The sequence below is a fragment of the Pseudomonas sp. F-14 TE3623 genome, from assembly GCF_053629015.1.
The window spans coordinates 5,264,322-5,321,837 of sequence record NZ_JBRJHM010000001.1 but is presented as its reverse complement, the minus strand read 5'-3'; the positions used below and the strand labels follow the sequence as shown (position 1 = coordinate 5,321,837).

The window sequence follows — 57,516 nt, the reverse complement described above, 5'->3', positions numbered from 1 at the left end:
CGAGGCCATTTTCCAGGCGACGACCAACAGCCAGGATGCGGCCAAGGTCAACGGTGAAGAAATCAGTCAAAACGAGCTGAACCAGGCGGTTGATATGCAACGCCGTCAGCTCATGCAACAGCTTGGCAAGGATTTCGATGCTTCCTTGCTCGACGAAAAAATGCTGCGCGAATCGGCCCTCAAAGGCCTGATCGATCGCAAACTGCTGCTGCAAGGCGCAGAAAAGTCGAAATTCGCTTTCTCCGAAGCGGCTTTGGATCAGGTGATCCTGCAAACGCCTGAATTCCAGGTGGATGGCAAGTTCAGCGCCGAGCGCTTCGATCAGGTGATCCGTCAACTCGGTTATAGCCGTCTGCAATTCCGCCAGATGCTGGCTCAGGAAATGTTGATCGGTCAGCTGCGCGCGGGCTTGGCCGGTAGCGGCTTTGTCACTGATGCGCAGGTTCTGGCCTTCGCCCGTCTGGAAAAACAGACCCGCGATTTCGCCACCTTGAACGTCAAGGCAGATCCTGCGGCGGTGAAATTGACTGACGACGAAGTCAAAGCCTACTACGACGAACACGCCAAGGAATTCATGACGCCGGATCAGGTGGTCATCGATTACCTCGAATTGAAGAAAGCGTCCTTCTTTGATCAGGTCAGCGTCAAGGACGAAGACCTGCAAGCGGCGTATCAGAAAGAAACCGCGAACCTGTCCGAGCAACGCCGGGCTGCGCATATTCTGATCGAAGTGAACGATAAGGTGACCGAGGCGCAAGCCAAGGCCAAAATCGAAGAAGTGCAGGCGCGTCTGGCCAAAGGCGAAACATTCGAGGCCCTGGCCAAGGAATTCTCCCAGGATCCAGGCTCGGCGAACAATGGCGGTGACCTCGGTTATGCAGGTCCAGGCGTCTACGATCCAGCGTTTGAAAAAGCCCTGTATTCGTTGGCCAAGGATCAGGTTTCGGAGCCGGTTCGCACTGACTTCGGTTTCCACCTGATCAAGCTGCTGGGCGTTGAAGCCCCTGAAGTGCCGACATTCGCCAGCCTGAAAGACAAGCTGACCCGCGAGCTGAAAACCCAGCAGGTCGAGCAGCGTTTCGTCGAGGCGACCAAGCAGTTGGAAGACTCGTCGTTCGAGGCCTCCGACCTGGCCCAGCCAGCACAAGACTTGAAGCTGACTGTCCACACGTCCGCGCCATTCGGCCGGGAAGGTGGCGAAGGTATTGCGGCCAACCGTGCCGTGGTGACCGCTGCGTTCAGTCCTGAAGTGCTGGATGAGGGTGCCAACAGCACCGCCATCGAGCTGGACCCGGAAACCGTGATCGTGCTGCGCGCCAAGGAACACCGCAAGCCTGAGCAACTGCCGCTGGAAAGCGTGGCTGCCAGCATCCGTGCGCAACTGACCAAGGAGCATGCCAGTGCTGCCGCCAAGACCAAGGCTGATCAACTGATCGTCAGCCTGCGCGATGGCAAGACTGCACTGGACAAGGCGATCGATGGCCAGAACTGGAAAGTGACTCAAGCTGCGACTCGCGCTCAGGAAGGGGTCGACCCAACCGTGCTGCAAGCGCTGTTCCGTATGCCGAAACCCGCTGCCCAAGACAAGCCGACCTTCAGTAGCGTGACCCTGGCCGATGGTAGCCTGGTGATTGTGCGTCTGAATGGCGTGAACGAAGCTGCGGCACCGACCGAAGAAGAGAAGGTTCAATACCGTCGCTTCCTCGCCTCGCGCATTGGCCAGCAAGACTTTGCGGCCTACCGCAAACTGTTGGAAAGCGAGGCGGAAATCAAGCGTTTCTGATGCTTGACTGAGCTTTGCGCGACACAAAGACCCCGGCCGAAAGGCTGGGGTTTTTTATGGGTGAAACAAAAGCGGCATGAGCTACCCGTCGCCTGCTTATTTACCGCGCGACTTTTTCCTGTCAGTAACAGTCAGTAGACTTGTAACTGTTTCAAGACACTAAACGGTGCGACGCTAAGCATCGATCTGTTGCACAATACGCCCCGAACCGTTTTCCTCAGGATGTTCAATGTTTAAATCAATTCCCATGCGTATTGTCGGGCTGGCCTTGGTGCTGGCCGCCGCTGCCGGTTGTTCGTCGAAGAAAGCCGCCATCTACGAGCATGAGAACTTCGACGATTCCGGAACGTTCTCGCGCAATTACCCGGTGAGCGATAAGCAGACCTGCGAGGCCGCCCGTCGGGCTTTGCTCAGCCAGGGTTACATCATCACCAGCGCCGATCCGAAGCTGGTCAGTGGACACAAGAGCTTCCAGCAGACTGGCGAGACCCACATGGAGATCAGCTTCAGCGTGGTTTGTGCCGATGACGGCAGCGAAGGGCATCACGCGACGATGTTCGCCAACGCCTTGCAGGACCGCTATGCGCTGAAAAAGACCAACAACTCCGCCAGCCTTGGTGTCGGTGTATTGGGCTCGGTGTCGATGCCGATCGGCTCGTCCGATGATTCGATGGTCAAGGTCGCCAGTGAAACCGTATCCTCGGCCAAGTTCTACGAGCGTTTCTTTGCCTTGGTCGAGTTGTTCCTGCCGCCGGAAGCGAAGAAGGCCGCGCACATTACCGAGAAGCCGAAGACTGATCTGGGTGTGCCTGAAACCAAGGCTGCGCCGGCTCAGTTGGCGCCGACCCCGGCGGCAGAACCTGCACCTGCTCCAGCGCCGGCAGCTGAACCTGCACCAGCTGAAACCGCTCCATCCAGTTCGGAGCCTGTTGCACCACCTGCTGAAACGGCGCCGATCACTCCGGAGCAGGGCAGCGAGCCGGCTTCGTCCACAGAAACGGTGACGCCACCGGCAGACTCAAGCACCATGCCCCCTCCGAGCGAGCCAATTTCGGCCATGCCTGTCTCCGGCCAGTAAAAGGCTGATGTTACGGATCGGGTCAGACGACTCCGATCCCGTAACACCTTTCAAGATTGATCCACATCAAATCGAGCCGTATTCCTGCAGCTCGTATCGAAAAAATCCTGTGATAAATTCCTGACCACCTGCTACGTTTTATTCAGTAGCGACGTAGTGTCATACCCGCGTCATTTTTCTTTCATGCGGGCACTTTATGCTCAGGGCACTAGTCATTTATTCAGACGATTTTTTCAACAAGCGATGGGGGTTTAATAATGGACGATTATCAAGAAGAACTGCTCGAGTATCAGGCGTTTGAACTGGACCCGCTGGAACCGGCCGAAGACGCTACCGAGCTTTAGGGGGCGTTCTCAATTAGTTTCCCCGCCGCGCCCCCTAACCTTACGCGGATTGGCGATGACTGCGGCGAAACTCGCCGGGGGTCTGGCCGTTCCAGCGTTTGAAGGCCCGTTGGAAGGCTTCGGCTGAGGCAAAACCCAGCAGGTAGGCGATTTCCCCGAACGCCAGTTCGGTGTCGCGGATGTAGGTCATGGCGAGGTCGCGGCGTGTATCGTTGAGAATTGCACGAAATTGCGTGCCTTCCTCGGCGAGTTTGCGACGCAACGTCCAAGTTGGCAGCTTCAGGCGTGCCGCCACTTCTTCCAGGTCGGGCTCCCGACCACCATTGAGCAACGGCCCCAGTAACTGAGTGATGCGTTCACGCAGGCTGCGGGTGCGTGTCAGTTGCTCCAGTTCCCGTTCACACAGTTGCAGCAGGTGCCGCCAGGTGCTCGGGCAGTGCTCCGGGTTGCGCTGGGCGAGGCTGTCCAGGCTCAGGCGCAGTTGGTTCTGTTCGGCGCCAAACTGAATCGGACAATCCCCCAGCACGGCGTATGCCTCGCGGTAATCCGGCGCCTGGAATTCGATCTCGATCCGTTCAGCGCGTACCGGGGCAGGGCTTACGCTGGATAATTGCTGCAACCAGCCGGCGATGATCGAATCCACCACGAAGCGGTTGTAGGCGTTGTAGGGGCTGATGGAATAGAACCGCAGCCAGGCACCTTGGGCGTCTTCGTGAAAGCTTGACTGGCCGCGATAGTTGGAGCCGTACAGTGCTTCGAAGCGAATCAGGCAGCGCGCCGCTTCCCGCACGGTGGGGGCTTGGGCGGCGGTGACTCCGGCCAGGCCGGCCTGGCTCAGGCGACTGAGCTGGCCCATGCGCAAACCCAATGCCGGGTCGTCGGTCAGTTGAATGGCGCCGTGACCCAGGCGCATGTAGCGCGGGATCGAGAGACGGGCGCCGGCTTCGGCCAGCCGTGCGGCATCGAGGCCGTATTGTTCAAGCAGTGGTTGTGGGTCCAGGCCATGGCTGCGCACGGCGTCGGCCAGGCTATGGACAAAGCCCACCGACAAATCCCCGAGACGCATCGGCTGCGGTTTCATCGGCTTACAGCCAGAGGTTCAGCAAACGCGCGCCCCGGGCATCGCCGTCGGCGAATTGTTGCCCGTTGCTGCTGAGGAAGCTCTGACCGGCGCTGCCCTTGTCCCAGAACTGACCGCGCAGGAACACGCTCATACCGGCGATGGCCTGGCTGCCGGACGGTTGGGCGATCAGCGTCAGCCGATGCCAGGCCTGACCTTCACTGAGTTCGCCAGCTTTGAGGCTCACAGAGTTCGGCGTGGACTGGCCTTTGTAGCCAGGCCACGGTTGATCCCAAGACCCGTGTCCGACGACGAACGCCGGGACCGCCACCAGTTGCGCGCCTTGATCGTCGAGTTTGCGATAGTTGTCCGGATACCAACTGTCGCTGCCGATCAGCACGCCCAGGCGTCCGGCCGGTGTATCGACGACGTTGATCGTGTGCTCGGAATTGGCTTCGACAGTGTCGCGTCCAGCGAAAGTCGGGTGCATTTGCCGCTGAGGCTGGCCGATCGGCAAACCATCGCGACCGAACACTACGCTGCTGTTGTACAGGGCACCGCGGCCAATCTTGAGGGTGCCATCGCTGATACTCGGCTCGGGCAACACGATGGAACCCGCCACCAGCGTCACGTGGAAGTCTTTCGCCAGGCCGCCGAACAGTGCCTGATAATCCCTGGCCATTTTCTTGGCTTTCATCCGCAAGTGCGCATCGTCGAGACGGCTACCGCCCTCGGCGCTGATCAGGGCGCGGATGAACTGCAACGGGTTGCTCACCGCCAACCAGTTCATGGCTTCCTTGAGCGTAGCGGCCTGGTACAACTCGTCTTTTTCGCCGCTGATCATCAGCCAGGTGCCGACATGTTCGGGCAGTACGACGATGGTTTTTTCATTCAGCAGGCCTTGATCCTGAGCCTTCTGCAAGTAGGCCGCGAGCTTGCGGTGCAAGCGTTCGGGGCTTTGATAATCGGTGGGGAACAACTCGGGCTGGATACCCAGAAGATTGCCGCGATCGGCGGGAGTGCCCTGATCGACCGCGAGACTGATGCGCAGGTCCGACAGGTAATGACCCACCGGACGGTCCGCGGCCCACATGGCGTAGGTCGTGAGGGCGGCGATCAACGCCATGGAGAGGGTCAGGTACAAAAGTTTGCGCATGGGGAAACAGTCAACGGCCGTGTGCAGGGTTCGCGACTAGGGTAGGGCTCATGCCCGCGCTTGCCAAGGGGCGCTGCACATTTGGATCAATAAGTTGTCAGTTACGGTCATTGAGTGACAGCAGTGCGACTCTTAGTCTGTCGAACATGACTGACGGGGGCCGAAGAGCTCCTGCACTTTTTCCGTGATCGCTCGTTGTGGAGTTACCGATGGCCGCCGCTCATTACCCGCACCTGTTGGCCCCGCTGGACCTGGGTTTTACCACGTTGCGCAACCGCACCCTGATGGGCTCGATGCACACGGGCCTTGAGGAAAAGCCCGGCGGTTTCGAGCGCATGGCGGCGTATTTCGCCGAGCGTGCCCGTGGCGGTGTAGGCCTGATGGTTACCGGCGGTATCGGCCCGAACGATGAGGGCGGGGTTTACTCCGGCGCGGCCAAACTCACCACCGAGGAAGAAGCCCTCAAGCACCTGATCGTCACCCGAGCGGTGCACGAGGCGGGCGGCAAGATCTGCATGCAGATTCTTCATGCCGGGCGTTATGCCTACAGCCCGAAACAGGTGGCGCCGAGCGCGATCCAGGCGCCGATCAACCCGTTCAAGCCTAAAGAGCTGGACGAGGAAGGCATCGAGAAACAAATCAGCGATTTCGTCACTTGTTCGACCCTGGCGCAAAAAGCCGAGTACGACGGCGTCGAGATCATGGGCTCCGAAGGTTATTTCATTAACCAGTTCCTTGCGGCCCACACCAACCATCGAACTGACCGCTGGGGCGGCGCTTACGAAAACCGCATGCGCCTGCCGGTAGAAATCGTCCGCCGGGTGCGCGAAGCGGTCGGCCCGAACTTCATCATTATCTTCCGCCTGTCGATGCTCGATCTGGTGGAAGGCGGCAGCAGCTGGGAAGAGATCGTGCAATTGGCCAAGGCCATCGAGCAGGCCGGTGCGACGATTATCAACACCGGCATCGGCTGGCACGAAGCGCGGATTCCGACCATCGCCACCAAAGTACCGCGTGCGGCGTTCAGCAAGGTCACGGCCAAACTGCGTGGCTCGGTGAATATTCCGCTGATCACCACCAACCGCATCAACACCCCGGAAGTCGCCGAGCAGATTCTGGCCGAAGGCGATGCCGACATGGTGTCCATGGCACGGCCGTTCCTCGCCGACCCGGATTTCGTCAACAAGGCTGCGGCCGGGCGTGGCGATGAAATCAACACCTGTATCGGTTGCAACCAGGCGTGCCTGGATCACACCTTTGGCGGCAAGTTGACCAGTTGCCTGGTGAACCCGCGGGCCTGCCATGAAACCGAGCTCAATTACCTGCCGGTGCAGCAGATCAAGAAAATCGCCGTGGTCGGTGCCGGCCCCGCAGGGCTGTCCGCCGCGACCGTGGCTGCTGAACGTGGTCATCAGGTGACGTTGTTCGATTCGGCCAGCGAAATCGGCGGCCAGTTCAACATCGCCAAGCGTGTACCTGGCAAGGAAGAGTTCTTCGAAACCCTGCGTTACTTCAACCGCAAATTGCAGACCACCAATGTCGAGCTGTGCCTGAACACCCGTGTGGATGTGGCGCAGCTGGTCGAGGGCGGTTACGACGAGATCATCCTGGCGACCGGCATTGCCCCACGGGTGCCGGCGATTCCGGGCGTCGAACACGCCAAGGTGCTGAGTTACCTGGACGTGATCCTCGAACGCAAACCGGTGGGCAAGCGCGTCGCGGTGATCGGCGCCGGTGGTATCGGTTTCGACGTGTCGGAATTCCTCGTTCATGAGGGCGTGGCCACCAGTCAGGACCGCGAAGCGTTCTGGAAGGAGTGGGGCATCGATACACACCTCGAAGCGCGCGGCGGTGTTGCGGGAGTCAAGGCTGAGCCGCATGCGCCGGCCCGCGAAGTGTTCCTGCTGCAACGCAAGAAATCCAAGGTCGGCGACGGTCTGGGCAAAACCACTGGCTGGATTCACCGCACGGGACTTAAGAACAAGCAGGTGCAGATGCTCAACAGCGTCGAGTACCTGAAGATCGACGACGAAGGCCTGCACATCCGCATCGGCGAAAGCGGCGAACCGCAGGTGCTACCGGTGGATAACATCGTGATCTGCGCCGGACAGGATCCGTTGCGTGAGTTGCAGGACGGTCTGATTGCGGCCGGGCAGAACGTGCATTTGATCGGCGGCGCGGACGTGGCGGCGGAGCTTGATGCCAAACGCGCGATCAATCAGGGTTCGCGGTTGGCGGCTGAGTTGTAATACGCAGGTTTAAGGTGCCAATGGCCATCGCGAGCAGGCTCGCTCCCACAGGTTTTGTGGTGTTCACGTATTTTGTGACCGACGCAAATCCAATGTGGGAGCGAGCCTGCTCGCGATGGGTTCCTTTGAGCGACTAGAATGCGGGCTCTATCTGAGAACGATCAGGCGCCAATGCTTTCCCCACCAACAAACTGGCTCCCCCAGGCCCCTCTCGAACCCCTTCACCTCGACTGGCTCACCACTGCCGGCATCGAAGTAGCCATCCTGCGTCTGGACCAGATCGACCCGCTGATCAGCGGCAACAAGTGGTTCAAACTCATCGTACACCTGAAAGCCGCCGACCAGACCGGCGCCCAAGGCATCATCAGCCTGGGCGGTGCTCATTCCAACCATCTCCATGCATTGGCCGCTGCAGGCAAACGCTTCGGTTTCACCACGGTCGGCCTGCTGCGCGGGCATCCGCAAGACACCCCGACGGTGAAGGATTTGCAGGCATTCGGCATGCACTTGCATTGGTTGGGTTATGGCGGTTATCGAGCGCGGCACGAACCGGGCTTCTGGCAGCCATGGCGGGAGCAATACCCTGAGCTACATCCAGTGCCGGAAGGTGGTGGCGGCTTGCTTGGGGCGAAGGGTTGCGGGCAGTTGGTGACTCTGGCCTGCGAGCAATTGAGCGGTCTGGGCTGGAGCCACTACGACGGCTGGTGGCTGGCCTGCGGAACGGGCACCACCCTGGCCGGGCTGGTTCTGGCCGAGGCGGGCGAACATCCGGTGTATGGCGCGTTGGCGGTGCCTGACGATCACGGCGTAGTGCAGCAGGTCGAGAGGATTGTGCAGGAGGCCGGTCTGATCGATCCCGCCTATGAACTGCTGGACGCCAGCCGTGGCGGTTTTGCCAAAGTCGATCCGCCGTTGCTTGCATTCATCGAGCACACTGAACAGGCCAGCGGCATTCCCCTCGAACCGCTGTACACCGGCAAAGCGCTGCTGGCGCTCAAGCAGCAAGTCGAGGCGGGTAAATTTGCCCGGGGCACGCGCTTGATCTTCATCCACACCGGCGGCTTGCAGGGCCGCCGGGGTTTCAGTTCACACACCTTTGTGGCGAGGGGGCTTGCCCCCGTTGGACTGCGCAGCAGTCCCAAAACCTAAAAATGCGGTGTGTCAGGCTCGACACGGTCACAGATTATGGGGCCGCTTCGCAGCCCAACGGGGGCAAGCCCCCTCGCCACAGGGATCGGTGGTTTCGGTAACCTGGCTCAACCGCGCTTGGGCACCATCCGCAACAAGGTGTTATCGCGCACCACATAGTGGTGATAAAGCCCGGCCACGGCGTGCAGCCCGATCAGCCAATAGCCGATCGTCCCGCCGAGCACATGCCAGCCCTCAAGCTGCTTGGCCAGCGGTTTGTTTTCTTCCATTAGCAACGGCAGATCGATGCCATAGAACATCACCTGATGCCCCTCGGCGCTGGTAATCAGCCAGCCCAGAATCGGCATGGTGATCATGAAAATATACAGGGCCCAATGCATCAGTTTGGCGAGCAGGGTTTGCCAGCGAGGGGAGGCGGGGAAGATCTGCGGTGCCGGTCCCAGGCTGCGGGCGAACAGCCGTAGCCAGACCAGCACGAACACCGTCAGGCCGAGCATGAAGTGGGCTTCTTTGATCAGCGTCCGGCCGCCGCTGCCCTTGGGGAATATCCCGCGTAATTCGATACAGGCGTAAACCACTATTAGCAGCACCAGCATCAACCAGTGCAGCGCGATCGATACGGTGCTGTAGCGTGATTCTGAATTCTTCCAGGGCATACGGCGTTCCTCACAGGTCTGGTCTGAAGTCACCGTTCTTGTTCGACGGCGTGGGGTTAACTGTAATCCTGTTTGGTGGGTTTGCCTGAGGTAAAGGGGCTGTTCAATGCTCTGGATCAAGTGATCGGCCACAAAAAAACGCCAGTTCCGTTAAAGGAGCTGGCGCTTTTTTATGAAGCGAGAGGTGTAATCAGTCGGTTTGCGGCATCTCGCCCTTGGCCAAGCGCTTGTTGATGTCGGCGATCACCTCGGGCAAGTCGGTGATGGTGTCGATCATGTAGTGCGGCCGCGAGCCTTCGAACATCGCGTGAATGCGCTTGCGTTCGCTGGCCAGTTTATCGCTGCCCAGGGCGCGATAGCCTTCGTAGTCCAGGCCCAGCGCGTTGCCGGAGCAAATCAATGCCACGGTCCACATGCCGGCGCGGCGACCTTCGAGAATGCCCGGCACTGTGTCGTCGATCTTCACGCAGGCCGCGACGTCGTCGATGCCCAGGGCAATCACGTTGGCCAGTGCCTGAGCCGGCCATGGGCGGCCGTTGGGCACTTCGTCGGTAGCGACCACGTGATCGGCGACGTAGCCGTTGGTGGCGGCCAGTTCGACGACTTTGTCCATGACCTGTTTCGGGTAGCCGGAGCACGAGCCGATCTTGATCCCTTGCTGGCGCAGGTTGTCGATGGTGTCCAGGGCGCCCGGAATCAGGGCCGAGTGTTCGGCGATTTTTTCGATCTGCAGCGGCATGAAGCGTTTGTAAATGGCGGTGACGTCATCGTCGGTCGGAGTGCGACCGAACACTTGGCGATAACGCTCGGCGACTTGCGGCTGATCGCACAGGGTACGAATGTGGTCCCACTTGCCCATGCCCATCGGCCCGCGGGCTTCTTCGATGGAAACCTGGACGTCGAACTCGGCGAAGGCTTCGACAAAAATCTGCGTCGGGGCGAAAGAGCCGAAGTCGACCACGGTGCCGGCCCAGTCGAGGATGGCGGCTTGGAGTTTGGTTGGGTTTGTATAGTTCATGGTGATCAAATCCTGTGGCAACTGGCTAATAGGGGAGCTGCTTTTGGTGGGAGCGGGCTTACTCGCGAAGGCGGTGTGTCAGTCGACATCAATGTTGAATGTCAGTCCGCTTTCGCGAGCAAGCCCGCTCCCACAGGGATAGGGGGTGAATCAGATGTCGAGTACTTCCATCTCGCGCAGCACTTCGGCGACCGCCGCCACCGCTGCGTGCATTTCGGCCTGGTTGACGTGGCCGATGCAGCCGACGCGGAAGGTTTCGACTTGGGTCAGTTTGCCGGGGTAGAGGATGAAACCCTTGGCCTTGACCCGCTCGTAGAATTCCTTGAACTGATAGCGCGGGTCTTTCGGCGCGTGGAAGGTGACGATGATCGGCGCCTGGATCGTGGCGGGCAGGAAGCTGCGCAGCCCCAGTTTGGCCATGTCATCGAGCAGCACCTGGCAGTTATTGGCGTAGCGCTGATACCGTGCGGGCAAGCCGCCTTCTTCGTTGTATTGCAGCAGCGCTTCGTGCAGCGCCGCGACCACGTGGGTCGGCGGGGTGAAGCGCCATTGGCCGGTCTTGGCCATGTAGGTGTGCTGGTCAAACAAGTCCATCGCCAGTGAGTGCGAGTTACCGGCGGCATTGGCCAGCGCTTCTTTGCGCGCAAAGACGAAGCCCATCCCCGGCACACCTTCCAGGCATTTGCCCGAGGCGGCGATCAGTGCGTCGAATGGCACGTCTTGGGCGTCGATCGGCAGGGCGCCAAACGAACTCATGGCGTCGATGATCAGGCGTTTGCCGTGTTGCTCGATGACGTGGGCGATTTCCGCCAGCGGGTTGAGGATGCCGGTGCTGGTTTCGCAGTGAATCAGCGCGACGTGGGTAATGCTGGCATCGGCCTTCAGCAGGCGGTCGACGTCGGCGGCGGTGGTCGGTTCGTCTTCGGCGGTTTCGAAGGTGCTGAACGAACGGCCGAGTACTTCGCAGATTTTCGCCAGGCGTTTGCCGTAGGCGCCGTTGATCAATACCAGCACTTTACCGTCGCGAGGCACCAGCGTGCCTATCGCCGCTTCGACCGCGAACGTGCCGCTGCCTTGCAACGGCACGCAGTAATGGCTGTCGCCGCCGTTGATGATGGTCAGCAGTTGTTCGCAGAGGCTGGCGGTCAGTTGGTTGAAGCGGTCATCCCATGAGCCCCAGTCGACCATCATTGCCTGACGGGTGCGGCTCGATGTGGTCAATGGGCCGGGGGTGAGCAGGATGGGCTCGGCAGTACTCATTCTTGTGTCCTCGCAAAAGCTCAGTGGGATGAAGCTACGGGACATAAATTGCAATTTGGTGAGCCATCAATCAAATTGTTTGTTGTTATGCCAGTCATCAGTGAGGGTTATTCATGAATCTGTTTCAGCTGCGGGCCTTCGACGCTGTGGCTCGGGAAGGCAGCTTCACCCGCGCCGCCGAGCGCCTGTTTATCAGCCAACCGGCGGTCACCGGGCACATCAAGGCGTTGGAGGAGCACTACCAGATCACCTTGTTGCGACGCACCGCGCGGCGCGTCGAGCTCACGGAAGAGGGCACCAAACTGGCGGCAATCACCCGGGCGATGTTTGGCCTGGCCGAAGAGGCGCAGGTGATGCTGGAGGCCAACCGGCAGTTGCTGACCGGGCGCCTGGAAGTGGCGGCGGACGGGCCGCACATGGTCATGCCGATGCTCGCCAGCCTGCGCGCGCGTTATCCGGGGATCACCGTGAACCTGCGGTTGGGCAATGCTCAGGAGACGTTGGCCGCGTTGTTGTCAGAGCATGCCGACGTGGCGGTGCTGACCGAAGTCGAGCCGCGCAAGGGGTTGCATCTGCAAGCGTTGAGCGAGTCGAGGATTTGCGCGTTGGTGCCTGCTGGCCATCCGTGGGCGCAGAAGTCAAAAGGGATGCCGCTCAAGGATCTGGACCAGGTGATCATGGTGTTGCGTGAACCAAGTTCGATTACCCGACGCACATTCGACGAGGCGTGCGCTCAGGCCAACGTCAATCCACGGGTGTTGCTGGAACTGGACAGTCGCGAGGCAGTGACCGAGGCCGTGGCCGCAGAATTGGGCGTGGGCGTGGTGTCGTCGGTGGAAGTCAGTCACGACCCGCGGGTGGCGGCGGTGCCGATTATTGGCGGGGGGTTGGTCAATCGGCACATGATCGGGTGCATGGAGCGGCGGCGGGATTTGCGCTTGATACAGGCGTTTTTTGGGTTGGCGCCTGGTAGATAGACCGAGGCGCGGCCTTCGCGAGCAAGCCCGCTCCCACATTTGATCTTCAGCGGACACAAATTGTGTGTACGACAGAGATCCACTGTGGGAGCGGGCTTGCTCGCGAAGGGGTCGGACCTGCCCTACACAAGACTCTCGCGAACCATCTCCAGAAACGTCGCCACCACTCGCCGCGAACTCTGTTCGCGCAAGCACACCAGCGTCTCCGTCAGCCGCCGTGTGCAATCGGTAATCGGCAACGCACAAACCCGCGAATCCGCGCCGAACTCAGCGGCCGACACCACCCCCACGCCAATCCCGACCACCACTGCCTCGCGCGCCGCTTCCCGGCCTTCGACTTCAATCGCCGGGCGGATGCGAAACCCGGCCCGGGCCATTTCCTCTTCCAGGGTTTGCCGCGTCACCGAGCCGATTTCCCGCAGCACCAACGGTGTGTCGTCCAGGTCCGCGAGGCAGATGGATTCGCGATCGGCCCACGGATGATGACGCGAAACGAACGCCACCATCGGGTCATTGCCGATCAGCCATCGCCCTATGCCGGCCTGTTGCAGCACCGCCTGAGCGAGTTCTTCCCGGCGTTCGCCAAGGTCAAGGTCGAGGCCACCTGGAACGGGCCTTCGGATCGCTCGGTGACGGGGCTGCCGTTCTTCGGCCAGATGAGCACCAGCGGCAATGTGTTCTACGGTTTCGGTTACTCCGGCAGCGGCGTCGGGCCTTGTCATATGGGCGGGCAGATTCTCGCCTCGATGGTGCTGGGGCTGGACAATGCCTGGACCCGTTCACCCTTGGTGAATGGCCCGTTGGGTTTTTTTCCGCCGGAGCCGATCCGTTACCTCGGCTCATTGATGGTGCGCAACGCCATCCGCCGCAAAGAGCGCGCCGAGGATCACGGGCATCGGCCACGGCACCTCGACGTGCGGCTAGCGAAGTTTGCCGCGGCGGCGGGCAAGGCCGACAAGGGATGAAACTCAAGGTGCGAGATCCGAGCGATTGACCAGCCAATCGAGCAGTAGACGACCATCGCGACGTGGCTCCGGAGCGGGGCGGGAAGGCTGGGGATGGCCCATGCCGGCACACAAAACCGGTCGGTCCGGGTCGCTGTCGAGGAAACTGACCAGCACGTCGGTGCCGGCCATGGGCAATCTGGACGGATCGATCCGACCGTCCGGCGTTGCGAGGGCGACCGGTAGCCAGAGACCGTCGGATTCATCCGCCTCGAACGCCGGCGTCGGCCATAACCTGACCTGTATCCGGCCCTGGTCATCGAGCGCCGCCGGTTGCCCGACGGAGCCCAGCACTTGGGCGGTCTGATAGCCCGGGATGCTCGGCCTGGCGTGTTTGAGCGCCGGTCTGAACACCGTTGACCAGGGAATGGCCGTGAACTGATTGCTGTAGCGCCGGGCACTGCCGGGCTGGCCCTCGGCGAGAATCGACGGCTGCTGTCCTTGGTGCCGGATATCGGTGAGCAGCCACTGATCGTTGAAACTCGAGAGCGGGTGCTGCGCCACTTGCAGGATCCGTCCGCTGCACAGTTCGCTCTGATTGCTTTGGCCGTGGATCTGCCGTTGCTGGCAACGCAGGCGTTCCATCCGTCGGCGGCTGAACTGGTCGTGATGCAGCTGTTCAGGCGCGGGGCGTGCCGTCATCGGGCCCGTTCTGGTGAGCGGGTGGTTGGCCGCCCCATCGCCGATCACCTGCGCGCCGCGGTTTCTGGCCTCCCATCGTGTCGGGGCGAGGTCCGGGTCATGGCGCTGGAACAGTTCGCTGATCACCGGCAAGGCGAAGTCGTTGAATGCGTCGTCCTGGAACGGCATCAGCAGCGGCTCCTGAGGGAAACTCAGGCTGTCATCGGCCAGCACCAGCACGTGCCCGTCGTGCTGATGTTCGAAGTGATAGTGGATGCCTTCTTCCTCACACAGCCGCTGCATGAAGGCCAGATCGCTCTCATCGTACTGAATGCAAAAAGGTCGGGGCGGGTAACACCCGTTTGCCAGTTCGAAGCGGTAGCTGTGTTCGGGTAACTGATGTTCCTCCAGCAACTGGCGCACGATCGCGGGCACGCTGAGACGATGAAACACCCGACGCGAGCTGTGCAGGTGAAGTTGTTGAAGATGGGGTGCCAACACCAGGGAGTAGCCGATCCGGTGCTTGCCGCGATGTTCGCGACTGACGCTGTGGATCACGCCGTGAATGCCCTGGTCCCCCGCTAGCCGCAAAAACGCCGGTTGTTGCAGCCATTGGTCGAGGCGCATCGCCGGGGCGAGGCCGATCACGTCGATGTCGAATCGATAGGGCTGGTTGAGACCTTCACGGCCACTGAACTGCAACACCTGCAGACTCAAACCGCCGTCCAGGAGTGTCAGGGTAAAGGGGCTTTCCTTGTCGTTGTGCATCGAGCGCGCTTCTGCCAGGGAGGATGGGCGCAGAGGGTACGAAACCACAGCCCTGAAGCGTCACCGCAAATCGACTTTTCAGAATCGCCCTACAAACACTGGTGAAGATGTCGATTCGTCACGGGGTGAAGATCTTGGAATTTTTGGTCGATTGGCATCTTTAGGCCGTATAAACTTGCGCAATGCGTCGGCCAATAGATGTCTCGGCGCCACAGATCAAGAGAGTGAGTAATGGGCGCACAGTGGAAGGTTAAACACAAAGAAGCGGCATCCAACGCCAAGGGCAAGATCTTCGGCAAACTGGTGAAAGAAATCACCATCGCTGCCCGCAACGGTGCCGATACCGCCACCAACGCACACCTGCGTCTGGTGGTCGAGCAGGCCAAGAAAGCCTCGATGCCCAAGGAAACCCTGGATCGCGCGATCAAGAAAGGCGCGGGCCTGTTGGGCGAAACCGTGCAATACCATCGCGTGACGTATGAAGGGTTCGCACCGCATCAGGTGCCGCTGATCGTTGAATGCGTGACTGACAACATCAACCGCACCGTCGCTGAAATCCGCGTCGCGTTCCGTAAGGGCCAGTTGGGCGCTTCCGGTTCGGTGGCCTGGGACTTCAACCACGTCGGCATGATCGAGGCGTCCCCGGACAGCCCTGACGCCGATCCGGAAATGGCTGCGATCGAAGCCGGTGCCCAGGATTTCGAACCGGGTGAAGACGGCGCGACGCTGTTCCTGACCGAACCTGTGGACCTGGATGCGGTACAGAAAGCGCTGCCGGAGCAGGGTTTCACCGTGTTGTCGGCCAAGTTGGGCTATCAGCCGAAGAACCCGGTCAGTGGTTTGAGCGACGAGCAGATGGCAGAAGTCGAAGCGTTCCTCGAAGGCCTCGATAATCACGATGATGTGCAGGACATGTTTGTCGGGTTGGCGGGTTAAGTCTGTGTGTCATTGACGGCTTGTTGCCTGGCAGGCCGTCTTCGCGAGCAAGCCCGCTCCCACATTCGATCTGTGGCGTTCACAAATCCTATGTGGGAGCGGGCTTGCTCGCGAATGACCGCGCAGCGGTCACCGTCCCTTCAACTCCCGCACAACCTCGCTGAACCCCGGCCGCGCCAGCACATCCGGCTGACAGCAGCGCTGCTGCAACGCCTCTAACGCCTCACGCCCTTCATCGCTCAGCCCCGAGTCGATCCGTTCCAGCAATTCCCCCAGCAGCACCCCGAACGCCCGCACCTCGATCCGTTGCAGTGCGCGGCTTTCAAGGCTGTCCGAAGTGGCATGGAAAGACGCCGCGCCAAAATCGCCCAACAGGCAATCACCGTGCTCGTTCCACATGATGTTGTGACCATAGAGGTCACCGTGGGTGATGCCTTGGCGGTGCAAATGTTCAGCCACTGAAGCAATGCCACTGGCGATGCGCAGCGCCACGTCAGCGTTGAATCGGGTGTCGTCGGCGTAGACGTCGCGCGTGCAGGACGCCAGGCTCGGCAGCCCGGCCAGGTTGCGGTAACTCGGATCGATCAGTTGCATCACCAACCCGGCCTGCGCCTGCGGATGGCCGACAATCCGCCCTTCGACCCGGATCAAGTTGGGGTGAATGCCGGCGGTGATGCAGGCGTTCATTTCGTGCAGCGGCGAGCCATCGCTGGTCATTTCGCCTTTATAGAGTTTTACCGCGACCTGTTTCGTCTGCTCCCACAACGCCTGATGAATGACCCCCGACGCGCCTTCGCCGAGTTTTTTCGCCAGGCTCAGCTGGGACCAGGGAATGCTCGCCGTGGCTTCGAGGGCGGCGGCATCGGCTTCGGTTTCCAGTGGGTTACCGGCGTACGCCAGCCAGGTCAGGCTCGGCAGGGTCAGCAGCCACTCGGGAAGCTCGGTGAGCTGATTGGCGGCGATGCGGATCAGTTCGAGTCGATGGCAATGGCTCAGGCTTTCGGGGAGACGCTGTAACTGGTTGCCGGCGAGCATGAGCTTTTGCAGATGCGGGCGTTCACCCAGTTCGGTCGGCAGATCCGTGAGGCGGTTGTCGGTCAGGATCAGCCAGCGCAACAGCGGCGGCAGGGCGGCGCCCGGCACGTTTTCGATGGCGTTGGCCTTGAAGCCGATCATCGTCAGCGCGGTGCATTGGCCGAGGCAAGCGGGCAGTTCAGTGAACTGGTTGTCCGAGCAGAACAGCACGCGCAAACGGGTCAGGCGGTGCAGGTCGTCCGGCAGGCTGCGCAAGGCGTTGCCGCTGAGGTTGAGCACTTCGAGCGAGTCCGCCAGGTCGAAGATTTCCCGGGGGAACTCGGTCAGGCCGCAGGACAAGTCCAGACGGGTGATGCCCGACAGTTGGCCGGCGCGCAGTTGTGCGAGGGTATGCATGGACAATCCGATACTCGAAAAGAGGGAATGGAGCTTAACGGGCGCCATTTTAACGATAAATGGACGTGGCAGTCGCTTAAAGTCAGGGGAGGCATTCAACTGTTGAGCGCATGGTTGCGTGTGAGTCTCAGGGGGGCTTGGACCGTTTGTCGTTACTGTCATTTCTGATAGTAGATATTGTCAAGGCCATTCTGGTGATATGGGGGAGCCTTACGAAAGGGTCGGAAGGTGTAATCCATGTCAGAGGATTTATCATGTCAATTAAAGATTCAATGAGGGGCTTCGTTGGGACTCTTGATTTTGTTCAAGATCCGTTTTATGTAGCGGTCACTAAGGACTCTGCTTACGCCTATGCCAGTTTCTACTATGCTGGACAGTTAGCACAGATAAAAACCAGTACCGGTGATTTCAAAATTTTTGATGTTGGCAAAGATCCGCTGGATGTTGCTGTAAGCGAGAGTGGAAGAGTCGTGTATGTAGCTAACAGAGGCAGTGGCACTATTTCGGTTGTTGATACTGATAGAAATGAAAAAAGAGATATTGTTGTGGAGGGAGGGCCTTCTTATGTGGAGCTGAGTCGTGATGAACGGTATCTGTATGTCGTCAACCGGTTTGAGTTTGAACTTCTAGTGGTTGATGTCGCTCGGGAGAATGTTGTGCGGAAAGTCAGTATTTCAGGGCTTGCAAATGGCATTGCAGTTAATCCGCATCGACCTGAAATTTACCTGACTATCAGTGGTGTGTTGATGTTAGTAAATACTGAAACGTGGACCGTAGAACGTATTCCTATCGCAGAAGGGGCGTCAGCTATTACTCTGGATAAGGCCGGAGGCTATGCTTATATCGCTAGTCATGTACTTCGCGGTAAAACTATAGAAGGCAGAGTTTTAAAGTTTGATATTAGTAATAGGGAATTTAAGTCAGTCGTTGTGGGTGCCAATCTTTCCGGGATCGCCCTGAGTAATGATAGTCGTCTTGCATTTATCACCGATAATTTCAATGACAAAGTTTTCGCAGTGAGTACCGAAACACTTAAGGTTGAGCGGGAGTTTGCTGTGGGGAATGAGCCGAAAGGAGTTGCTATTTCGCGATATAGTGGTTTTGTCTTCGTCTGTAACAGTCAAGGGAGGTCCATGACTGTTTTTGATCCTGCGGCGTAGCAAAATTTTTCACCGCTGTTTATTAAATGTTGCCTCACTGGAATGGTAACCTTTTTGAGAGGAACTGCAAAAACGCCAAGATAAGTTGATGTTCCTCTCTATCTTTTCTCTTTCTAAGGTCTTTGCGTTTTTCTGGTCGAAAGCGAGGCTTGCCCGCGAAGAACGATGACGCGCAGTACCTGAAAAAACGCGGTGCATTCTTCGCGGGCAAGCCTCGCTCCCACAGGATTTTCGGCGCAGGCTGCAGTCTTTTGATCTTCGAGGTTAGCGCTCGATACTGCGATTCCACCGGGCATTCCACGCCGGGCGCTGTTCGTTGACCTGATCCCAGTCGATGGCGATCGCGGTGGTCAGATACTGTTTCATCGCCTCGACCTGACCGCGGGTCTTGTCGGTGGTTGGCGTATTCGGGTTGGATGGAATCTGATCGCCGTCTTCAAGCGCAGCGGCTTGTGCTTCGGGCGTCAGCAGGAAGGCGGCGAGTTTTTGCGCCAGTTCCGGTTGGGTGTTGTTGGCGATGGCGCATTCGGCGACGTTGAGCACCACGGAGCCTTCTTTCGGCTGTGCATATTCCACCGGCATGCCCTTGAGCTTCAGCGCGGTGACCTGGGTCGGCGTCAGTGGGAACAGCGCCGCTTCGTCGGTCTGGAGCATTTCGGAAATTTTCGCGGAACTCGGAATGTACTCCAGCACGTTGCGCCCGACAGTGTTCGGCCAAGCCTTGAACCCCGGTTCGACGTCGGTTTCGCTGCCACCCTGAATCCGGTTGAACATCAGGAAACCGTGCAGGCCGAAGGTCGAAGACGCCATCGACTGGAACACCAGTTTGTCCTTGAAGCGCGGGTCGGCCATGTCCATCCAGGAGGTCGGTGCGTTCCAGCCTTTTTCCTTGAACAGCCGCGTGTTGTACGCCAGCCCCGTGACCCCAAGGCTGACCGCCACGGCTTGATCCTTGATGCGGCCCTTGGCCGGAATCTGTGCCAGGGGCGGACTGTCTTCGAGTTTGTCGCACAAACCCATGGCGATGGCGCGGTACATGATGCCGTCGTCGAGGAACATCACGTGCATCTGCGGGTTGCCTTTGCTGGCCTGGACCTTGGCCAGAATATCGGCGGAGGTTCCCGGCACGATCACCACTTTGACGTTATTGGCTTTCTCGAAGGCCGGCAGCACCTTGTCGGCGTAGAGCCGCTCCATGGTTCCGCCGTTCATGCCCAGGTAAAGCGTCGGTTCTGCCTGGGCCTGGCTGACCGTGAGCAGGGCGCCCACGCAAGAAAAACCGAGCAGTGCACTGCGTTTGAAATGATTCATGGCGCGACCTTCCTCTATCAAGCAACGGAGATGGAGTGAAACCGGGTGATGGAAAACGTATCCAGCGGCGTCTTTGACGCGCCGCTACAGATGATCTCGGTGAGCGCCTGGCCCACCGCAGGCCCGATCTGAAAGCCCGCACCGGCAAAGCCGAACGCGTGCAACAGACCGGGTTGGGTGCTGCTGTGACCGATCACCGGTTGGCGATCGGGCAGATAACCTTCGGTGCCGCTCCAGGTGCGAATCGCCTGGGCACCTTCAAGAAACGGGTAGAGTTCGACGGCCTGGCGCAGGATCTCGATGACGGCGTTCTGACCAGGCCGGGCGCGGGCGTTATCGAGGGCAAAGCCCTGGCCGCCGCCCAACACACAATTGCCGCGAGCGACCTGACGGGCATAGATGCCGCCGCCCTCGACGCCGGTGCTGGCGTTCATCACCAGCGGCAACGGTTCGGTGACCAGCATTGCCGGGTGCCCGGCGTGCATTGGCACCGCTTCGCCGAATTGCGCAGCGAGCTTTCCGGCCCAGGCGCCGGCGCAATTCAGCAGCCAGGGGGCGTGCAGCTCGAGGCCGGTTTGAGTGCTGACGCGAAAGCGCTGACCGTCATGCTCCACTGCGGTCACTGCGCATTGTTCATGGATCTGCGCGCCGTGCCGACGCGCGGCCTGCGCGAAGGCCGGAGACACCAGTCGCGGGTTGGCGTGGCCGTCGTCCGGGCACAACGAGGCACCAACCGCGACCTCTCCGACCCACGGAAAACGTGCGCGCAACTCATGGCGATCGAGTACCTGCAAATCGAGGCCGAACCCCTGGCTGCTGGCGGCGTAATCCTGCAAGGCGTGCAGGTCGTTGAGGCTGCGGGCGAGTTTCAGGTGGCCGCTGCGCTGGTACTCGCCGTTGATGCCGATCAGCTGAGGCAGTTGCCCCCAGATCTCGTGAGCCCGTTGCGACAGCGGCAATTGCGACAGCGGCCGGCCCTGACGACGCACGCCGCCGTAGTTCACACCGCTGGAGTGCGAACCGCAAAAGTCCCGCTCCAGCAACGCAACGCGACGACCGGCCTTGCTCAGAAACAGGGCCGCGGAGGCCCCGACAATGCCGCCGCCAATAATGATTGCATCGACCTCGATCATGGCTCGACCTCCAGACCGAACGGCAGGGGTTTAATCGGCGCCTGTGCCCGTAACCGGCCGATGTCGGACAGGTTGCGCTGGCTTGTGCAGGCGATGATTTCCGCTGCGGCGGCGCCGCACATCCGCCCTTGGCAGCGACCCATGCCGACCCGGCAATGGGCCTTGACCCGGTTGATCTCCCAATGGCCTTCGCGCACTACTTGGCGGATGTCGCCGGCGCGCACTTCTTCGCAGCGGCAGATCATCAGGTCATCCGCGGCGTCGGAGGCCCAGCTTTCGGGAAAGATAAAGGCGCGCTCCAGGCCTTGGCGGAATCTGCCGATAGTGTTCAGCGACTGTTCCAATTGGGTGGCACGCTGTGGTGGGATCAGGTAACCGATGTCTTCAAGCAGCGCCAGGGCTGCCCGTTCACCGGCCATTTCAGCCGCGTCGGCGCCCATGATGCCGGCGCCGTCACCAGCCAGGTACACCTCGGCGATGCTGCTGCGACCGGCGCTGTCGCGCTGCGGCAGCCAGGCGCGGTTGAGCGGGTTCCAGGTGAATTCACAGCCCAGCAGATCGGCGAGTTGGGTTTCACTGCGCAGGCCGTGGGCGAAGGCTACGGCGTCGCATTCGATTCGATGTTCGCTTGCTGCGTTATGCCAGTTCAGCGATTGCACGCGGTGTTCGCCATCGATGCGTTTCAAGGTGGCGCCCTGGTGCACGGGGATGCCGTGGGCGGTTAGCCAGGTGCGGTAATAGACGCCTTTGGCGAGAGTGGCCGGTTGTGACAGCAGGCCGGACAGGGCGCGGGCCTGAGCGCTGAAGGGCGAGCTGTCGAGTACGGCGATCACGTTGGCGCCGGCCTTGGCGTATTGGTACGCCACCAGATACAGCAACGGCCCGCTGCCAGCGAACACCACGCGTTCACCGATGGCACAGCCTTGAAACTTTAAGGCAATCTGCGCCGCACCGAGGCTGTAGACTCCCGGCAACGTCCAGCCTGGCACCGGCAGAATCCGGTCGGTGGCGCCCGTGGCGACAATCACGCGCGAGAACTCCAGCCGTGCGGCCCGGCCTTCATGCAAGGTGTCGAGCGCGCCAGCCTCGGCGTTCCACACCAGGGTGTCGGGGCGGTAATCGAGTTGCTCGCGCAGTTCGTCGATTGTCTGATGCAGTGCCTTGGCCTTGCGTGCTTCGAAGCCATACAGCTTGACCGGCGAACGCTTGAAATTCGCCGGCTGACGCCGATAAATCTGCCCGCCACCGCGCGCGGCTTCGTCCAGCAGGACAGGGCGCATGCCATGGGCGACGAGAGTTTGCGCCGCACGGATTCCTGCGGGGCCCGCTCCGATGACGACCACAGACTTCATACCCACCTCATCGGCGTTGCCCAGATTATTTGTGACCGCCGCTGAACCCCTGTGGGAGCGGGCTTGCTCGCGAAGGGGGCGGAACATTCAGCAGATATGCCAGCAGACAGTCCGCTTTCGCGAGCAAGCCCGCTCCCACATTTGATTGGTGTTGCCCACCTGTTTTGTGATCGGCGCGGCCCCCCTGTGGGAGCGAGCCTGCCCGCGATGACGGCGGCACATCCAATATTGATGCTGGCTGACAGATCGCTTTCGCGGGCAAGCCCGCTCCCACAGGGAGATGGGTTTGTGCAGGGAAAGTGGGTGTTCATACCAATCGCCCCGGTTCGCGGTTGATGTGTTGTCCGGCTTCAAGCAGCGTTGAGCAGGCGCGCACCCGGCGGCCATCGCCCAGGCGTACCCAGCAGTCCTGGCAGGCGCCCATCAGGCAGAAACCGGCGCGGGGCTCGGCGCTGAAGTCACTGCCGCGCAGGTGTTCGCTGCAAGTCAGCACGGCGGTCAGCAAGGTGTCGCCGAGCAGGCCACGGGCAGGCTTGCCGTCGAGGGTAAAGTCCAGGGCCGGGCGGTCGCCTTCGGCCAGTCGTTTCAGCAGAGCCATGGCGCCCTCATTGTTTACCCACCAGAACCCGATCCAGGCCGTAGACCCGATCAAGCAGAATCATCGTCAGCGCGGTCAGCGCGATCACCAAGGCCGACACCGCCGCCATCATTGGATCGATGGATTCGGTGGCGTACACGTACATGCGCACCGGCAGCGTTTGCGTTGCGGGCGAGGTGACGAAGATCGACAACGTGACCTCATCGAAACTGTTGATGAACGCCAGCAGCCAGCCACCGGCGACGCCCGGCAAAATCATCGGCAAGGTGATTTGCCGGAACAGCGTAAAGCGTCCAGCGCCCAGGGATTGCGCGGCGTGTTCGGCGCTGCGGTCCAGACCGATGGCCGAGGCCAACACCAGGCGCAGCACATACGGCGTGATCACCAGCACATGGGCGAAGATCAGCCAGGCGAAGCTGCCGTTGACGCCCATCAGCGCAAACAACCGCAGCAACGCGACGCCCAGCACCAGGTGCGGAATGATGATCGGCGACAGGAACAGACCGTTGAAAAAGTCCCGGCCGGGGAACTCGAATCGAGTGATTGCCAGGGCTGCCGGCACCGCGATCAGCGTCGCCAGCGTGGCGGCACAGAACGCCAGGATCAGACTGTTGTAAAACGCATCGACAAAGTCCGCGCGCTCGAACACTGCGCGGAACCAGCGCAGGGAAAACTCCGTGGTCGGCAGGCTCAGGGTGTTTTCCGGGGTGAACGCGACGAGGCACACCACCACCAGCGGCGCGAGCATGAACAGCACCACCAGGGTATGGAACAGCAGGGCGAAAGGACCGTTTCTGGACATGACGAATTATCCCAATGACTTCTTGTAGCGGCCTTCGATCATCCGGTTCCACGACAGCATGATCAGCAGGTTGAGCAACAGCAGCGCGACGGCGATGGCCGCGCCCATCGGCCAGTTGAGCTCCGACAGGTACTGGTCGTAGATCAGCGTGGCGACCATCTTTATCCGGCGTCCGCCGAGCAGTCCGGGGATGGCAAATGAACTGGCCGCGAGGCCGAACACGATCAAGGTGCCGGAGAGCACGCCGGGCATGATTTGCGGCAGCACCACTTTGCGCATCACCGTGAGGTGGCTGGCGCCCAGTGACAGCGCGGCGTGTTCGGCGGCCGGGTCGAGTTTTTGCAGCGAGGTCCAGACCGGAATGATCATGAACGGCAGCATCACGTGAACCAGCGCGATCACCACCGCGAATGGCGTGTAGAGCAGCTTCATCGGCGAACCACCGAAGGCTTGCAGCGTCTGGTTGACCAAGCCGTCGGCGCCGAGCAACAGGCTCCAGCCGAAGGCGCGCACCACCACCGAAATCAGCAACGGCGTGAGGATCAGAATCAGGAAGATCGAGCGCCACGGCGCACCCATGCGGCTGAGGATGTAGGCCTCGGGCACGCCGATCACCACGCAGAGCAGGGTGGTCAGGGCGCTGATCCAGAACGTGCGCAGAAAGATCTCGTAGAAGTACGGATCGCCCAGCAGGCTGCTGTAGTGATCGAGCGTGTAGGCGTCGCTGTTGATCCCCGAGCTGTAGTCGAAGACGTTGAACGACAGCACCAGCGTCAGCAGCAACGGGATCACCAGCAGACCGAAGTACAACGCCAGGGCCGGTGCGGATAACCAATAGCCCTGACGTCTCTGGCGGATGACGGCAAGCGTACTCATGCCGACACCTCGTCGACACTCAGCACCCGCAGCAATGTTGCATCCCAATCGAGCCCGACCGCCGTGCCTTCAATCAAGGGGGCGGAACCGTCGTTGCGACGTACCACGCTGAGTTCGCCCAACGATGTCGATACGCCGTACAGCCATTGGCTGCCCAGGAAAAAGCGGCTGACGATCTTGCCTGGCAGACGGCCCTGACCTTTATCCAGCAAGTCGATTTTTTCCGGGCGCAGGCTCAGGGTCAGTTCGCCGTTGCCACGACCGCAGACCTGCACAACGCCAGCGTTGTCCCGTTCGCCGGGCAGCAGATTGGCCTTGCCGACGAAGCCGGAAATGAACTCGGTGCGCGGGTGTTCGTAGAGGGTGTAGGGCGCGTCGATCTGAGTGATGCGCCCGGCCTGCATCACCACCACCCGGTCGCTGATCGACAGCGCTTCTGACTGGTCGTGGGTGACCATCAGTGTAGTGATGCCGACTTCGCGCTGGATGCGGCGGATTTCGAACTGCATCTCTTCGCGCAAATTGGCGTCGAGATTGGACAGCGGCTCGTCGAGCAGCAACACCGGCGGCTCGATCACCAACGCCCGGGCCAGCGCAACCCGTTGGCGCTGACCGCCGGAGAGCTCCCGTGGGTAGCGCTCGGCGTGTTGGTTCAGACGTACCAGTTTCAGCACCCGATCCACCCGTTGCTGCAACTCGCCGTTGGGCACTTTGCGCATGCGCAGGCCGAAGGCGACGTTGTCTTGCACGGTCATGTGCGGGAACAGCGCGTAACTCTGGAACACCACGCCCAGACCGCGACTGGCGGGTTTGGCGTGGGTGATGTCGCGACCGTCCAGGACAATGCGCCCGCTGCTGACTTCGACGAAGCCGGCGATCATTTGCAGGGTGGTGGTTTTGCCGCAGCCGGAGGGGCCGAGCAAGGAAACGAACTCGCCTTTCTCCACTGACAGATTGGTGGCGACGACCGCGTCGATCTCACCATAACGTTTGCCGAGGTTTTCAAGTTGCACGAAGGCCATGACTGCGCTCCACCTGAGATTGTTATGCGTCGCCAAAGGCGCGCTTTTTTGTATGGGCAGATACGAAAAGGATGTTGCCGGGGTGCGCTGGCGCTCGACTTCTGTCGGCTGCCGCTGTTGTTCGAATCGCCCCTGATGGACGCAGAGTAGGACGAAGAATAGGATGGGCTCAATGGCCTATTTCACTGAAGCGATGATTATTTTCAGTTTCATTCAGTGAGTAAATTTATTGTCGAGAAATCACATGCCTGATTCCATTGAGCGGAATGAAAACAAAAATGAAGTCGGCGTGGGTGCCGTCTCAAGACTATTTGCGGTGCTGCGCAGTCTGGGTGATACCGTCGAGGGCGGAGAACGCGTGACGCAACTGGCGCAGCGCATTGGTTTGTCGCAACCAACCACCCACCGCTTGCTGCGCAGCCTGATGGACGAGGGCATGGTCGAGCAGGACGCGCGCAGCAAACGCTATCGCCTGAGCCTGGAGTTTTTTGCCTTGGCGGCCCGCGCCGGCAACACCGGCAACTTGCGCGAACTGGCGCGGCCGGCGTTGCTGCGGCTGTCGGCTTCGTTGGGGGATTCGTTGTTTTTACTGGCACGCAGCGGCTTCGATGCGATCTGCCTGGACCGCAGTGAAGGGCCGTTTCCGATCCGCACGTTTACCGGTGATATTGGCGGGCGGGTGGCGCTGGGTGTGGGGCAGGGCAGCTTGGCGATTCTGGCGTTTCTGCCGGAAGAGGAACGCGACACGGTGATTCATTACAACCTGCCGCGGCTCAAGGATTTTCATCTGTACGACGAAGTGTTCCTGCGTTCGGAAGTCGAGAATGTGCGCACCCTCGGTTACGCAGGGCGCAACACTGGCGTATTGCAGGGCATGGCCGGGGTGGCCGTGCCGATCCTCGACCGCGAAGGCCGGGCGGTGGCGGCGCTGAGTGTGGCCACGGTCAGCGATCGCCTGGGGCCGGATCGCTTGCCGACGGTGGTGGAGATGCTCAAGCGTGAAGCCGCGCTGATCGGGCCGCGGATCAATCCGTTCGATCCGCTGTTGCGAAGGCCTTCGCAAGTGTTTGGGCCGGGTTGACCACAATCTCAGACCTCCACAAATCCCCTGTGGGAGCGGGCTTGCTCGCGAAAGCGGTGTGTCAGTCGACATAAACGTTGAATGTTAAACGGTCTTCGCGAGCAAGCCCGCTCCCACATTCGATTGGTGTTGTCTCCGCTTCCGGAGATCAGAACTTCAAAGTCTGTTTGAGCATCTGCGCCGCCGGCGTATCACTCGGGCTGACCATCGCATAGTTGTACCCGGCCCCCGACCAGTACTCCGCCTGCAGTTCACCATCACTGCGACTACCGCGAGGCAGCAGAGTATTTTTCGGCCCGGGTGGCCGGACGTAAAAGCTGACTTTATGGCCGCTCTGATCCTCGTATACCACCATCGCCGCCGGCCCTTGTTCGGTGCTGAGCAGCCGCCCGCTGATGGGTGTGTATCCGGAAGCGGTCAGGTTCGGCAGGCGTTGGGCCTGGTTGAAATACCGATCGAGCCAGCCCTGCATGTCGCCGTCATCGCTGACGGTGTAATCCGCCGGCAGGATGCCTTGCTGGGCAATCAGCCGGTAGGCCTGCATCGCATCGGTCATCGGCAGCGGGGCGCTGACCAGGGTCATTTGCCGCGCCTGCCAACCGCTCAATCCGCCGATGCTGACTGCGATCAGCAACACCGCCGCGCTGGCCAGATGGCGGCGCGACTGGCGTTTGACTCGCTGGCGAATCATTGCCGGGTCGAGTTCCGGGTTGTCCGGTTGCTGCAAGGCGCCGCTCAGGGCCGCGCGCAATTGTTGGGCATCGTGTTGCCAGGCGCGTACTTGCGCGGCCACTTCGGTGTTGTTGGCCAGATAAATCTCCACCCGATGCTGATCGGCATCGCTGAGTTGGTGATCGACGTAGGCGTGCAGGTCACGCTCGCTGGGAGGCATGCTGATCATTTGAGTCTCCGCAGAGAAGGGTGGGTGATTTCGCCGTCGCTGAGCTGGCGCAAGACTTGGCGTGCGCGGGACAGGCGCGACATCACGGTGCCGATGGGGACGTCGAGAATCTCGGCGACCTCCTTATAACTCAAGCCTTCCACCGACACCCAGAGCAGCAGCGCGCGCTGTTCGGTGCCGAGCTGATCGAAGGCTTGCAGGGTCGATTGGGCGATCACCGTGCGTTCTGCCGAAGGCTGCGCATCATCACGGCCGGTAAAAAATTCGAGCATTCGCGCATAACGGCGGGAGCGGCGATGGGCGTCGAGAAACTGCCGATAAAGGATCGAAAACAGCCAGGCACGCAAGTCGCCCTCGGGACGTTTGTCGCCCCAACTCGACAGCGCCCGCTCAAGACTGGCCTGCACCAGATCGTCGGCGCTGCTGGAGTTGCGCGTGAGCGATACGGCGAAACGCCGCAGCCTGGGAATGACTTCCCTGAGTTGTTCGTCGATATCGTTCATGAAGTTCTGACTAGTCACTACGCTGTGGACTAGGAAGACGCCCGGCATTCGAGGTTATTCCACGCTTGGAAAAATAAACACCGGGCGATGGAATAAACCCTGGTGGGGTTCGTCTGCCTGATTCTTCTCACTTGTGGCCGATGGCCCTGGAGTCATTCATGGTAGATCGCTCATCACCACCAACGGGGCCTGGCCGGCCACCGCTGAGTGCCGCGAGCCTGACGTTGCGCCTGACCGGCATTGCTGTGGTCGTCGCCACATTGGCCGGGGCTTTTGCCTACGTCAACGGCACACTCGACCCACAGCGCCTGACGCCGAAAGACTTGGTCAATGTGCTGGAGAAAAACAACGGCGTGCACCCGGGATTCCGTCGTAATCACGCCAAAGGCGTGTGCGTGATCGGGCATTTCGAGAGCAGTAGCCAGGCACGCGAGTATTCCAGCGCCCAAGTGTTCAGCGAAGCGCGGACCCCGGTGGTCGGGCGTTTCGCGTTGCCTGCCGGCAATCCTTACGCGCCGGACAACAGCGTGCCAATCCGCAGCTTGGCGTTGCGTTTCACCCAGGCCAACGGTCAGCAATGGCGCACCGGAATGAACAGCATGCCGGTGTTCCCGGTGGGCACGCCCGAGGCGTTCTATCAGTTGCAACAAGCACAGTCACCGGATCCGGCTACCGGCAAACCGAACCCGGCGGCTGTGCCAGCGTTCTTTGCGGCGCACCCCGAAGCCGTGCCGTTTCTGACTTGGGTCAAGACCGCCAAACCGTCGGCCAGTTACGCAACGGAAACCTATAACAGCGTCAACGCGTTTTACCTGGTGAACGCGGCCGGGCAACGGCAGGCGGTGCGTTGGAGCATGACGCCAGTGGCTCAGGACGCGGCAGGTGCAACGGCCCCCGAGGGCGGTGGTTTCCTTGAGAAAGATCTGGTGCAGCGCTTGTCCGCGGGCCCGCTGCGTTGGCAGCTGAACGTCACCCTGGCGAACCCCGGGGACCCGGTCAACGACGCGAGCAAGGCCTGGCCCGAGGGCCGAAAGGTGCTGAACGCCGGCACGCTGGTGCTCGAAAGTACCCAGCCGCAACTCAATGGCGAGTGCCGTGACATCAACTACGACCCACTGGTATTGCCCAGCGGTATCGAAGGCTCCGACGACCCGTTGCTCGCCGCTCGCTCAGCGGGTTACGCCCGTTCCTACCTGCGCCGCACCAGCGAAGTGAAGCAGTTGCCCAACGCCAAACAGGAGTCTCAACAATGAGTGCTCAACCGAACCATTTCGCGCCGTTGGCGCGGCTGCTGCACTGGCTGATGGCGCTGATGATCATCTCGATGCTGTTTATCGGCGCGGGCATGGCGGCCTCGGTGTCCGAGCGCCATCAGTGGCTGATCCATCTGCACAAACCTTTGGGCGTTGCGATTCTGTTGCTGGTGATCGTGCGTCTGGCCGTGCGTTTTTCGACCCGGCAACCACCGCTGCCGGCGGACCTGCCGGGTTGGCAAGCATTCGCGGCCAAGGCTTCGCATTTTTTGCTGTACGCCTTGATGCTGATTTTGCCGCTGCTGGGCTGGGCGATGATTTCCGCGGCTGGCGACCCGGTGATGCTCAGTAGTTCGTTGCAGTTGCCGTCGATCCTGCCGGCGAATGCGCAGGTGTTTGCGTTCCTGCGAAAGGCGCATGGGTATCTGGCGTATCTGCTGTTCCTGACCGTGCTGCTGCATTTGGCCGCGGCGTTGTTTCACGGGTGGGTGCGCCGGGATGATGTGCTGAACAGCATGCTGCGGGGTAAGGATCGCGGCTGATCAGGGTTGCTGAAAAATGTGGCGAGGGGGCTTGCCCCCGTCGGGCTGCGAAGCAGCCCTAAATGCGATAGGTCAGGCATACCGCGTTTAATCGGTTTACGACTGCTGCGCAGCCGAACGGGGCGGTGCGGCGTTCCGACAAGCCCCCTCGCCACAGGATTTGCTCGGGGCTGGGGCCAACGTCATCCACCAATAAATCAACGCCACGGCATTGATCCCCGCACCCAGCCAGCACACCCCAATCCATCCCGCCCAAGCGTACATCGCCGTCGAACCGATAGAACCCAAGGCGCTGCCGATCGAATAGAACAGCATGTAGCCGGCGGTGAGTCGGCTTTGCGCTTCGGGGCGCACGCTGTAGATCATGCTCTGGCTGGTAACGTGAACGGCTTGCAAACCCAGATCCAGCGTAATCACCCCGAGCAGCAGCGCCCATAAAGAGGATTGGGTGAATCCGATGGGCAGCCATGAGGCGAGCATCAGCAGCAACGACAGCCCACTGGTCCATTGACCCAGACCGCGATCGGCCAAATGCCCGGCGCGAGCGGCGGCCAGTGCACCGGCGGCTCCGGCCAAGCCGAACAGGCCGATTTGGGTGTGGGAAAGTGAGAGCGGCGGGGCACTCAGCGGCAGCACCAAGGGTGTCCATAGCACCATGGCGCTGGCGAAGGTCAGCAGGGCGAGCATGGCCCGTTGACGCAATACCGGTTCTTCCTTGAACAGCGTGAAGACCGAGGCGATCAACGCAGCGTAAGCGCTATCCGGACGCGCCTCTTCGTGCTTGGGCAGCACACGAAACAACAGCAGCGCCATCAGCAGGGTCAACCCGGCGGACAACAGATAAATCGAACGCCAACCGGCCAGATCGGCCATGCCACCCGCCACCGTTCGTGCCAACAGAATGCCGACGACTATGCCGCTGGTGATCACGCCCACCACACGTCCACGTTGCGCCGGGATGGCCAGGGTCGCGGCGTAGGCCACCAGGACTTGCGTCACGACCGCCAGTAATCCGGTCAGCGCCATGCCGAGCAACAGCCAGATGCTGTTCGAGGCAAACGTGATCATCAACAAAGCCAGGGCCGACAGCAGGGTTTGCACGACGATCAGCCGTCGACGGTTGAGCAGATCCCCTAGCGGAACCAGCAACAACAGACCCACGCCATAACCGATCTGGGTAAGGGTGACAACGATACCGATGGTTGCCGGATCCATGGCGAAGGCCTCGGCCATGGCATCGAGCAGCGGTTGTGCGTAATACACATTGCCGACGGCCAGGCCGCAGGCGACGGCAAACAGCAGCACCACGGCGCCGCTTAACGGGTGGTCAGGTTTCATCACGGGCTTCCTTTTGTGGTTTCAAAATAAAACCAGTTGTACGGTAGGGAGTCTGGTTTTATATTGCAACCACATTTGTTGCCGGTGGACGCGGTCATGGTTAAACGTACAAGCATGGAAGGCGCCGAGTGCCCGGTCGCCCGTTCACTGGACGCGATTGGTGATTGGTGGTCGTTATTGATCGTGCGCGATGCGTTCGATGGCCTGCGGCGATTCGGTGAGTTCCAGCGCAATCTGGGCATGGCCAAAAACATTCTCTCGGCCCGCCTGCGCACATTGGTAGCTCATGGGATTTTCGATCTGGTGCCTGCGTCGGACGGCAGCGCGTATCAGGAATACGTGCTGACGGAGAAGGGCAAGGGCCTGTTCCCGTTGATCATCGGGTTACGGCAGTGGGGCGAGGCGTTTTTCTTTGAGGCGGGGGAGGCACATTCGCGGGTTGTCGATCGTGAGAACGGTCGACCGGTGCGGCCGCTGGAGCTGCGTGCCGAAGATGGGCGCTTGCTGGGGCCGGAGGATTGTGTGCGGATTGCTGCCGAGTGAAACATCAAAAGATCGCAGCCTTCGGCAGAAGCCTGCGATCTGTTGATTTTAAGGGCGATCAGCGCAAGGTATCGACCATGTCGGCGATGGTCGTCAGCACATCCTTGCCCAACTGCTTCGAGCGTTTGCCGGACCAGCCGGTCAGCGGGTTCGGTGCGTCGTTGTGGTCTTTGAAGGGCATTTCCAGGGTCAGCGACAGGCAGTCGAACTTCTGACCGACGCTGTTGCAGGCCAAGGTCATGTTGGCTTTGCCAGGCTCGTCGCGGGTATAGCCGTGTTTGGTCTGGAAGTCTTTGGTCTGGTGTTTCAGATGATCGCGAAAATGTGCTTCGAGTTTCTCGATACGTGGCGTATAGCCCGGGTTGCCTTCGCAACCGGCGGTGAACACGTGGGGGATTTCTTCATCGCCATGGATGTCGAGGAACAGGTCGACGCCATACTTTTCCATCTGCTGCTGAACGAACAACACTTCCGGGCTGATTTCCTGGCTGGCGTTCTGCCAGGCGCGGTTCAGGTCCTGGCCCATGGCGTTGGTGCGCAAATGACCGTGGAAGGCGCCGTCCGGGTTCATGTTCGGCACCAGGTACAGGTCGGCGCTGGCCAGGAGTTTTTTCAGCACCGGGTCGTCGTGTTTTTCGAGGCGCTCGATCACGCCTTCCATGAACCATTCGGCCATGTGTTCACCGGGGTGTTGCTGGGCGATGATCCAGACCTTGCGCTGACCTTCGGCACCCGTACCCTTGCGCAACAACTGGATGTCGCGACCTTCAACGCTCTTGCCGGTGGCCAGCAGTTCGGTGCCGGCCTTGGTCAGGGCCTGTTCGATCAGCCAGTCATGGCGGCCACGGCTGTAGGGCTCGAAGTAGGCGAACCAGGCATGAGTGGCAGTGGCTTCGAGGCTGAAACGCAGGCAGTCGCCTTCGAAAATGGTCGGCACCCGGAACCAGTTGACGTGGTCATAGGACGCCACCGCCTGATAGCCATCCCAGGCCTTGTTGTACGAGGATTTACTGGCGTTGTTCAGACGAAACCAATGATCTTGACCGACGTGCAGACCGCTGGCCTTGAAGTGGAACCACTGGAAGTGCTGGCTGCGGGTGTCTGGCTTGATCGCCAGCAACGCTTGCAAAGGATTGCTGATGTCCAGCACTTCGATGTTGCCGCTGTCGAAGTTTGCGCTGATGTCGAAAGAAGATTTACCCACGGCCATAATCGGTTCCTGAATATGATTTTTATGGCTGCTACTTTACACGCAAGGGAGGGATAAACCGGGGGGAAATTGCGGGGTTGAAAAGGGGGGGCGTCCTCCTTGACGCCGATGCAGCTTAGAGACTGTGAAAGTGATTCTCAAGTGCTATTTTGCGTTAGTTTGGCCCAATGCTACCGGGCCTCTCTTGCCAACAGATATTCATTTGATATCATCCGCGCCAATCGAATTTGCAGCACCCACAGACTTCATTAGCCTGAAGCCAAAGCCAGAATAACTGGCAAAAAAAAGACCCGGCAAAAAGCCGGGTCAAAAACCGTGATTAGCCTGATGAGGAGATAGTCCAAGAGACCGACCTAAGGTCCCTTGGGCCATCGACTGATCTCGCGACCAGTTGATGTAATAATAATCATTATCATTTGCAAGTCAAATGTTTTTATCTTCACGATTGGAAAATTTTTCCTGTCTTTCTCCAAAGCGCTTCCTAGTCAATCGTTCTGATTGCCCTCCAGGGACCGGTCGACCATCGCCTTGGCCATGTCGATCATGTGCACCGTCGAAAACGCCAGATCCCGGCTTGCGCCCTGCAGCTGATTGGCTGATTCATGCGCGGTGGCGGCGGCACAGCGCAACAGATCCGAAGCATGGACCAATGCCTCTTCGCTGCTGATGTTACGGTTCACATCGAAGAAACGTTCTTCGCCGGCCTCTTCTGACACAGCTGGTTTCAAGTAATAGTCCAGCGCCCGCTGCGCGGCAGCAGAGCCTTTTGGCGAGTTGAGTGTGGTGTCGAATTGGGTGTCGGGCAGGGTAATGCTGGGGATGGTCATGACGATGGCAAGCTCCGTGAATAGATTCAAATCCGTGAGCCCAGCTTAGTACGTACTGTATTTGTGTCTTGAATTTAAATACTACAGTTTGTGTTTTGTTGGTCGGAGTACCCCACGTATCGTGCCGCACATGGATAAATGGATTGAATTGGTCAAGGCCAAAATGAGTGAACTCAAAGTCACTCAAGAGATACTCGCCGAGCGCATCGGAATGTCCCAGGGCGGCGTCGGCCATTGGCTGAATAAACGTCGTCAGCCCCGCATCCAAGAGATGAACCGTGTCTTGCAGGCGCTGGGGATGGACTATCTGGAAGTCGCGATGGTGATCAGGGAACCGCAGGTCTCACAGGATGATGAGATCTCTCTGACGCAGAAGTACAACCCGTACTTTCGCTACCCGGTCAGTGACTGGCGGGAAACCGGGGAGGTGCGCGACGGAGAGTTATTGAGCTACGGCGCTTCATCGGCTGTCAGCAAGCCGCGCTTCGAGCTGTCCGACTACCACGCACAGGGCGCGGCGTTCTGGTTGGTGGTGGTTGGCGATGCGATGACCGCACCCACGGGTGTGAGCATTGCTGCGGACATGTTGATTCTGGTGGACCCGGCCATCGTGCCGGAGCCTGGCAAACTGGTGATCGCCCAATGGCCCGGCAGCGCCGAGGCGGTTTTTCGTAAACTGATCGAAGAGGGCGGGCAGCGTTATCTGGTCCCGCTCAATCCGACCTATCCGAAAGCCCTTTACACCGAAGAATGCCGAATCATCGGCGTAGTGGTTCAGGCGACTGCCAAATTCTAATCAGATCGGTCCTCGCAACGCGTAGGACCGATCTTCATTTCACGCGTGTTCCAACTCCACCAACGCACTGCCTTCGCTGACCATCTCGCCTTCCTGGCAATACAACGCCTTGATCACTCCGGCGTGGGGCGCGCGAATGCTGTGCTCCATTTTCATCGCTTCCAGCACTACCAATTGCGCCCCGGCGTCGACCTTCTGCCCGGCCTCCACCAGCACTCGCACGATGCTGCCGTTCATGGGCGCGGTGAGTCCGCCCTGATGGCTGTGACTGGCTTCGACGGCACTGATCGGGTCATACGACTCGATGCGGCGCAGCTCACCGTCCCATTGCAGATACAGCGTATCGCCACGGCGGATAGCCCGATGCTGGCGGCGCAAACCGTTGTGTTCGGTCAGCAGGTATTCACCCTTGAGCTGTGCGGTATGAGCGTCGGCATCGCCCAGGGTCAGCGCCCGGTCTTGCCCTTCGCAACTCAAATGCAGGGTGATTTCTGTCGGCAGCCCCGCACGGAATCCGTTGCCGATACCCCAAGGCGAACTCAGGTCATCCGCGCGGGTTGTACTCGGCTGGCTCTGGGCAAATGCCTGCGCGGCCGCTTGCCAGAATTCATCGCTGAGGTCTGAAGGTGCTGGCAGCAGTTGTTCCTGATAACGCGGAATGAACCCGGTATCCAATTCGGCCGCGGCAAACGCCGGGTGGCCGATGATTCGGCGCAGGAAGTTGATGTTGGTCTTCAGTCCGCCAATGGCAAACTCATCAAGCATGCTCAGCAAACGCAGCCGCGCCTGTTCACGGTCTTCGCCCCAGGCAATCAGCTTGCCGAGCATCGGGTCGTAAAAGGGCGAAATCTCGTCGCCTTCTTCAACGCCACTGTCCACGCGACGCCCCGGTCCTTCGGCAGACTCGCGGTACAACGCCAGACGTCCGGTGGCCGGTAGAAAATCGTTGCTTGGGTCTTCGGCATACAGTCGCACTTCGATCGCGTGACCGATCAGCGGCACCTGATCTTGAGTCATCGGCAGCGCTTCACCGCGGGCCACGCGAATCTGCCAGGCCACCAGGTCAAGGCCGGTGATCGCTTCAGTGACAGGGTGTTCGACTTGCAGGCGTGTGTTCATCTCCATGAAGAAGAACTCACCGCGCGCATCCAGCAAAAACTCCACGGTGCCGGCGCCGACGTAACCGATGGCCTGTGCCGAGCGCACGGCGGCTTCGCCCATCGCGCGACGCAGTTCCGGGCTCAGACCCGGAGCCGGTGCTTCCTCGACAACTTTCTGATGCCTACGCTGGATCGAGCAATCACGTTCGTTGAGGTACAGACAGTTGCCATGCTGATCGGCGAATACCTGGATTTCCACGTGGCGTGGTTTGAGCAGGTACTTCTCCACCAACATCCGCGAGTCACCGAACGACGACTGCGCTTCACGTTGCGCCGAGGCCAGGGCTTCGGCCAGCTGGCCGACGTCCTCGACCACTTTCATGCCTTTGCCGCCGCCGCCCGCGGTGGCCTTGAGCAGCACCGGATAACCGATGCGTTCGCAGGCGTCGCGGAAGGTGTCGAGGTCCTGGGTTTCGCCGTGATAGCCGGGCACCAGCGGCACACCTGCGGTTTCCATCAAGGCTTTGGCCGCGGACTTGCTGCCCATGGCGTCAATGGCCGAGGCGGGCGGGCCGAGGAAGATCAGGCCGGCCGCTTCGATTGCGCGGGCGAACCCGGCGTTTTCCGAGAGAAAACCATAACCGGGATGAATCGCCTGAGCGCCGCTGGCTTTCGCGGCAGCGATCAGTTTGTCGATTTGCAGGTAACTGTCGGCGGCTTTGCTGCCGCCCAGGTCGACGCGGATATCCGCTCCTCGGCTGTGCCGGGCGTCACGGTCGGTGGCGCTGTGCACGGCCACGGTGGTCAGGCCCAGGGCCTTGGCGGTGCGCATTACTCGGCAAGCGATTTCTCCGCGATTGGCCACCAGCAGAGTGGTGAGAACAGGTGCGCTCATCAACGCGGCTCCTTGAGGGTGGTTTCGGCTTGCCAGTTCGGCGGACGTTTTTGCAGGAAGGCGCGCAGGCCTTCCTGGCCTTCCGGACTGACACGGATTCGGGCGATGGCGTTCTCGGTGTAGCGCCGCAGCGCTGGGGTCAGCGCGCCGTGGCCGACCTCACGCAACAAGTCCTTGCTGGCGCGCATGGCCGCCGGGCTGTTGAGCAGCAGGTTGTCGACCCACTGATCGACTTTCTGCTCCAGTTCAGTCATCGGGTAGCTCTCCGACAACAAACCGATCTCCCTAGCCCGTTGCCCGCCGAAACGTTCGGCGGTCAAGGCATAGCGCCGTGCCGCGCGCTCGCCGATGGCTTGCACCACGAACGGGCTGATGACCGCCGGCGCGAGGCCGATACGCACTTCCGACAGGCAGAACTGCGCGTCGTCGGCACCGATGGCCATGTCACAGCAACTGATCAGGCCCAGCGCGCCGCCATAGGCCGCGCCTTGCACTACCGCCACGGTCGGGATTTTCAGCTTGGCGAGGTTGTACATCAACTCCGCGAGCTCCCGGGCATCGTCGAGGTTGGTGTGGTAATCGAGTTCGGCCGATTGCTGCATCCAGGCCAGATCGGCGCCGGCGCTGAAATGCTTGCCGCGACCGCGGATCAACAGAAAACGCAGGCTGGCATCGCTCGACACTTTGTCCAGCGCGAGGATCAGTTCGCGGATCATTTCGGCGTTGAAGGCGTTGTTCTTTTCTTCACGGCTGAGCCAGAGGGTGGCGAAACCACGCGGGTCGGTCTGCAGTTCGAGGGTGTTGAAGTCGCTCATGGTTTTCTCCAGATCACATCCGGAACACGCCGAAGCGGCTCAGTTCGATAGGCGCATTCAGCGACGCCGACAAGGCCAGGGCCAACACGTCGCGGGTCTGCGCCGGGTCGATGACACCGTCGTCCCACAGTCGAGCGCTGGAATAATAGGGGTGCCCCTGTTCCTCGTATTGATCGAGAATCGGTTGCTTGATCTCGGCTTCCTGCTCGGCGCTGAAACCATGACCACTGCGCTCGGCCTGCTCACGCTTGACCTGCACCAGCACGCCCGCCGCCTGTTCGGCTCCCATCACGCCAATCCGTGCGTTCGGCCACATCCACAGGAAGCGTGGATCGTAGGCCCGACCGCACATGCCGTAGTTACCGGCGCCGAAGCTGCCGCCGATGATCACGGTGAATTTCGGCACCTTGGCACAGGCCACGGCGGTCACCAGTTTCGCACCGTGTTTGGCAATGCCGCCGGCTTCGTATTTCTGGCCGACCATGAAGCCGGTAATGTTTTGCAGAAATAGCAATGGAATGCCGCGCTGGCAGGCCAGTTCGATAAAGTGCGCGCCTTTCTGCGCGGCTTCGGCGAAGAGGATGCCGTTGTTGGCGAGGATCGCGATCGGGTAACCGTGCAGGTGGGCAAAGCCGCACACCAATGTCGTGCCGAACAATGCCTTGAATTCATCGAACACCGAGCCGTCCACCAGGCGCGCGATCACTTCGCGCACGTCGAATGGTTGCTTGGCATCTGCCGACACCACGCCGTACAACTCATCACTGCTGTACAGCGGCGCGATCGGCGTGTGTTGTTGCAGTTCACCGAGCTTGCGCCAATTGAGGTTGGCGACGCTGCGCCGGGCCAAGGCGAGGGCGTGTTCATCGCTCTCGGCGTAATGGTCGGCGACCCCGGAAATCTTGCAGTGCACATCGGCCCCGCCGAGGTCTTCGGCGCTGACCACTTCACCCGTCGCGGCTTTCACCAGTGGTGGGCCGGCGAGGAAAATCGTTGCCTGCTGACGAACCATGATCGCTTCGTCAGCCATGGCCGGCACGTAGGCGCCACCGGCGGTGCAGGAGCCCATGACCACCGCAATCTGCGGAATGCCCATGGCGCTCATGTTGGCCTGATTGAAGAAGATCCGCCCGAAGTGTTCGCGGTCGGGGAACACTTCATCCTGACGCGGCAAGTTGGCACCGCCGGAGTCCACCAGATAGATGCAGGGCAGGCGATTCTGTTGGGCGATGGTTTGCGCGCGCAGGTGTTTTTTCACGGTCAGCGGGTAATACGAGCCACCTTTCACGGTGGCATCGTTGGCGACGATCATGCATTCGACGCCTTCTACCCGGCCGATACCGGCAATCACCCCAGCGGCGGGAACGTCTTCGCCGTAGACCGCATAGGCCGCCAATTGGCTGATCTCGAGAAATGGCGAGCCGGGATCAAGCAGGCGATTGATCCGTTCACGCGGCAGCAGTTTGCCTCGCGAGGTGTGGCGTTCTTGAGCCTTCGGGCCGCCACCTTGCTGCACTTGCGCCAGCAGGGTGTGCAGGGCGTCGACTTGTTTGAGCATCGCCGCGCTGTTGGCCGCGAACTCCGCCGAACGGGGATTGAGCTGGGTATGCAGGATAGCCATGTGCAGCTCCGTTTAGCGGGTTTCGTTGAACAGTTCGCGACCGATCAACATGCGGCGGATCTCACTGGTGCCGGCGCCGATTTCGTACAACTTGGCGTCACGCAGCAGACGACCTGCCGGGAATTCGTTGATGTAGCCGTTACCGCCGAGAATCTGGATCGCGTCGAGGGCCATTCGGGTCGCGCATTCGGCGCTGTAGAGGATGACTCCGGCGGCGTCCTTGCGGGCAGTTTCGCCGCGCTCGCACGCCTGGGCCACTGCATAGAGGTAGGCGCGGCTGGCATTGAGTTGGGTGTACATGTCGGCGACTTTGCCCTGGATCAGCTGGAATTCGCCGATGCTCTGGCCGAACTGTTTGCGGTCGTGGATGTACGGCACGATCAGGTCCATGCAGGCCTGCATGATCCCGGTCGGGCCGCCGGAAAGCACCACGCGCTCGTAGTCGAGCCCGCTCATCAGCACTTTCACGCCGCCGTTGAGCACGCCGAGGATGTTTTCTTCCGGCACTTCGACGTCATCAAAAAACAGCTCGCAGGTGTTCGAACCGCGCATGCCGAGCTTGTCGAATTTGTTGCTGCGGCTGAAGCCTTTCCAGTCGCGCTCGACGATGAACGCGGTGATGCCGTGCGGACCTTTTTCCAGGTCGGTCTTGGCATAGATCACATAAGTGTTGGCGTCGGGGCCGTTGGTGATCCAGGTTTTGCTGCCGTTGAGCACGTAGTGGTCGCCACGTTTGTCGGCGCGCAGTTTCATCGACACCACGTCGGAGCCGGCATTCGGTTCGCTCATGGCCAGGGCACCGATGTGCTCGCCGCTAATCAGTTTTGGCAGGTATTTGCTTTTCTGTTCGTGTGTACCGTTGCGATTGATCTGGTTGACGCAGAGGTTGGAGTGGGCGCCGTAAGACAGGGCGACCGAGGCCGAACCACGGCTGATTTCTTCCATGGCGACGACGTGCGCCAGATAGCCCAGGCCCGCGCCGCCGTACTCTTCCGGCACGGTGATACCCAGCAGGCCCATGTCGCCGAATTTGCGCCACAGGTCGGCGGGGAACAGGTTGTCGATGTCGATCTGAGCGGCGCGCGGGGCGATCTCTTTGGCGACGAAGGACTGAACCTGATCGCGCAGCATGTCGATGGTTTCACCGAGGGCAAAGTTCAGGGATGGGTAGCTCATGGGGCACCTTTTGGCTTTTTTGTAGGGTGGGGAGGGCAGTGATTCGGCTCTCACCTTTACGTTAACGTAAGCCTGTGACGAATGGCTGTCAATCACCCTTTACGTTAACGTCAACTTGAGCGAGAGTAGAGCCGGTCAAACCCACTAATAAAGACAATAGGGGTCGTCATGGATCAACCCAGTGCAAGCCCGCAGCGCAGCTATACCCGTGGTTCCCAGGATAAAGCCTTGCTGGCGATGACCATCGGTCAGGCATTCGATAACACGGTCGCGCAATACCCGAACGGGGAGGCGCTGGTCGTGCGCCATCAGCAGCTGCGCTACACCTGGCAGCAGCTGTCAGAGGCCGTCGATGTGCATGCCAGAGCATTTTTGGCGTTGGGGTTGCAGATTGGTGACCGGCTCGGCATCTGGGCGCCGAATTGTGCTCAATGGTGCATCAGTCAGTTCGCCAGCGCGAAAATCGGCGTGATCCTGGTCAACATCAATCCGGCTTACCGCAGTTCCGAACTCGAATACGTGTTGAAGCAGTCCGGTTGCCAATGGCTGGTCTGTGCCGGTGCCTTCAAGACCTCCGACTATCACGGCATGTTGCAAGGGCTGGTACCGGAACTGGCGGAGCAATCCATCGGCCAGTTGCAGAGCGAACGCCTGCCGGAACTGCGTGGGGTGATCAGCCTGGATGCGCAGCCGCCATCGGGTTTCCTGCCGTGGTCGCAGCTGGCCGATCTGGCGGCCAGCGTGTCGGTCGAACAATTGCGCGAACGCCAGGACAGCCTGCATTTCGATCAAGCGGTCAACATCCAGTACACCTCCGGCACCACCGGATTCCCCAAGGGCGCGACCCTCAGCCACTACAACATTCTCAACAACGGTTACATGGTCGGCGAAAGCCTCGGGCTGACGGCCAATGATCGGCTGGTGATTCCGGTGCCGCTGTATCACTGCTTCGGCATGGTCATGGGCAATCTTGGCTGCGTCACCCACGCCAGCACCATGATTTACCCCAACGACGCCTTCGATCCATTGCTAACGCTGAGCACCGTCGCCGAAGAAAAAGCCACCGCGCTTTACGGCGTGCCGACCATGTTCATCGCCATGCTCGATCAGCCCAAGCGCGCCGAGTTTGATTTGTCGAGCCTGCGCACCGGGATCATGGCCGGGGCGACCTGTCCGATCGAGGTAATGCGCCGGGTTATCAATGAAATGCATATGAGCGAAGTGCAGATTGCCTACGGCATGACGGAAACCAGCCCTGTGTCTTTGCAGACCGGTCCGTCAGACGAACTGGAATTGCGCGTCACCACCGTTGGCCGAACCCAGCCGCAACTGGAAAGTAAAATCATCGACGAGGCGGGCAACCTGGTACCGCGTGGCACCATCGGTGAGCTGTGTACTCGGGGCTACAGCGTGATGCTCGGCTACTGGAATAACCCGCAAGGCACCGCCGAGGCTATCGATGAGGCGGGCTGGATGCACACCGGTGATCTGGCGAGCATGAACGACGAAGGCTACGTGTGCATCGCCGGGCGTAACAAAGACATGATCATCCGCGGCGGTGAGAATGTTTACCCAAGAGAACTGGAAGAGTTCTTCTTCACCCATCCGGCGGTAGCCGACGTGCAGGTGATCGGCATTCCTTGCTCCCGCTACGGCGAAGAGATCGTTGCCTGGATCAAATTCCACCCCGGCCACAGCGCCACCGAGCAGGAGCTGCAAGCCTGGTGCAAGGAGCGCATTGCGCACTTCAAGACACCGCGTTACTTCAAGTTCGTCGAGGAGTTTCCGATGACGGTGACCGGCAAGATCCAGAAGTTTCGGATGCGTGAGATCAGCATCGAGGAGCTGCGCATCAACAAAGACTGACACATAACCAGTGTGGGAGTGGGCTTGCTCGCGAATGCGGTCGATCAGTCACCATCAGTATTGACTGACACACCGCATTCGCGAGCAAGCCCGTTCCTACATTTGGATCGAGAAAAACCGGAAGGCAAGAAAGCACAAAGGGGAGCCGAAGCTCCCCTTTAATTTTGTCGTACGTGCTCTTTTTTTATTATTGAGGGGCGGTCTGTTGTTGTTTTTGGTAACCGTGGCCCTTTACCGCTGTTTTTGTCGATCCCCATCCGGGATCAAGAGCAAACGTATTTTTTTGAGCGCTGATCTACTTTTTCGCTAAGCGATCCAACCAGTTCGGGAGCTACCTGAAGGTAGTTTTATTGTTCTCTGCCCGGTTGCGGGTTACTTCGAAAAGCACCCTGAAAAGCACATCCTCTCCAAAAAAATCTGTTAGCTGCGTCTCTGCCGTGTTGTTCTTGTTATGTCAGAGTCGTTACGTCTTATTTTTATTGGTTTGCAGTTTTTATTCTTGTTATGCCATAGAGATAGCAGAAGCCGTGCCAACTTTTAAAAACCCTTTAAATTCAATGATTTGGGTTTTTACCAAGATTTTTCAGCCGATCCAAACCTGACAATTTGTTTCCGTGTTACTCGTTTCCGCCCACGTTTCAGCACACGCGGTAACACCTGGACACATCCACACTGTCACTGCGCACTGCGGGCTTTGGCCACGCGCGAACCGGTAGGACGTCCCAGCACCGCGCAAATCTGTTGGCCGGCCCGAATCAAGGCGTCCAGGTCGATGCCGGTCTCGATACCCAGGCCGTTGAGCAGGTAAACCACGTCTTCGGTCGCGACATTACCGCTGGCGCCTTTGGCGTATGGGCAGCCGCCGAGGCCGGCGATGGAGCTGTCGAACACCGCGATGCCTTCCAGCAGGCTGGCGTAGATGTTGGCCATGGCTTGGCCATAGGTATCGTGAAAGTGTCCGGCCAGTTTTTCACGTGGTACGTCAGCCGAAACCACTTCGAACATCTTGCGGGTCGCGCCAGCGGTGCCGGTGCCGATGGTGTCTCCCAGCGAAACCTCGTAGCAGCCCATCGCATAGAGCTCGCGAGCAACCCGGGCGACTTGTTCCGGTGCGATGTCACCTTCGTAAGGGCAGCCCAGCACGCAGGACACGTAACCGCGCACGCTGACGCCGTGTTGTTTGGCGGCGTCCATGATCGGCACGAAGCGCTCCAGGCTCTCGCTGATCGAGCAGTTGATGTTGCGCTGGGAAAACGCTTCGGACGCTGCGGCGAACACGGCGACTTCCTTGACCCCGGCGGCGATGGCGTCTTCAAAGCCCCGCAGGTTGGGGGCGAGGGCGCCGTAGGTTACGCCCGGCTTGCGCTGGATCTGCGCGAAGACCTCGGCGGAACCGGCCATTTGCGGCACCCATTTGGGCGAGACGAAACTGCCGACTTCTATATAACCCAGACCTGCGGCTGTCAGCGCGTCGACCAGTTGAACCTTGTCCGCAACGCTGATGGGCTGGGCTTCGTTTTGCAGACCGTCGCGAGGGCCGACTTCGACCAGGCGTACGTGGGTGGGTAGGGACATGGAGTATTCACCTGTAGTTGTGGGCGAGCGACGATCTACTGTGGGAGCGGGCTTGCTCGCGAAGGCGTCGGGCCAGCCGACATCAATGTTGGATGACAGACCGCTTTCGCGAGCAAGTCGGATCGCCGCACCGCCGCTCCCACACTGAATCGGCGTACGATTATTGGACCGCTTGCTGGCTCTTGATCGTTTGCTCCAAGGCCTGAGTGCAGCGCTCCTCGGCCGTGTCGAGTTCCAGTTTCATCTGTTCGATGTCCAGCAGTTGCTGTTCGAGTTGTTCCCGACGCTCGGCGATTTTCGCCAGCATGCTGTGCAGTTGCTTGGTGTTACCGCTGGAGGGGTCATAAAGCTCGATCAGCTCGCGGCATTCGGCCAGGGAAAAACCAATGCGTTTGCCCCGCAGGATCAGCTTCAGGCTGACCTTGTCACGGGGCGAATAGATGCGTTCCTGGCCACGACGCTCGGGGCTGAGCAGGCCTTGCTCTTCATAGAAGCGAATGGCCCGGGTGGTGATGTCGAGCTCGCGGGCGAGGTCGGAAATGCTATAGGTCTGGCTGCTCATGGAAGCGCTCGAAAAAGGTCATGGCGCTAAGCTAATGGCAGGTTGACGTTTACGTCAAGGGGCATGGATCTTCATTGGTATCACCGGCCTCTTCGCGAGCAAGCCCGCTCCCACAGGTGACCGCGTTCTCTCAGGGGAATGCGATCAAATGTGGGAGCGGGCTTGCTCGCGAAGAACGATGACGCGGTCCAAAGTCCTACACCTTATCGAACTTCTTCTCATGCGCCGTAACCTGCTGACACAACTCGATCATCTGCTCGCGCATCCAGCGGTTGGCCGGGTCCTGGTCAGTACTTTCGTGCCAGTAGAGGTGGGTTTCCACCGGCGGAACTTCTTTGACCGGCAGGTTCACCGAGTACAAGTCATGGCGACGGGCGAAGCGTTCCGGCACGGTCATGACCATGTCGGTCTGCTGCAACACCTGGGACGCCATCAGGTAGTGCTGGGAGCGCAGGGCGATCTTGCGCTGGATGCCCATTTTGCCCAGGGCCAGGTCGACATAACCCAGACCGCTGCGGCGGCTGGAAATATGGATGTGGGTCAGGGACAGATAATCGTCGAGGGTGAATTTTTCTTTGCCCGCCAACGGATGCCCCTTGCGCATGGCGCACACGTAACGGTCCTCCATCAACTTGACGTGGCGCACCTGCGGGTCAGTGTTGAGCGGCGCATCCACCGCGAAATCGAGACGACCGGCGGCCAATTCCTTGGTGGTCTCGCGACGTTTGGACAAGAAGCTTTCGATGATCACCGTCGGCGCCAGGCGTCGCAGGCGCTGGAACAGCGGCGGCAGGATCACCGCTTCAGTGAGGTCGGTCATGCTAATGCGGTAGGTCTTGACCGCCTGCAACGGGTTGAAGATGCGGCTTTCCTGCACCGACACCCGCAGCAAGGAGAGGGCGTTGCGCACAGGGCCGATGATGTTCTGCGCCATCGGCGTCGGCACCATGCCTTGGGCAGTGCGCACGAAAAGCGGATCGTTGAAGGTCTCGCGCAGGCGGGCCAGAGCGTTGGAGACTGCCGGTTGAGTAATGCCGACAATCTGCCCGGCGCGAGTCAGGTTGGCTTCGGTGTAGATCGCGTCGAAGACGATAAAAAGGTTGAGGTCGACCTTGCTCAGATTCATTGCGCGCGCTCTCTGCTTCTTGTTTTAGGAAGGTGGCTCTATCCGTCGATCATATATCGGTGATGAATGTTAATACACGCCGAGAATAGGCTAGGTAAATTATCAACGCTGTTCTAGCATCGATTGCATGCCCTGAACAACCTCCCTTAAGTAAGAAGGTAGCTGCCCATGGATTTCGCTTATTCGCCCAAAGTGCAAGAACTGCGTGAGCGCGTAACCGCGTTCATGGACACCTACGTTTATCCCGCTGAAGCGGTGTTCGAACGCCAGGTCGCCGAGGGCGATCGCTGGCAGCCGACAGCGATCATGGAGGAACTCAAACTCAAGGCCAAAGCTGAAGGCCTGTGGAATTTGTTTCTGCCTGAATCCGAACTCGGCGCGGGCCTGACCAACCTCGAATATGCGCCATTGGCGGAAATCATGGGCCGTTCGCTGCTGGGCCCTGAGCCGTTCAACTGCTCCGCGCCGGACACCGGCAACATGGAAGTGCTGGTGCGTTACGCCAATGAAGAACAGAAGCAGCGCTGGCTCGAACCGCTGTTGCGCGGCGAGATCCGCTCGGCATTCGCCATGACTGAGCCGGACGTGGCCTCGTCCGATGCCACCAACATGGCCGCCCGCGCTGTGCGTGATGGCGACGAATGGGTGATCAACGGCAAGAAATGGTGGACCTCAGGGGCCTGCGATCCACGCTGCAAGATTTTGATCTTCATGGGCCTGAGCAACCCGGATGCACCGCGCCATGCGCAGCACTCGATGATTCTGGTGCCGGTGGATACCCCGGGCGTGAAGATTGTGCGTCCGCTGCCGGTGTTCGGTTATGACGACGCGCCTCATGGCCACGCCGAAGTGCTGTTCGAAAACGTCCGGGTGCCGTACGAAAACGTCCTGTTGGGTGAAGGACGCGGCTTCGAAATTGCTCAGGGTCGCCTCGGCCCAGGCCGGATTCACCACTGCATGCGTTCGATCGGCATGGCCGAGCGTGCGTTGGAGCTGATGTGCAAACGTGCGGTCAACCGCACCGCGTTTGGCAAACCCCTGGCGCGTCTGGGCGGTAACATCGACAAAATCGCCGACTCACGGATGGAGATCGACATGGCGCGCCTGCTGACGTTGAAAGCGGCGTACATGATGGACACCGTCGGCAACAAGGTGGCGAAGAGCGAGATCGCGCAGATCAAAGTCGTCGCGCCGAACGTCGCATTGCGGGTGATCGATCGGGCGATCCAGATCCATGGCGGGGCAGGGGTTTCCAACGATTTCCCGCTGGCTTACATGTATGCGATGCAACGCACCCTGCGCCTGGCCGACGGCCCGGACGAAGTGCACCGCGCGGCGATCGGCAAGTTCGAGATCGGCAAGTATGTGCCTAAAGAGATGATGCGTAGCGGTCAGTAAATCCGCGGCGCCTGCCATTCGCGAGCAAGCCCGCTCCCACATTAGACCGCACTCCCTTGAGAGAACTCGGTCACCTGTGGGAGCGGGCTTGCTCGCGAATGCGTCAGACCTTTCACCGCGAGGGTGAATGGTTCAATACACCCAAACCTCAACCCGCCGATTCTTGATCCGCCCTTCATCCCCGCTGTTGGTCGCCACCGGCATCTCGGCGCCGAAACCACGAATCTCGCGAAACACCACGCCGCTTTTCACCAGTTCTCGCCGCACCGCCATGGCCCGGAGTTTCGACAGCAGGTCAGCCCGAGCGGGGTCGCTCTTGGCGTCGCCAAACCCCACCAGCGTCACCTGCCGATTGGTTTTGTCGTGCTGCTCTATATAGTCGAGCACCCGCGACAGGTCCTGTCGGGCCTTGTTGTCCAGCGTCGCGCTGCCTTCTTTGAAACGAAAATTCACCGTCAGCCGCTGGGCATGACGGCTGAGTGCCTGATAGCCCTCGGGCATCAGCGCATTCGGCGTGACGACCATGGCCTGAACCGTCTGCGCGATAAACCCATTGGCTGCGACGATCGCCTGGCCTTTGCTGCTTTGGGCAAACTTCACTAAGGCCTTGGCCCAGGGATTTTTCCCGGTCGGCGGTAGGTAAAAGAACAGCCGACGGGACAGCGGGTAATCTTCCGTCGCGATCAGGCTATTGAGCGGCAGCATGGCTTGGGAGTCGCCATCGACGATGGCCACGGCTTTGGCCTGGCGCACATAAGGCAAGCCGATGAAGCCGATGGCTTGCGGGTCCAGACTGACCGCGTCGGACAATTGCTCGCTGGATTCGAAGCGTTTTGCATTGCCGCTCAGGGTTTTCCCACGCGGGCTGAGGACCAATTCCTTGAACGTGTCATAGGTGCCCGATTGATCATCCCGCGCATAGAGATGAATCATCCCACCGGTGCCGCCGAGTTCTTCCCAGGTTTTCGCTTCGCCGCTGAAGATCCGCGCCAGTTGTACGGTGTTGAGTTGTTTCAGCGGATTGAGCGGATGAAGGATGATTGCCAGCCCATCAATGGCGATGACTTGCTCGGCAATCGGGCTTTTCAGGTCGCCCAGCCGTTGGAGATCCAGCCGTTCGCTGTCCTTGATCGGGCGCGAGGAGGCCGCGAGATCGGCAGAAGCGTTTTTCAGGGCTTTGAATCCTGTGCTGGAGCCGTGGGCCGCGACCTCCACCTCGACTCGGCGTCCCTGAACGGTTTCGCCGACGATGCGTTGTTCGTTGGCTTTGTCCGGGGCTTCGCGATGAACCTTGAGCAGGCCCTGTTCACGCATCAACCCCTCGACCAGCGCCGGGCCCAATGCCGCGCCAATGGTGTTGGAGCCCTGGATGCGCAGCACCGGGCCACGTTCGGGCGTCGGTAAGTCGCCGGCCGATACCGTTAACGGCAGCAGGGCGGCGAGCATCGACAGAAACAACACGCGCAGCGTCATGCCGGCACCTTATAAGCCTGGGAAAGTGCCGGGAGAATAAGTCAGTAAGGTTTCTGAACGATGACAGTTACCAAGTGTGGGAGCGGGCTTGCTCGCGAAGACGGTCGATCATTCAACATTGATGTCGACTGACCCAGCGCCTTCGCGAGCAAGCCCGCTCCCACATTAGCCTTGTGTAGATTTTGTAGGATCAGCTCAACTCAAGCCAGATCGGCGCGTGGTCGGAAGGTTTTTCCATCCCGCGCAGATCGTAATCCACGCCGGCATCCTTCACTCGCGGCAACAACCCATGGGATGCCATGATCAAGTCAATTCGCAGCCCGCGCTTGGGCTCATCCTCAAAACCACGGCTGCGGTAGTCGAACCAGCTGAAACGGTCGGCAACGTCCGGGTTCAGGTGACGGAAACTGTCCACCAGGCCCCAATTTTTCAAGCGGGCCATCCATTCGCGTTCTTCGGGCAGGAAGCTGCATTTGCCGGTTTTCAGCCAACGTTTCATGTTGTCCGGGCCGATGCCGATGTCGCAGTCTTCCGGGGAAATGTTCACATCGCCCATCACCACAATCGGCTGGTCGTTGCTGAACTGGCTTTCCAGCAACTGCTGCAAATCGCTGTAGAAACGTTCCTTGGCCGGGAATTTGGTGGGGTGATCGCGGCTTTCACCCTGTGGGAAATAGCCGTTCATGATGGTCACCGGCACGCCATTGGCGTCGGCGAAAGTGCCCCAGATGAAGCGCCGCTGAGCGTCTTCTTCGTCAGTGGTGAAGCCTTTGTACAAGGCAATCGGTTCCTGGCGCGAGAGCAGGGCCACGCCGTAGTGGCCTTTTTGCCCATGGAAATGCACGTGATAACCCAGTGCCTGAACCTCGGCCAGGGGAAACTGATCGTCGTGGACCTTGGTTTCCTGCAATCCGATCACGTCTGGTTGATGTTTCTCAATCAGCGCCGCCAGCTGATGCGGGCGAGCGCGCAGCCCGTTGATGTTGAAGGAGACGATCTTCATGGTCGGCAGTCCTGGCAAAAGTGCGATGCTAGCTGACATGTAGGAATGGGGCCAGTCTTGGGGTGAGGCGATTCGTTGTGTTCTGTCAGAGATGATGTGTTGGCAGATCGGGCCTCTTCGCGGGCAAGCCACGCTCCCACAGTGTCCGTGGCGTACACAAAATCTGTGAACGCCACTGAAACTGTGGGAGAGATGTGTTGGCAGATCGGGCCTCTTCGCGGGCAAGCCCGCTCCCACAGTGTCCGTGGCGTACACAAAATCTATGAGCGCCACGGATACTGTGGGAGCGTGGCTTGCCCGCGAAGGCGTCAGCCCAGTCGATGAAGATCCCGGCTTGGTCTATACCTGTGTGGGGAACTGTGAAGCCACCCAAAGGCTCGTACCAATAAGAACGCGGCCTTCTGAGCCGCGCCCAGGGGAGATCTACCGTTATGCCCGAAACCTCGACCGCCATTGCCGATATTCACATGCTCGACAGCGGCTATTCCCGCGAAGCACGCTCCCTGTTGTACCAGGCGTACCGGCACGAGCCGACGTTCGGCTACCTGTTCGAAGCCGAGCGCCCTGGTTATGAACAACGGGTAAGGGCAACGGTGCGCGAACTGGTCAAACAGCACTTTTTGCAGGATTTGCCGGCCATCGGCCTGCTGGTAAACGACCGCTTGATCGGCATCGCCCTGATCGCACCGCCGCAACGCCGCTTGGGCATCACCGAAAGCTGGGCCTGGCGCTTGCGGATGGTGCTCAGCACCGGGTTTCGCTGCACCCGACGCTACCTCGATTACCACGCCGCCGTAATGGCGTGCGTGCCGTCCGATTCGGTACACGTTTTGCCATTGCTGGGGGTTCATCCGCAATTCCAGGGCAAGCACTTTGGCGAACAATTGCTGCAAGCGGTGCACAATTGGTGCGCGGTCGATGAACACTCCCAAGGCGTGATCCTCGACACCGGGAATCCTCGCTATCTGGAGTTCTATAAGCGTCAGGGCTATGAGGAAATCGGCGAAGTGGCGGTAGGACCGATTCTTGAACACGTGTTTTTCCACGCAAATCCGCAGGTGTTACAAACGGCAACGGCATAACGGTAGAACTTTCAGCGCACGTCAGGCTCTATCACGCTCCCAAGCTCGTGATAGCATCCGCGCCTATGAAGTTTCCACGAAGATTTACCAGTGGCGTGCTGATGCTGATTTCCAGCTGCGCGGCGCTGGCGCAAAGTGAATTGGATGTGCGGATCAAACCGTCCAACGATGAACTGAAGGCCAATATAGAAGGCTATATCGGTAGCCTCGGCGATCGCGATGAAGAAGCCTTGCTGCGCTTCAGTCGCGGCGCCGAAGAACAGGCGCGCAAGGCCGCCCAGGCTTTGGGTTATTACCAGCCGCAAATCGACAGCGACGTGAAGGGCGGCAAGACACCGCGCCTGGTGCTGAACATCGACCCCGGCGAGCCCATCCATTTGCGCAACGTCACGGTGCGCATCGACGGCCCGGCGGCCTCGTTCAAATCCTTTCGTGTACCGAAAAACGACCTGCTGAAACCCGGTGCGGTGCTGAACCATGGCCGCTACGAAGACGCCAAGCGGCTGATCCAGAACCAGGCCTCGCGCTACGGCTTTTTCAGTGGGCGCTTCACCCGCCAGAAACTGTTGGTAGACCCGCGTGCCGGCGTCGCCGACATCGAATTGATCTACGACAGCGGCCCGCGCTATGCGCTGGGCAAGGTCAGTTTTGAAGGCGATACGCCGTTCGACGAAGACCTGCTGCAACGCATGGTGCCGTTCAAGGCCGGTACGCCCTATGATTCCGAACTGATCGCCGAACTCAATCAGGCGCTGCAATCGAGCGGCTATTTCGAGGGCGTGCGCGTGGACGCAGCGCCGACCGCGTCCAAGGACGACGTGATCCCGGTGGCGGTCAAACTGGATACCCGCAAGCCACGGACCATGGGGCTCGGCCTGGGTTTCTCCACCGACGTCGGTCCACGGGTCAAAGCCAACTGGACCCGCCATTGGGTTAATCCTCAGGGGCACAGCTATGGCTGGGAGGCCGAGATTTCAGCGCCACGGCAGAACGTCGGGCTGTTTTATGACGTTCCGCTGGACCCACCATTGACCGACAAACTGCGCTTTGCCGGTGGTTATCAATATGAAGAAATCGCTGGCACCGATACCCTCAGCAAACTGCTGACCCTCGGCCCCGAGTGGCACAGCAAGTTGCCCAGCGGCTGGCAGCGGGTGGTGTCGCTCAAGTGGCAACGCGAGGAATACAAACTCGGTGACGATTCGGGGCTCAGCACCTTACTGATGCCCGGCGTGAGTTATTCGTACCTGAAAAGCGATAACCGCATCGATCCGCACAACGGTTATCGCCTGCAATTCGAAACCAAAGTCGCCAAGGAAGGATTGGGTTCGGACACCAACTTGCTCTACGGCACGGCGCTGGTCAAAGGCCTGACCACGGTCTTCGACAAACACCGCTTGCTCGGTCGGGTGCAGGTCGGCGGCAGCGCCACCAACGGCTACAAATCCGTGCCGCCGTCCTTGCGCTTCTTCGCCGGTGGCGATCAGAGCGTGCGCGGTTACGATTACCAGAGCCTGTCCCCGGAAAACTCCGATGGCGACCGTATCGGTGGCCGCTACATGGTGGCCGGCAGCGTCGAGTATCAATACTCTGTCGCCGAAAAATGGCGGGTCGCAACCTTCATCGACCAGGGTAACTCCTTCAACACACTCGAATTACCGAACCTCAAGACCGGTGTCGGTATCGGCGTACGCTGGGTTTCGCCGGTGGGGCCGATTCGCCTCGACCTGGCCCACGCGATGGACGACGACGGCGGCATTCGACTGCACTTTTCCATGGGGCCTGAGCTGTGAAGCGTGGTTTGAAAATAACGCTGCTGGCGATTCCGGCGCTGCTGATGCTGATCGTGCTGACACTGATCACCGTGCTGGGCACTCCGACGGGCAGTCGCTGGGCGCTGGGGTTTGTGCCGGGTTTGGCCGTGGAGAATTTCCAGGGCCGTTTGGGTGGGCAGTGGAGCACCGATCATCTGGTGTGGCAGCAGAACAGCAGCCGGGTTGAGCTGAACAAAGCGATTTTCGCCTGGTCGCCGCTGTGCCTGATGCGCATGACGTTGTGCATCGAGCAATTGCAGGCCGAGCAGGTCAGCCTGCAATTCCCGCCGAGCGTGGAAGAGGAAAGCAGCGGCCCGATCAGTCTGCCGGATTTGAAATTGCCGCTGGCCATCGAATTGGGCGACGTCAAAATCGGCCGCCTGCTGTTCAACGGCAGTGAAGAACTCAAGGGGCTGCAACTGGCGGCGCACTGGACCGAGAAGGGGTTGCAGATCGACTCGGTGCATTTGCAGCGTGATGAACTGAGCCTGAACCTGTCCGGCCTGTTGCGACCGAGCGGTAACTGGCCGCTGACCGCTGAAGGCAAACTGACCTTGCCGTCGCCGGGTACCGAACCATGGGCACTGGCCCTGAAGGTCGACGGTGATTTGCTGAAAACCCTGAACTTGAAAGCCGACAGCAGCGGCTACTTGAACGGCCAACTCACTGGCGAGCTGCAACCACTGGCGGAAAACCTGCCTGCCAAAGTGCGCATCACCGCCGACGGCTTCAAACCCAGCGCCGATCTACCGGATACCTTGCAACTCAATCAACTGGAACTCACCGGCGACGGCGACCTGAAAAACGGTTACCAGTTGCTCGGCAAAGCCACGTTGCCCGCCGAGCTTGGCCCGGTTGCGCTGGTGCTGCAAGGCAAGGTCGACGCCAAGGGCGCGCAAATCGCCGGCCTTGATCTGACGGCCAACGACAAACAAAGCCTCAAGCTCACAGGGCTTGTGGACTGGAGCAAAGGCCTGAGTGCTGAAGCGAAAATCGACTGGCTGGATTTCCCGTGGCACCGTCTCTATCCGCTGATCGACGAGCCGCAAGTGGCGCTGCGCAGTTTCAACGGTGAGGTCTCCTACACCGACGGCAACTACATCGGTAACTTCAAAGCCGTACTGGATGGCCCGGCCGGGGCGTTCAGTCTGAACAGCCCGTTCAGCGGCGATCTGACCAAAATCCACCTGCCGCAATTCAAACTCGAAGCCGGACAGGGCAAGGCCGAAGGGCATTTGAACCTGCAGTTTGCCGACGGTATCGCCTGGGATACGGCGCTGGACCTCTCGGCAATCAACCCGGCGTACTGGCTCGCGGAGTTGCCAGGCACCTTGGCCGGCCCGTTACGCAGCAAGGGTGAGATGAAGAATGAAAAACTCAGCCTGACCGCCGACCTGGACCTGAAAGGCAAGCTGCGCGGGCAACCGGCCGTATTGCAAGCCAAGGCCGATGGCGGTGGCGAGCAATGGAACCTCAGCACATTGCAGATTCGCCTCGGTGACAACAGCATCAACGGCCAAGGCAGCCTGCAACAGAAACTCGCCGGCCGGATCGACATCAAGATGCCGCGTCTGGCCCAGCTCTGGCCGCAACTGCGTGGTCAGCTCAATGGTCGGGTCGATGTCGCCGGCACGCTCAAAGCGCCACAAGGCAAACTCGGCCTGCAAGGCACGCAACTGGCCTTCGAAGACAATCGTCTGCAAAGCCTCAATCTGGACGCCACCCTCGACAACGCTCAGCGGGCGAAGATCGACCTCAAAGGCAGCGGCATTCAGACCGGCGATACGTCACTGGGCACGTTGACCGCCAGTGGTCAGGGCGACATCAAAAACCAGAAACTCGCCCTCGACCTGCAAGGACCGAAGCTGAAACTGGCGCTCGGTCTCGACGGCACGCTGGATAAGGGCAATTGGCGCGGGCGTCTGGCCAGTGGCGATATCCAGGCTGGCGGTCAGGACTGGAAGCTGCAAAATCCGGCGAAGCTTGAGCGACTGGCGGACGGTAAAATCAACTTCGGCGCCCATTGCTGGATGTCCGGCCCGGCCAGTCTGTGCGGCGAAGACCAGCGCTTGATGCCCGAGCCGAAGCTGCGTTATCACCTCAAGCAGTTCCCCATCGACAGCCTCGCGCAATGGTTGCCGAAGGATTTTGCCTGGAAGGGCAAGCTCAACGCCGACCTGCAACTGGACTTGCCGGCCAGCGGTCCGAACGGCCAGATCAGCATCGACGCCAGTGGCGGCACGTTGCGTATGCGTGAGAAGGAGCAATGGCTGGACTTCCCATACCAGACCCTGAAACTCACCAGCAAACTCACGCCAAAACGCATCGACACCGACCTCAATTTTGTCGGCGGCAAGCTCGGTGAACTGATGGTTCAGGCGCAGATCAACCCGCTGCCGAAGAACAAACCGCTGACCGGTTCATTCCGCCTCAGTGGTCTGGACTTGTCGGTGGCGCGGCCGTTTGTGCCGATGGTCGAGAAACTCACCGGGCATTTGAGCGGCAGCGGCACATTGTCCGGCGGACTGCTGGCGCCGCTGGTCAATGGCAACCTCGAGCTGCGCGACGGTGAAATCTCCGGGCCTGAACTGCCGATGGCGCTCGAAGCCTTGCAACTTCAAGCCGTGATTGCCGGGGAAACCGTGCAACTGAACGGCGGCTGGAAAAGCGGCAAGGCCGGGCAGGGCAGCCTCAATGGCAACATCGCCTGGGGCCAGGCGCTGGTCGTGGATCTGGCGCTCAAGGGCTCGCAGTTGCCGGTCACCGTCGAACCCTACGCCGCGCTGGAAGTCGCGCCGGACCTGAAGATCTCCATGAAGGACGACAGACTGGCAATCGTCGGCAAAGTGCTGGTGCCCAAGGGTGAAATCACCGTGCGCGAGCTGCCGCCGTCCACGGTCAAGGTCTCCGATGACACGGTGATCGTCGGTCAGCAAACCGAAGAAGGTAAACCGCCGATGGCCATGGCGATGGACATCGATGTAGTGGTCGGACAGGACAAACTCAGCTTTGCCGGATTCGGCTTGACCGCCAACCTGCAAGGCCAGGTGCACATCGGCGACAACATGGACACTCGTGGCGAGCTGTGGCTCAACGACGGGCGTTATCGCGCCTACGGTCAGCGACTGACGGTGCGCCGGGCGCGATTGCTGTTTGCAGGTCCGATCGATCAGCCATACCTGGACATCGAAGCGATTCGCCAGACAGACGACGTCATCGCCGGCATTCGCCTGAGTGGCAGCGCCGAGCAGCCGACCACGCAGATCTTTTCCGAACCGGCGATGAGTCAGGAGCAGGCGTTATCCTATCTGGTGCTGGGGCGTCCGCTAAGCACCACTGGTGAAGACAACAACATGCTCGCCCAGGCCGCTCTCGGGTTGGGTTTGATGGGTAGTTCGGGGGTGACTAGCGGGTTGGCCAAGGATCTGGGTATTCAGGACTTCCAGCTCGATACTCAAGGCAGCGGCGCCAACACCGCCGTGGTAGCCAGCGGCAACATTTCGGAAAAACTCAGCCTGCGTTATGGCGTCGGGGTTTTCGAACCGGCCAACACCATCGCCTTGCGCTACAAACTGAGCAAAAAGGTCTACCTCGAAGCCGCCAGCGGCGTGGCCAGTTCGCTGGACATCTTCTACAAGCGGGATTTCTAGCCCTTCAAGATCAAAGGATGTGAGACTTCAAGGTGACCAGCCCGGCAGAATCATCGGCTGCAATAAGGCATCCGCTCCAGGTTGACGATCTTCTCGTCCTTAAAGTGTCGAACACCTCCGGGCTTCCAGCTTTCCTTAATTCGTGCCCCGACATTTGAATAGTATGAATCCAACTGTTTGATATTTTCGAGAACCGTCCACTGCCCCCTATCGAGCATCGCCACTGGAAACTCCCCCGGCCGTGCGACAGCCCCAGAACACCACCGGATTTAGCCACCACTTCAGATTCAGAAGCCACCATATGGGAAAAGAAGTTGACTTGAGGGCCATGCCTGATCGTATTTCGCTGTTTAACTTCAAAGGGTCTGTTCGGGTCAACTTCAGCGACCTGCCTGTTCATCAGGTCAATGATGTCTTTCTCCTCTTTTGAGTCCGCCAATACGGTGCGTGGCGGCCCCGCGCCACGAAATGTAATAAGGTCGTGCATGTCATAATCCCCGGTAAAGGGAATAGTTGGCCAGTTCACCTTGCTCTTCAAGGAAGCCAGACTGCTTTCAAGATCCTTGATATCAATCGGGTAGATGGGCTTGTCATGTTCATTTTTGCCGCTTAGATAAATACCGACCAACCCCGTACTGTTCCAGTGACCGACATACCCTTCAATTCCGGCCGACTTTACTGCCGCTAGCACACTGGGTGCTTTTTCAGCGCCGTAGGCGTTTTCGATAGAACTCTTCTTGATGGTTTTTTCGAGGATGTCATGCCCTTTAGCCGCGGCGCCTCTCGCTAAAGCATCCAGTGTCGCTTTTCCTGCTGACCTGAAGCTGACGGCAAAATTACCTTTTCTAGAAGCTTCTTCAAGTGCCCCCATATGCCCGGACCACACAAACTCATCAGAGATTCGGCTCCTGCCATTCTTTTCTGCATGGATGCCGGTCAGTTGCGCGAGCTGCGCTTTGCCGGGGATTTTCAGGGGGGGGGCTGTTGAGGACTCCTGTGGTGATCTGTGCGTTGTTACCGTGGAGCTCGAAGGTGGACGAATCCCTGGTGCTGGCGCTTGTTGGACCTTTGGCATTCTGGTCGCTGAAAGTGCGGGCCGTGTGGCGGGTGGAGGATGGGTGAATTGCTCTTTGCTGGGGGGGCGCCCGGGTATCCTGGCGCTGTTGGCCGATACTCTGGTGCTGACGCATGCCTAAATTGGTGAGGCCGATCGAGGCGTGTTGGGTCGGCCGTTGGGACCGTTGCTCCAGGCTCGGTCGAACGACCGTCGACAGTTGTACATTCGAGGTGCTGGCAGCGAGTGTCGGGATGATCGTTCTATAAGGCACGGCGCTTTTCCTTGTCACGAGAAATGACATGGCAACATTGTGACGTCTACCCAAGACGGTCAGGTCTGATGCCTTTTCTCTGAGTGGCACGGTTGCACGGCTCGGTTCCCGGCGAACCATGGAGGAAAGCTGCTCAGGCGCTTCTGGCATCTCAATCAGTTCTTTGTCGGAGCACTTGCAAGAGGTATTCGCCATCGCGAATTTCCGTGCGCAAGGCATGGCTAGGAGTCTTCGTGCAACTGACGAGCCCAGCCGAGTATCAGTGTGAGCGCTTTTCATGAGCATCAAGTCTGT

The 57,516-nt window shown here is 59.9% G+C and carries 46 protein-coding genes and 2 pseudogenes (1 of these 48 cut by a window edge); 18 read left to right on the top strand and 30 right to left on the bottom strand.

The window, feature by feature from the left end; all coding sequences use genetic code 11:
- Together AB7M29_RS24860 and AB7M29_RS24855 are read left to right on the top strand one after the other, a co-directional pair.
- Positions 1-1,783: the 3' portion of a SurA N-terminal domain-containing protein gene (locus tag AB7M29_RS24860; RefSeq protein WP_052967288.1), read on the top strand. 89 nt of this gene lie to the left of the window's left edge; the window shows 1,783 of its 1,872 coding nt (coding positions 90-1,872); its start codon lies beyond the left edge, outside the window; its stop codon occupies positions 1,781-1,783.
- A 229-nt stretch (positions 1,784-2,012) separates the two neighbouring features.
- Complete coding sequence (locus AB7M29_RS24855) at positions 2,013-2,861, top strand: DUF2242 domain-containing protein (protein WP_217857230.1); 849 nt, start codon at positions 2,013-2,015, stop codon at positions 2,859-2,861.
- A 384-nt stretch (positions 2,862-3,245) separates the two neighbouring features.
- On the opposite strand, the gene AB7M29_RS24850 is transcribed toward AB7M29_RS24855, so the two are convergent.
- Both AB7M29_RS24850 and AB7M29_RS24845 read right to left on the bottom strand, forming a co-directional pair.
- Complete coding sequence (locus AB7M29_RS24850; RefSeq protein WP_454248220.1) at positions 3,246-4,286, bottom strand: AraC family transcriptional regulator; 1,041 nt, start codon at positions 4,284-4,286, stop codon at positions 3,246-3,248.
- Between the two features lie 4 nt (positions 4,287-4,290).
- Positions 4,291-5,421 carry a carbon-nitrogen hydrolase family protein gene (locus tag AB7M29_RS24845; RefSeq protein ID WP_454248219.1) on the bottom strand — a complete coding sequence of 377 codons (1,131 nt, stop codon included), beginning with the start codon at positions 5,419-5,421 and terminating at the stop codon, positions 4,291-4,293.
- Between the two features lie 209 nt (positions 5,422-5,630).
- On the opposite strand from AB7M29_RS24845, the gene AB7M29_RS24840 reads away from it, so the two are divergent.
- Complete coding sequence (locus AB7M29_RS24840) at positions 5,631-7,670, top strand: oxidoreductase (RefSeq protein ID WP_454248218.1); 2,040 nt, start codon at positions 5,631-5,633, stop codon at positions 7,668-7,670.
- Between the two features lie 171 nt (positions 7,671-7,841).
- Entirely contained in the window at positions 7,842-8,819 is a 978-nt protein-coding gene (locus tag AB7M29_RS24835) for a 1-aminocyclopropane-1-carboxylate deaminase/D-cysteine desulfhydrase (RefSeq protein WP_454248217.1), read from the top strand.
- 107 nt (positions 8,820-8,926) lie between these two features.
- On the opposite strand, the gene AB7M29_RS24830 is transcribed toward AB7M29_RS24835, so the two are convergent.
- From AB7M29_RS24830 to AB7M29_RS24820, 3 genes are all read right to left on the bottom strand, one after another.
- On the bottom strand, positions 8,927-9,475 hold the full coding sequence (locus tag AB7M29_RS24830; protein WP_217857225.1) for a cytochrome b: 549 nt from the start codon (positions 9,473-9,475) through the stop codon (positions 8,927-8,929).
- 190 nt (positions 9,476-9,665) lie between these two features.
- Positions 9,666-10,493, bottom strand: a complete 828-nt coding sequence (phnX, locus tag AB7M29_RS24825) for a phosphonoacetaldehyde hydrolase (RefSeq protein ID WP_454248216.1) — start codon at positions 10,491-10,493, stop codon at positions 9,666-9,668.
- A gap of 150 nt (positions 10,494-10,643) precedes the next feature.
- Positions 10,644-11,753: a 2-aminoethylphosphonate--pyruvate transaminase gene (locus AB7M29_RS24820; protein ID WP_454248215.1), complete on the bottom strand. Its 1,110-nt coding sequence runs from the start codon at positions 11,751-11,753 to the stop codon at positions 10,644-10,646.
- Positions 11,754-11,866: 113 nt separating this feature from the next.
- Between AB7M29_RS24820 and AB7M29_RS24815 the strand changes: the two genes are divergently transcribed.
- On the top strand, positions 11,867-12,730 hold the full coding sequence (locus tag AB7M29_RS24815) for a LysR substrate-binding domain-containing protein (RefSeq protein WP_454248214.1): 864 nt from the start codon (positions 11,867-11,869) through the stop codon (positions 12,728-12,730).
- A gap of 122 nt (positions 12,731-12,852) precedes the next feature.
- Here AB7M29_RS24815 and AB7M29_RS24810 read toward each other — a convergent pair.
- Positions 12,853-13,245 (bottom strand): annotated as a pseudogene (locus AB7M29_RS24810) (LysR substrate-binding domain-containing protein); the annotation flags it as partial.
- Between AB7M29_RS24810 and AB7M29_RS24805 the strand changes: the two are divergent.
- Positions 13,192-13,695 (top strand): annotated as a pseudogene (locus AB7M29_RS24805) (FAD-dependent oxidoreductase); the annotation flags it as partial. The pseudogenes AB7M29_RS24810 and AB7M29_RS24805 overlap by 54 nt on opposite strands.
- 3 nt (positions 13,696-13,698) lie before the next feature.
- Here AB7M29_RS24805 and AB7M29_RS24800 read toward each other — a convergent pair.
- Complete coding sequence (locus AB7M29_RS24800; protein WP_454248213.1) at positions 13,699-15,123, bottom strand: type VI secretion system Vgr family protein; 1,425 nt, start codon at positions 15,121-15,123, stop codon at positions 13,699-13,701.
- Positions 15,124-15,354: 231 nt separating this feature from the next.
- Here AB7M29_RS24800 and AB7M29_RS24795 point away from each other — a divergent pair, with 231 nt between their 5' ends.
- Positions 15,355-16,059 (top strand): YebC/PmpR family DNA-binding transcriptional regulator, encoded by a 705-nt coding sequence (locus AB7M29_RS24795; RefSeq protein WP_217857219.1) that lies wholly within the window; start codon positions 15,355-15,357, stop codon positions 16,057-16,059.
- Between the two features lie 129 nt (positions 16,060-16,188).
- Here AB7M29_RS24795 and AB7M29_RS24790 read toward each other — a convergent pair whose 3' ends face one another.
- Entirely contained in the window at positions 16,189-17,490 is a 1,302-nt protein-coding gene (locus tag AB7M29_RS24790; protein ID WP_454248212.1) for a leucine-rich repeat-containing protein kinase family protein, read from the bottom strand.
- Positions 17,491-17,600: 110 nt separating this feature from the next.
- On the opposite strand from AB7M29_RS24790, the gene AB7M29_RS24785 reads away from it, so the two are divergent.
- The gene (locus tag AB7M29_RS24785) at positions 17,601-18,650 is read left to right on the top strand and encodes a beta-propeller fold lactonase family protein (RefSeq protein WP_454248211.1); all 1,050 of its coding nucleotides are present in this window, start codon (positions 17,601-17,603) and stop codon (positions 18,648-18,650) included.
- A 264-nt stretch (positions 18,651-18,914) separates the two neighbouring features.
- On the opposite strand, the gene AB7M29_RS24780 is transcribed toward AB7M29_RS24785, so the two are convergent.
- The 7 genes from AB7M29_RS24780 to AB7M29_RS24750 form a co-directional block, all read right to left on the bottom strand.
- A complete protein-coding gene (locus AB7M29_RS24780) occupies positions 18,915-19,961 on the bottom strand; it encodes an ABC transporter substrate-binding protein (protein WP_217857217.1) in 1,047 nt (348 codons plus the stop codon).
- Between the two features lie 17 nt (positions 19,962-19,978).
- Entirely contained in the window at positions 19,979-21,094 is a 1,116-nt protein-coding gene (locus AB7M29_RS24775) for an NAD(P)/FAD-dependent oxidoreductase (RefSeq protein WP_454248210.1), read from the bottom strand.
- On the bottom strand, positions 21,091-22,446 hold the full coding sequence (locus AB7M29_RS24770) for an FAD-dependent oxidoreductase (RefSeq protein ID WP_454248209.1): 1,356 nt from the start codon (positions 22,444-22,446) through the stop codon (positions 21,091-21,093). Before AB7M29_RS24770 ends, AB7M29_RS24775 begins: the two co-directional genes overlap by 4 nt.
- 307 nt (positions 22,447-22,753) lie before the next feature.
- Positions 22,754-23,044, bottom strand: a complete 291-nt coding sequence (locus AB7M29_RS24765; RefSeq protein ID WP_454248208.1) for a (2Fe-2S)-binding protein — start codon at positions 23,042-23,044, stop codon at positions 22,754-22,756.
- Between the two features lie 7 nt (positions 23,045-23,051).
- Complete coding sequence (locus AB7M29_RS24760; protein WP_007896923.1) at positions 23,052-23,846, bottom strand: ABC transporter permease; 795 nt, start codon at positions 23,844-23,846, stop codon at positions 23,052-23,054.
- Between the two features lie 6 nt (positions 23,847-23,852).
- On the bottom strand, positions 23,853-24,722 hold the full coding sequence (locus AB7M29_RS24755; RefSeq protein ID WP_217857213.1) for an ABC transporter permease: 870 nt from the start codon (positions 24,720-24,722) through the stop codon (positions 23,853-23,855).
- Positions 24,719-25,744: an ABC transporter ATP-binding protein gene (locus AB7M29_RS24750; protein ID WP_454248207.1), complete on the bottom strand. Its 1,026-nt coding sequence runs from the start codon at positions 25,742-25,744 to the stop codon at positions 24,719-24,721. The genes AB7M29_RS24755 and AB7M29_RS24750 overlap by 4 nt, the downstream gene beginning before the upstream one ends.
- A gap of 244 nt (positions 25,745-25,988) precedes the next feature.
- Here AB7M29_RS24750 and AB7M29_RS24745 point away from each other — a divergent pair, with 244 nt between their 5' ends.
- Entirely contained in the window at positions 25,989-26,825 is an 837-nt protein-coding gene (locus tag AB7M29_RS24745; protein ID WP_217857211.1) for an IclR family transcriptional regulator, read from the top strand.
- 148 nt (positions 26,826-26,973) lie between these two features.
- On the opposite strand, the gene AB7M29_RS24740 is transcribed toward AB7M29_RS24745, so the two are convergent.
- Positions 26,974-27,726, bottom strand: a complete 753-nt coding sequence (locus tag AB7M29_RS24740) for an anti-sigma factor family protein (protein WP_217857210.1) — start codon at positions 27,724-27,726, stop codon at positions 26,974-26,976.
- Positions 27,723-28,229 carry an RNA polymerase sigma factor gene (locus AB7M29_RS24735; protein WP_454248206.1) on the bottom strand — a complete coding sequence of 169 codons (507 nt, stop codon included), beginning with the start codon at positions 28,227-28,229 and terminating at the stop codon, positions 27,723-27,725. Before AB7M29_RS24735 ends, AB7M29_RS24740 begins: the two co-directional genes overlap by 4 nt.
- 158 nt (positions 28,230-28,387) lie before the next feature.
- On the opposite strand from AB7M29_RS24735, the gene AB7M29_RS24730 reads away from it, so the two are divergent.
- Both AB7M29_RS24730 and AB7M29_RS24725 read left to right on the top strand, forming a co-directional pair.
- Positions 28,388-29,482 carry a catalase family peroxidase gene (locus AB7M29_RS24730; RefSeq protein WP_217857208.1) on the top strand — a complete coding sequence of 365 codons (1,095 nt, stop codon included), beginning with the start codon at positions 28,388-28,390 and terminating at the stop codon, positions 29,480-29,482.
- Complete coding sequence (locus AB7M29_RS24725) at positions 29,479-30,024, top strand: cytochrome b (RefSeq protein WP_217857207.1); 546 nt, start codon at positions 29,479-29,481, stop codon at positions 30,022-30,024. The genes AB7M29_RS24730 and AB7M29_RS24725 overlap by 4 nt, the downstream gene beginning before the upstream one ends.
- 96 nt (positions 30,025-30,120) lie before the next feature.
- Here the strand turns inward: AB7M29_RS24725 and AB7M29_RS24720 are convergent, their stop codons facing one another.
- A complete protein-coding gene (locus AB7M29_RS24720) occupies positions 30,121-31,362 on the bottom strand; it encodes an MFS transporter (protein WP_454248205.1) in 1,242 nt (413 codons plus the stop codon).
- 96 nt (positions 31,363-31,458) lie between these two features.
- Between AB7M29_RS24720 and AB7M29_RS24715 the strand changes: the two genes are divergently transcribed.
- On the top strand, positions 31,459-31,905 hold the full coding sequence (locus AB7M29_RS24715) for a winged helix-turn-helix transcriptional regulator (protein ID WP_052967753.1): 447 nt from the start codon (positions 31,459-31,461) through the stop codon (positions 31,903-31,905).
- Positions 31,906-31,963: 58 nt separating this feature from the next.
- Here AB7M29_RS24715 and AB7M29_RS24710 read toward each other — a convergent pair whose 3' ends face one another.
- Both AB7M29_RS24710 and AB7M29_RS24705 read right to left on the bottom strand, forming a co-directional pair.
- Entirely contained in the window at positions 31,964-33,115 is a 1,152-nt protein-coding gene (locus AB7M29_RS24710) for a M14 family metallopeptidase (protein ID WP_217857205.1), read from the bottom strand.
- 485 nt (positions 33,116-33,600) lie between these two features.
- Positions 33,601-33,942: a DUF6124 family protein gene (locus AB7M29_RS24705; RefSeq protein ID WP_217857204.1), complete on the bottom strand. Its 342-nt coding sequence runs from the start codon at positions 33,940-33,942 to the stop codon at positions 33,601-33,603.
- A 130-nt stretch (positions 33,943-34,072) separates the two neighbouring features.
- Between AB7M29_RS24705 and AB7M29_RS24700 the strand changes: the two genes are divergently transcribed.
- Positions 34,073-34,738 (top strand): LexA family protein, encoded by a 666-nt coding sequence (locus AB7M29_RS24700; RefSeq protein WP_454248204.1) that lies wholly within the window; start codon positions 34,073-34,075, stop codon positions 34,736-34,738.
- A gap of 39 nt (positions 34,739-34,777) precedes the next feature.
- Here the strand turns inward: AB7M29_RS24700 and AB7M29_RS24695 are convergent, their stop codons facing one another.
- From AB7M29_RS24695 to AB7M29_RS24680, 4 genes are read right to left on the bottom strand one after another with little or no spacing between them, the layout of a single operon-like run.
- Positions 34,778-36,733 carry an acetyl/propionyl/methylcrotonyl-CoA carboxylase subunit alpha gene (locus tag AB7M29_RS24695; protein ID WP_454248203.1) on the bottom strand — a complete coding sequence of 652 codons (1,956 nt, stop codon included), beginning with the start codon at positions 36,731-36,733 and terminating at the stop codon, positions 34,778-34,780.
- On the bottom strand, positions 36,733-37,548 hold the full coding sequence (locus AB7M29_RS24690) for a gamma-carboxygeranoyl-CoA hydratase (protein ID WP_217857201.1): 816 nt from the start codon (positions 37,546-37,548) through the stop codon (positions 36,733-36,735). The genes AB7M29_RS24695 and AB7M29_RS24690 overlap by 1 nt, the downstream gene beginning before the upstream one ends.
- A 13-nt stretch (positions 37,549-37,561) precedes the next feature.
- Positions 37,562-39,169, bottom strand: a complete 1,608-nt coding sequence (locus tag AB7M29_RS24685) for a carboxyl transferase domain-containing protein (protein ID WP_454248202.1) — start codon at positions 39,167-39,169, stop codon at positions 37,562-37,564.
- Between the two features lie 12 nt (positions 39,170-39,181).
- The gene (locus tag AB7M29_RS24680; protein WP_223489832.1) at positions 39,182-40,345 is read right to left on the bottom strand and encodes an isovaleryl-CoA dehydrogenase; all 1,164 of its coding nucleotides are present in this window, start codon (positions 40,343-40,345) and stop codon (positions 39,182-39,184) included.
- A 168-nt stretch (positions 40,346-40,513) separates the two neighbouring features.
- On the opposite strand from AB7M29_RS24680, the gene AB7M29_RS24675 reads away from it, so the two are divergent.
- Positions 40,514-42,211 carry an AMP-binding protein gene (locus tag AB7M29_RS24675; protein ID WP_454248201.1) on the top strand — a complete coding sequence of 566 codons (1,698 nt, stop codon included), beginning with the start codon at positions 40,514-40,516 and terminating at the stop codon, positions 42,209-42,211.
- 675 nt (positions 42,212-42,886) lie between these two features.
- Here the strand turns inward: AB7M29_RS24675 and AB7M29_RS24670 are convergent.
- The 3 genes from AB7M29_RS24670 to AB7M29_RS24660 all read right to left on the bottom strand — a co-directional run bounded on the left by AB7M29_RS24670 (position 42,887) and on the right by AB7M29_RS24660 (position 45,474).
- On the bottom strand, positions 42,887-43,786 hold the full coding sequence (locus tag AB7M29_RS24670) for a hydroxymethylglutaryl-CoA lyase (RefSeq protein ID WP_201060941.1): 900 nt from the start codon (positions 43,784-43,786) through the stop codon (positions 42,887-42,889).
- 160 nt (positions 43,787-43,946) lie between these two features.
- Positions 43,947-44,348 (bottom strand): MerR family transcriptional regulator, encoded by a 402-nt coding sequence (locus tag AB7M29_RS24665; RefSeq protein ID WP_008068244.1) that lies wholly within the window; start codon positions 44,346-44,348, stop codon positions 43,947-43,949.
- A gap of 196 nt (positions 44,349-44,544) precedes the next feature.
- On the bottom strand, positions 44,545-45,474 hold the full coding sequence (locus AB7M29_RS24660) for a LysR family transcriptional regulator (protein WP_123720450.1): 930 nt from the start codon (positions 45,472-45,474) through the stop codon (positions 44,545-44,547).
- A gap of 168 nt (positions 45,475-45,642) precedes the next feature.
- On the opposite strand from AB7M29_RS24660, the gene AB7M29_RS24655 reads away from it, so the two are divergent.
- Positions 45,643-46,872, top strand: a complete 1,230-nt coding sequence (locus AB7M29_RS24655; RefSeq protein ID WP_030130892.1) for an acyl-CoA dehydrogenase — start codon at positions 45,643-45,645, stop codon at positions 46,870-46,872.
- 132 nt (positions 46,873-47,004) lie between these two features.
- Here AB7M29_RS24655 and AB7M29_RS24650 read toward each other — a convergent pair whose 3' ends face one another.
- Positions 47,005-48,345, bottom strand: coding sequence for a substrate-binding domain-containing protein (locus tag AB7M29_RS24650; protein ID WP_454248200.1), 1,341 nt, complete (start codon positions 48,343-48,345; stop codon positions 47,005-47,007).
- A gap of 190 nt (positions 48,346-48,535) precedes the next feature.
- Positions 48,536-49,348, bottom strand: a complete 813-nt coding sequence (gene xthA, locus AB7M29_RS24645) for an exodeoxyribonuclease III (RefSeq protein ID WP_123358309.1) — start codon at positions 49,346-49,348, stop codon at positions 48,536-48,538.
- Positions 49,349-49,779: 431 nt separating this feature from the next.
- On the opposite strand from xthA, the gene AB7M29_RS24640 reads away from it, so the two are divergent.
- The 3 genes from AB7M29_RS24640 (at position 49,780) to AB7M29_RS24630 (ending at position 55,894) form a co-directional block, all read left to right on the top strand.
- The gene (locus AB7M29_RS24640; protein WP_123496620.1) at positions 49,780-50,430 is read left to right on the top strand and encodes a GNAT family N-acetyltransferase; all 651 of its coding nucleotides are present in this window, start codon (positions 49,780-49,782) and stop codon (positions 50,428-50,430) included.
- A gap of 65 nt (positions 50,431-50,495) precedes the next feature.
- Positions 50,496-52,223 (top strand): autotransporter assembly complex protein TamA, encoded by a 1,728-nt coding sequence (locus AB7M29_RS24635; protein ID WP_454248199.1) that lies wholly within the window; start codon positions 50,496-50,498, stop codon positions 52,221-52,223.
- A complete protein-coding gene (locus AB7M29_RS24630; RefSeq protein ID WP_454248198.1) occupies positions 52,220-55,894 on the top strand; it encodes a translocation/assembly module TamB domain-containing protein in 3,675 nt (1,224 codons plus the stop codon). The genes AB7M29_RS24635 and AB7M29_RS24630 overlap by 4 nt, the downstream gene beginning before the upstream one ends.
- Positions 55,895-55,904: 10 nt before the next feature.
- Here AB7M29_RS24630 and AB7M29_RS24625 read toward each other — a convergent pair whose 3' ends face one another.
- A complete protein-coding gene (locus tag AB7M29_RS24625) occupies positions 55,905-56,969 on the bottom strand; it encodes a hypothetical protein (RefSeq protein ID WP_454248197.1) in 1,065 nt (354 codons plus the stop codon).
- Positions 56,970-57,516: the final 547 nt, after the last annotated feature.

Coding starts and splice junctions, on each gene's coding strand:
- AB7M29_RS24855 (WP_217857230.1), top strand. CDS start 2,013: ATGTTTAAATCAATTCCCATGCGTATTGTCGGGCTGGCCTTGGTGCTG.
- AB7M29_RS24850 (WP_454248220.1), bottom strand. CDS start 4,286: ATGAAACCGCAGCCGATGCGTCTCGGGGATTTGTCGGTGGGCTTTGTC.
- AB7M29_RS24845 (WP_454248219.1), bottom strand. CDS start 5,421: ATGCGCAAACTTTTGTACCTGACCCTCTCCATGGCGTTGATCGCCGCC.
- AB7M29_RS24840 (WP_454248218.1), top strand. CDS start 5,631: ATGGCCGCCGCTCATTACCCGCACCTGTTGGCCCCGCTGGACCTGGGT.
- AB7M29_RS24835 (WP_454248217.1), top strand. CDS start 7,842: ATGCTTTCCCCACCAACAAACTGGCTCCCCCAGGCCCCTCTCGAACCC.
- AB7M29_RS24830 (WP_217857225.1), bottom strand. CDS start 9,475: ATGCCCTGGAAGAATTCAGAATCACGCTACAGCACCGTATCGATCGCG.
- phnX (WP_454248216.1), bottom strand. CDS start 10,493: ATGAACTATACAAACCCAACCAAACTCCAAGCCGCCATCCTCGACTGG.
- AB7M29_RS24820 (WP_454248215.1), bottom strand. CDS start 11,753: ATGAGTACTGCCGAGCCCATCCTGCTCACCCCCGGCCCATTGACCACA.
- AB7M29_RS24815 (WP_454248214.1), top strand. CDS start 11,867: ATGAATCTGTTTCAGCTGCGGGCCTTCGACGCTGTGGCTCGGGAAGGC.
- AB7M29_RS24800 (WP_454248213.1), bottom strand. CDS start 15,123: ATGCACAACGACAAGGAAAGCCCCTTTACCCTGACACTCCTGGACGGC.
- AB7M29_RS24795 (WP_217857219.1), top strand. CDS start 15,355: ATGGGCGCACAGTGGAAGGTTAAACACAAAGAAGCGGCATCCAACGCC.
- AB7M29_RS24790 (WP_454248212.1), bottom strand. CDS start 17,490: ATGCATACCCTCGCACAACTGCGCGCCGGCCAACTGTCGGGCATCACC.
- AB7M29_RS24785 (WP_454248211.1), top strand. CDS start 17,601: ATGGTTGCGTGTGAGTCTCAGGGGGGCTTGGACCGTTTGTCGTTACTG.
- AB7M29_RS24780 (WP_217857217.1), bottom strand. CDS start 19,961: ATGAATCATTTCAAACGCAGTGCACTGCTCGGTTTTTCTTGCGTGGGC.
- AB7M29_RS24775 (WP_454248210.1), bottom strand. CDS start 21,094: ATGATCGAGGTCGATGCAATCATTATTGGCGGCGGCATTGTCGGGGCC.
- AB7M29_RS24770 (WP_454248209.1), bottom strand. CDS start 22,446: ATGAAGTCTGTGGTCGTCATCGGAGCGGGCCCCGCAGGAATCCGTGCG.
- AB7M29_RS24765 (WP_454248208.1), bottom strand. CDS start 23,044: ATGGCTCTGCTGAAACGACTGGCCGAAGGCGACCGCCCGGCCCTGGAC.
- AB7M29_RS24760 (WP_007896923.1), bottom strand. CDS start 23,846: ATGTCCAGAAACGGTCCTTTCGCCCTGCTGTTCCATACCCTGGTGGTG.
- AB7M29_RS24755 (WP_217857213.1), bottom strand. CDS start 24,722: ATGAGTACGCTTGCCGTCATCCGCCAGAGACGTCAGGGCTATTGGTTA.
- AB7M29_RS24750 (WP_454248207.1), bottom strand. CDS start 25,744: ATGGCCTTCGTGCAACTTGAAAACCTCGGCAAACGTTATGGTGAGATC.
- AB7M29_RS24745 (WP_217857211.1), top strand. CDS start 25,989: ATGCCTGATTCCATTGAGCGGAATGAAAACAAAAATGAAGTCGGCGTG.
- AB7M29_RS24740 (WP_217857210.1), bottom strand. CDS start 27,726: ATGATCAGCATGCCTCCCAGCGAGCGTGACCTGCACGCCTACGTCGAT.
- AB7M29_RS24735 (WP_454248206.1), bottom strand. CDS start 28,229: ATGAACGATATCGACGAACAACTCAGGGAAGTCATTCCCAGGCTGCGG.
- AB7M29_RS24730 (WP_217857208.1), top strand. CDS start 28,388: ATGGTAGATCGCTCATCACCACCAACGGGGCCTGGCCGGCCACCGCTG.
- AB7M29_RS24725 (WP_217857207.1), top strand. CDS start 29,479: ATGAGTGCTCAACCGAACCATTTCGCGCCGTTGGCGCGGCTGCTGCAC.
- AB7M29_RS24720 (WP_454248205.1), bottom strand. CDS start 31,362: ATGAAACCTGACCACCCGTTAAGCGGCGCCGTGGTGCTGCTGTTTGCC.
- AB7M29_RS24715 (WP_052967753.1), top strand. CDS start 31,459: ATGGTTAAACGTACAAGCATGGAAGGCGCCGAGTGCCCGGTCGCCCGT.
- AB7M29_RS24710 (WP_217857205.1), bottom strand. CDS start 33,115: ATGGCCGTGGGTAAATCTTCTTTCGACATCAGCGCAAACTTCGACAGC.
- AB7M29_RS24705 (WP_217857204.1), bottom strand. CDS start 33,942: ATGACCATCCCCAGCATTACCCTGCCCGACACCCAATTCGACACCACA.
- AB7M29_RS24700 (WP_454248204.1), top strand. CDS start 34,073: ATGGATAAATGGATTGAATTGGTCAAGGCCAAAATGAGTGAACTCAAA.
- AB7M29_RS24695 (WP_454248203.1), bottom strand. CDS start 36,733: ATGAGCGCACCTGTTCTCACCACTCTGCTGGTGGCCAATCGCGGAGAA.
- AB7M29_RS24690 (WP_217857201.1), bottom strand. CDS start 37,548: ATGAGCGACTTCAACACCCTCGAACTGCAGACCGACCCGCGTGGTTTC.
- AB7M29_RS24685 (WP_454248202.1), bottom strand. CDS start 39,169: ATGGCTATCCTGCATACCCAGCTCAATCCCCGTTCGGCGGAGTTCGCG.
- AB7M29_RS24680 (WP_223489832.1), bottom strand. CDS start 40,345: ATGAGCTACCCATCCCTGAACTTTGCCCTCGGTGAAACCATCGACATG.
- AB7M29_RS24675 (WP_454248201.1), top strand. CDS start 40,514: ATGGATCAACCCAGTGCAAGCCCGCAGCGCAGCTATACCCGTGGTTCC.
- AB7M29_RS24670 (WP_201060941.1), bottom strand. CDS start 43,786: ATGTCCCTACCCACCCACGTACGCCTGGTCGAAGTCGGCCCTCGCGAC.
- AB7M29_RS24665 (WP_008068244.1), bottom strand. CDS start 44,348: ATGAGCAGCCAGACCTATAGCATTTCCGACCTCGCCCGCGAGCTCGAC.
- AB7M29_RS24660 (WP_123720450.1), bottom strand. CDS start 45,474: ATGAATCTGAGCAAGGTCGACCTCAACCTTTTTATCGTCTTCGACGCG.
- AB7M29_RS24655 (WP_030130892.1), top strand. CDS start 45,643: ATGGATTTCGCTTATTCGCCCAAAGTGCAAGAACTGCGTGAGCGCGTA.
- AB7M29_RS24650 (WP_454248200.1), bottom strand. CDS start 48,345: ATGACGCTGCGCGTGTTGTTTCTGTCGATGCTCGCCGCCCTGCTGCCG.
- xthA (WP_123358309.1), bottom strand. CDS start 49,348: ATGAAGATCGTCTCCTTCAACATCAACGGGCTGCGCGCTCGCCCGCAT.
- AB7M29_RS24640 (WP_123496620.1), top strand. CDS start 49,780: ATGCCCGAAACCTCGACCGCCATTGCCGATATTCACATGCTCGACAGC.
- AB7M29_RS24635 (WP_454248199.1), top strand. CDS start 50,496: ATGAAGTTTCCACGAAGATTTACCAGTGGCGTGCTGATGCTGATTTCC.
- AB7M29_RS24625 (WP_454248197.1), bottom strand. CDS start 56,969: ATGCCAAAGGTCCAACAAGCGCCAGCACCAGGGATTCGTCCACCTTCG.